The organism is Psychrobacter sp. Ps7 (genome assembly GCF_022129225.1).
GTDB lineage: Bacteria > Pseudomonadota > Gammaproteobacteria > Pseudomonadales > Moraxellaceae > Psychrobacter > Psychrobacter immobilis_A.
In genome coordinates this window covers 1-57,671 of the sequence record NZ_JADQAH010000011.1, presented here as the reverse complement: position 1 = coordinate 57,671, position 57,671 = coordinate 1, and the positions used below count along the sequence as shown (strand labels likewise).

The 57,671-nt window shown below is 43.3% G+C and carries 50 protein-coding genes and 2 tRNA genes; 31 read left to right on the top strand and 21 right to left on the bottom strand.

Going from position 1 to position 57,671, the window contains the following annotated elements; genetic code table 11:
- Positions 1-296 precede the first annotated feature (296 nt).
- From truB to tpiA, 9 genes are all read right to left on the bottom strand, one after another.
- Positions 297-1,376, bottom strand: a complete 1,080-nt coding sequence (gene truB, locus I3257_RS05935; protein WP_238049107.1) for a tRNA pseudouridine(55) synthase TruB — start codon at positions 1,374-1,376, stop codon at positions 297-299.
- A 16-nt stretch (positions 1,377-1,392) separates the two neighbouring features.
- On the bottom strand, positions 1,393-1,797 hold the full coding sequence (locus tag I3257_RS05930; protein ID WP_045443024.1) for a ribosome-binding factor A: 405 nt from the start codon (positions 1,795-1,797) through the stop codon (positions 1,393-1,395).
- Between the two features lie 203 nt (positions 1,798-2,000).
- Complete coding sequence (gene infB, locus I3257_RS05925; RefSeq protein WP_238049106.1) at positions 2,001-4,727, bottom strand: translation initiation factor IF-2; 2,727 nt, start codon at positions 4,725-4,727, stop codon at positions 2,001-2,003.
- A gap of 151 nt (positions 4,728-4,878) precedes the next feature.
- The gene (gene nusA, locus I3257_RS05920; protein ID WP_055123697.1) at positions 4,879-6,363 is read right to left on the bottom strand and encodes a transcription termination factor NusA; all 1,485 of its coding nucleotides are present in this window, start codon (positions 6,361-6,363) and stop codon (positions 4,879-4,881) included.
- Positions 6,364-6,521: 158 nt separating this feature from the next.
- Positions 6,522-7,022, bottom strand: a complete 501-nt coding sequence (gene rimP, locus I3257_RS05915; RefSeq protein WP_045454872.1) for a ribosome maturation factor RimP — start codon at positions 7,020-7,022, stop codon at positions 6,522-6,524.
- Between the two features lie 446 nt (positions 7,023-7,468).
- Positions 7,469-7,545 (bottom strand) — tRNA-Met (locus tag I3257_RS05910).
- A gap of 125 nt (positions 7,546-7,670) precedes the next feature.
- A tRNA-Leu gene (locus I3257_RS05905) sits at positions 7,671-7,754 on the bottom strand.
- Positions 7,755-7,940: 186 nt separating this feature from the next.
- Positions 7,941-8,249: a preprotein translocase subunit SecG gene (gene secG / locus I3257_RS05900; RefSeq protein ID WP_025652589.1), complete on the bottom strand. Its 309-nt coding sequence runs from the start codon at positions 8,247-8,249 to the stop codon at positions 7,941-7,943.
- Between the two features lie 214 nt (positions 8,250-8,463).
- Entirely contained in the window at positions 8,464-9,276 is an 813-nt protein-coding gene (gene tpiA / locus I3257_RS05895) for a triose-phosphate isomerase (protein ID WP_238049105.1), read from the bottom strand.
- Positions 9,277-9,893: 617 nt separating this feature from the next.
- On the opposite strand from tpiA, the gene pilB reads away from it, so the two are divergent.
- The 4 genes from pilB (at position 9,894) to coaE (ending at position 14,941) form a co-directional block, all read left to right on the top strand.
- Positions 9,894-11,603 carry a type IV-A pilus assembly ATPase PilB gene (pilB, locus tag I3257_RS05890; RefSeq protein ID WP_238049104.1) on the top strand — a complete coding sequence of 570 codons (1,710 nt, stop codon included), beginning with the start codon at positions 9,894-9,896 and terminating at the stop codon, positions 11,601-11,603.
- A 393-nt stretch (positions 11,604-11,996) separates the two neighbouring features.
- Positions 11,997-13,217, top strand: a complete 1,221-nt coding sequence (locus tag I3257_RS05885; protein ID WP_238049103.1) for a type II secretion system F family protein — start codon at positions 11,997-11,999, stop codon at positions 13,215-13,217.
- Positions 13,218-13,227: 10 nt separating this feature from the next.
- A complete protein-coding gene (locus tag I3257_RS05880; RefSeq protein WP_238049102.1) occupies positions 13,228-14,130 on the top strand; it encodes an A24 family peptidase in 903 nt (300 codons plus the stop codon).
- A gap of 124 nt (positions 14,131-14,254) precedes the next feature.
- Entirely contained in the window at positions 14,255-14,941 is a 687-nt protein-coding gene (gene coaE, locus I3257_RS05875) for a dephospho-CoA kinase (protein ID WP_238049101.1), read from the top strand.
- On the opposite strand, the gene rlmB is transcribed toward coaE, so the two are convergent.
- Both rlmB and I3257_RS05865 read right to left on the bottom strand, forming a co-directional pair.
- Positions 14,904-15,674 carry a 23S rRNA (guanosine(2251)-2'-O)-methyltransferase RlmB gene (rlmB, locus tag I3257_RS05870; protein ID WP_238049100.1) on the bottom strand — a complete coding sequence of 257 codons (771 nt, stop codon included), beginning with the start codon at positions 15,672-15,674 and terminating at the stop codon, positions 14,904-14,906. The two genes, coaE and rlmB, sit on opposite strands and share 38 nt — an antisense overlap.
- 210 nt (positions 15,675-15,884) lie before the next feature.
- Positions 15,885-16,220: a pyrimidine/purine nucleoside phosphorylase gene (locus tag I3257_RS05865; protein ID WP_198330479.1), complete on the bottom strand. Its 336-nt coding sequence runs from the start codon at positions 16,218-16,220 to the stop codon at positions 15,885-15,887.
- A gap of 733 nt (positions 16,221-16,953) precedes the next feature.
- Between I3257_RS05865 and recN the strand changes: the two genes are divergently transcribed.
- The 9 genes from recN (at position 16,954) to I3257_RS05820 (ending at position 25,113) form a co-directional block, all read left to right on the top strand.
- A complete protein-coding gene (gene recN, locus I3257_RS05860; protein ID WP_238049099.1) occupies positions 16,954-18,633 on the top strand; it encodes a DNA repair protein RecN in 1,680 nt (559 codons plus the stop codon).
- A 147-nt stretch (positions 18,634-18,780) separates the two neighbouring features.
- On the top strand, positions 18,781-19,344 hold the full coding sequence (locus I3257_RS05855) for a YqgE/AlgH family protein (RefSeq protein ID WP_045443003.1): 564 nt from the start codon (positions 18,781-18,783) through the stop codon (positions 19,342-19,344).
- Between the two features lie 108 nt (positions 19,345-19,452).
- Positions 19,453-19,980, top strand: a complete 528-nt coding sequence (gene ruvX / locus I3257_RS05850; RefSeq protein WP_238049123.1) for a Holliday junction resolvase RuvX — start codon at positions 19,453-19,455, stop codon at positions 19,978-19,980.
- Positions 19,981-20,072: 92 nt separating this feature from the next.
- On the top strand, positions 20,073-20,552 hold the full coding sequence (locus I3257_RS05845; RefSeq protein WP_238049098.1) for a hypothetical protein: 480 nt from the start codon (positions 20,073-20,075) through the stop codon (positions 20,550-20,552).
- 60 nt (positions 20,553-20,612) lie between these two features.
- Positions 20,613-20,939: a sulfurtransferase TusA gene (tusA, locus tag I3257_RS05840; protein WP_201615150.1), complete on the top strand. Its 327-nt coding sequence runs from the start codon at positions 20,613-20,615 to the stop codon at positions 20,937-20,939.
- Positions 20,940-21,059: 120 nt separating this feature from the next.
- Complete coding sequence (locus I3257_RS05835) at positions 21,060-22,262, top strand: class I SAM-dependent methyltransferase (protein WP_238049097.1); 1,203 nt, start codon at positions 21,060-21,062, stop codon at positions 22,260-22,262.
- A gap of 24 nt (positions 22,263-22,286) precedes the next feature.
- Positions 22,287-23,225 carry a site-specific tyrosine recombinase XerD gene (gene xerD, locus I3257_RS05830; protein ID WP_238049096.1) on the top strand — a complete coding sequence of 313 codons (939 nt, stop codon included), beginning with the start codon at positions 22,287-22,289 and terminating at the stop codon, positions 23,223-23,225.
- A 2-nt stretch (positions 23,226-23,227) separates the two neighbouring features.
- The gene (locus I3257_RS05825; RefSeq protein ID WP_226950278.1) at positions 23,228-24,364 is read left to right on the top strand and encodes an SEC-C metal-binding domain-containing protein; all 1,137 of its coding nucleotides are present in this window, start codon (positions 23,228-23,230) and stop codon (positions 24,362-24,364) included.
- A gap of 140 nt (positions 24,365-24,504) precedes the next feature.
- A complete protein-coding gene (locus I3257_RS05820) occupies positions 24,505-25,113 on the top strand; it encodes a methyltransferase (RefSeq protein ID WP_193216891.1) in 609 nt (202 codons plus the stop codon).
- A gap of 78 nt (positions 25,114-25,191) precedes the next feature.
- Here the strand turns inward: I3257_RS05820 and lptG are convergent, their stop codons facing one another.
- Positions 25,192-26,418, bottom strand: coding sequence for an LPS export ABC transporter permease LptG (lptG, locus tag I3257_RS05815; RefSeq protein ID WP_238049095.1), 1,227 nt, complete (start codon positions 26,416-26,418; stop codon positions 25,192-25,194).
- Positions 26,418-27,713: an LPS export ABC transporter permease LptF gene (gene lptF / locus I3257_RS05810; protein ID WP_193008394.1), complete on the bottom strand. Its 1,296-nt coding sequence runs from the start codon at positions 27,711-27,713 to the stop codon at positions 26,418-26,420. Before lptF ends, lptG begins: the two co-directional genes overlap by 1 nt.
- A 576-nt stretch (positions 27,714-28,289) precedes the next feature.
- Here lptF and I3257_RS05805 point away from each other — a divergent pair.
- The 5 genes from I3257_RS05805 (at position 28,290) to sstT (I3257_RS05785) (ending at position 34,136) form a co-directional block, all read left to right on the top strand.
- Entirely contained in the window at positions 28,290-28,910 is a 621-nt protein-coding gene (locus I3257_RS05805; protein WP_193008393.1) for a cysteine hydrolase family protein, read from the top strand.
- Positions 28,911-29,097: 187 nt separating this feature from the next.
- Positions 29,098-30,777 carry a leucyl aminopeptidase gene (locus I3257_RS05800; RefSeq protein ID WP_193008392.1) on the top strand — a complete coding sequence of 560 codons (1,680 nt, stop codon included), beginning with the start codon at positions 29,098-29,100 and terminating at the stop codon, positions 30,775-30,777.
- A 36-nt stretch (positions 30,778-30,813) separates the two neighbouring features.
- Positions 30,814-31,302 carry a DNA polymerase III subunit chi gene (locus tag I3257_RS05795; protein ID WP_238049094.1) on the top strand — a complete coding sequence of 163 codons (489 nt, stop codon included), beginning with the start codon at positions 30,814-30,816 and terminating at the stop codon, positions 31,300-31,302.
- A gap of 213 nt (positions 31,303-31,515) precedes the next feature.
- Positions 31,516-32,718 (top strand): serine/threonine transporter SstT, encoded by a 1,203-nt coding sequence (gene sstT, locus I3257_RS05790; protein ID WP_238049093.1) that lies wholly within the window; start codon positions 31,516-31,518, stop codon positions 32,716-32,718.
- 215 nt (positions 32,719-32,933) lie between these two features.
- Positions 32,934-34,136: a serine/threonine transporter SstT gene (sstT, locus tag I3257_RS05785; RefSeq protein ID WP_238049092.1), complete on the top strand. Its 1,203-nt coding sequence runs from the start codon at positions 32,934-32,936 to the stop codon at positions 34,134-34,136.
- A 94-nt stretch (positions 34,137-34,230) separates the two neighbouring features.
- Here the strand turns inward: sstT (I3257_RS05785) and I3257_RS05780 are convergent, their stop codons facing one another.
- Positions 34,231-34,554: a chaperone modulator CbpM gene (locus I3257_RS05780; RefSeq protein ID WP_060490155.1), complete on the bottom strand. Its 324-nt coding sequence runs from the start codon at positions 34,552-34,554 to the stop codon at positions 34,231-34,233.
- Between the two features lie 92 nt (positions 34,555-34,646).
- A complete protein-coding gene (locus I3257_RS05775; protein ID WP_238049091.1) occupies positions 34,647-35,630 on the bottom strand; it encodes a DnaJ C-terminal domain-containing protein in 984 nt (327 codons plus the stop codon).
- Positions 35,631-36,202: 572 nt separating this feature from the next.
- On the opposite strand from I3257_RS05775, the gene I3257_RS05770 reads away from it, so the two are divergent.
- Positions 36,203-36,565, top strand: coding sequence for a septal ring lytic transglycosylase RlpA family protein (locus I3257_RS05770; RefSeq protein WP_238049090.1), 363 nt, complete (start codon positions 36,203-36,205; stop codon positions 36,563-36,565).
- A 110-nt stretch (positions 36,566-36,675) separates the two neighbouring features.
- Here the strand turns inward: I3257_RS05770 and I3257_RS05765 are convergent, their stop codons facing one another.
- Positions 36,676-38,697 carry an ATP-binding cassette domain-containing protein gene (locus I3257_RS05765; RefSeq protein ID WP_238049089.1) on the bottom strand — a complete coding sequence of 674 codons (2,022 nt, stop codon included), beginning with the start codon at positions 38,695-38,697 and terminating at the stop codon, positions 36,676-36,678.
- Positions 38,698-39,164: 467 nt separating this feature from the next.
- Between I3257_RS05765 and erpA the strand changes: the two genes are divergently transcribed.
- The 8 genes from erpA to I3257_RS05725 all read left to right on the top strand — a co-directional run bounded on the left by erpA (position 39,165) and on the right by I3257_RS05725 (position 48,000).
- The gene (gene erpA, locus I3257_RS05760) at positions 39,165-39,545 is read left to right on the top strand and encodes an iron-sulfur cluster insertion protein ErpA (protein ID WP_045443732.1); all 381 of its coding nucleotides are present in this window, start codon (positions 39,165-39,167) and stop codon (positions 39,543-39,545) included.
- A 349-nt stretch (positions 39,546-39,894) separates the two neighbouring features.
- Positions 39,895-41,469 (top strand): glutamate--cysteine ligase, encoded by a 1,575-nt coding sequence (gene gshA, locus I3257_RS05755; protein WP_238049088.1) that lies wholly within the window; start codon positions 39,895-39,897, stop codon positions 41,467-41,469.
- A gap of 69 nt (positions 41,470-41,538) precedes the next feature.
- Positions 41,539-42,066: a disulfide bond formation protein B gene (locus tag I3257_RS05750; RefSeq protein WP_109590535.1), complete on the top strand. Its 528-nt coding sequence runs from the start codon at positions 41,539-41,541 to the stop codon at positions 42,064-42,066.
- Between the two features lie 489 nt (positions 42,067-42,555).
- Positions 42,556-43,194, top strand: a complete 639-nt coding sequence (locus I3257_RS05745; RefSeq protein WP_238049087.1) for a copper resistance protein NlpE N-terminal domain-containing protein — start codon at positions 42,556-42,558, stop codon at positions 43,192-43,194.
- 426 nt (positions 43,195-43,620) lie between these two features.
- A complete protein-coding gene (gene mpl / locus I3257_RS05740) occupies positions 43,621-45,126 on the top strand; it encodes a UDP-N-acetylmuramate:L-alanyl-gamma-D-glutamyl-meso-diaminopimelate ligase (RefSeq protein ID WP_238049086.1) in 1,506 nt (501 codons plus the stop codon).
- Between the two features lie 410 nt (positions 45,127-45,536).
- Entirely contained in the window at positions 45,537-45,791 is a 255-nt protein-coding gene (locus I3257_RS05735) for a GlsB/YeaQ/YmgE family stress response membrane protein (RefSeq protein ID WP_055125583.1), read from the top strand.
- A gap of 314 nt (positions 45,792-46,105) precedes the next feature.
- Entirely contained in the window at positions 46,106-46,660 is a 555-nt protein-coding gene (gene def, locus I3257_RS05730) for a peptide deformylase (RefSeq protein WP_238049085.1), read from the top strand.
- A 164-nt stretch (positions 46,661-46,824) separates the two neighbouring features.
- The gene (locus I3257_RS05725) at positions 46,825-48,000 is read left to right on the top strand and encodes a type III PLP-dependent enzyme (protein ID WP_238049122.1); all 1,176 of its coding nucleotides are present in this window, start codon (positions 46,825-46,827) and stop codon (positions 47,998-48,000) included.
- Positions 48,001-48,092: 92 nt separating this feature from the next.
- On the opposite strand, the gene I3257_RS05720 is transcribed toward I3257_RS05725, so the two are convergent.
- The 3 genes from I3257_RS05720 to dnaJ form a co-directional block, all read right to left on the bottom strand.
- Positions 48,093-49,046 (bottom strand): hypothetical protein, encoded by a 954-nt coding sequence (locus I3257_RS05720; protein WP_238049084.1) that lies wholly within the window; start codon positions 49,044-49,046, stop codon positions 48,093-48,095.
- A 111-nt stretch (positions 49,047-49,157) separates the two neighbouring features.
- Positions 49,158-50,006 carry a 4-hydroxy-tetrahydrodipicolinate reductase gene (dapB, locus tag I3257_RS05715; protein ID WP_238049083.1) on the bottom strand — a complete coding sequence of 283 codons (849 nt, stop codon included), beginning with the start codon at positions 50,004-50,006 and terminating at the stop codon, positions 49,158-49,160.
- Positions 50,007-50,188: 182 nt separating this feature from the next.
- Positions 50,189-51,325 (bottom strand): molecular chaperone DnaJ, encoded by a 1,137-nt coding sequence (gene dnaJ / locus I3257_RS05710; protein ID WP_238049082.1) that lies wholly within the window; start codon positions 51,323-51,325, stop codon positions 50,189-50,191.
- 301 nt (positions 51,326-51,626) lie between these two features.
- Here dnaJ and I3257_RS05705 point away from each other — a divergent pair, with 301 nt between their 5' ends.
- Complete coding sequence (locus I3257_RS05705; protein ID WP_238049081.1) at positions 51,627-52,421, top strand: DUF2939 domain-containing protein; 795 nt, start codon at positions 51,627-51,629, stop codon at positions 52,419-52,421.
- A 137-nt stretch (positions 52,422-52,558) separates the two neighbouring features.
- On the opposite strand, the gene I3257_RS05700 is transcribed toward I3257_RS05705, so the two are convergent.
- On the bottom strand, positions 52,559-53,623 hold the full coding sequence (locus I3257_RS05700; RefSeq protein ID WP_238049080.1) for a disulfide isomerase DsbC N-terminal domain-containing protein: 1,065 nt from the start codon (positions 53,621-53,623) through the stop codon (positions 52,559-52,561).
- A gap of 453 nt (positions 53,624-54,076) precedes the next feature.
- On the bottom strand, positions 54,077-54,781 hold the full coding sequence (locus I3257_RS05695; protein ID WP_045442943.1) for a pseudouridine synthase: 705 nt from the start codon (positions 54,779-54,781) through the stop codon (positions 54,077-54,079).
- 196 nt (positions 54,782-54,977) lie between these two features.
- Between I3257_RS05695 and I3257_RS05690 the strand changes: the two genes are divergently transcribed.
- From I3257_RS05690 to I3257_RS05680, 3 genes are all read left to right on the top strand, one after another.
- A complete protein-coding gene (locus I3257_RS05690; protein WP_238049079.1) occupies positions 54,978-55,589 on the top strand; it encodes a YigZ family protein in 612 nt (203 codons plus the stop codon).
- Positions 55,590-55,702: 113 nt separating this feature from the next.
- The gene (locus tag I3257_RS05685; RefSeq protein WP_238049078.1) at positions 55,703-56,767 is read left to right on the top strand and encodes an alpha/beta fold hydrolase; all 1,065 of its coding nucleotides are present in this window, start codon (positions 55,703-55,705) and stop codon (positions 56,765-56,767) included.
- Between the two features lie 44 nt (positions 56,768-56,811).
- Entirely contained in the window at positions 56,812-57,354 is a 543-nt protein-coding gene (locus I3257_RS05680) for an acyl-CoA thioesterase (RefSeq protein WP_055125591.1), read from the top strand.
- Positions 57,355-57,671 lie beyond the last annotated feature (317 nt).

Sequence of the window (57,671 nt, the reverse complement as noted above, 5' to 3'; positions counted from 1 at the left end):
ATTGGCTGTATAGTCTTCCTCTGACCCATCTTGTTCCTATTAAATATTCTCTTTCGAACCTAGTTTTTATTTTTGATATATGACTTCTTATCTTATTATTTTTTTATGTTCTTATTCTTAGAGTCTTAGTTCGATTTATTTTTCTATCCAGACTTCCTATCCGGTAGATCTAAAGTACAAAAAAAACAGGTTCCACCATAGGTGAAACCTGCAATAAAATGTGAGGATATGTGATTAGTGTAAACTATTAGTAAGCTAAATCGTGTTTAAACGAGGGTTATATAAGAACCGTAACATTAACGCTGGATCAATTTTTTAGGCTGCAATCTACCGTTGAGACTTACGGCACCCAATCCAAGAAACTGACCTTGCTGATTTATCAAACGAATATCAGCTGGAATCTCATGGATCAGGGGTTGTTGGTCATCTTCACTACTAACCATATCACTATCTAGTTGAATATCGTTGTTTTCTGACACAGACGATTGATGACTGATACTAGTTGAAATATAGTCGCGCAGACTGTCTGTCAGTTGCTCAAATACATTCAAACGTTGACCCATGTGTATACGCTCACACTGCTCAACCGTCAATACCATCTCAGCTTCAATATTAATGCAAGCATCTACCGGCATCAATTGCTCTTGCCTGTTATCAAACGCTAATGCTTCCAAGTCTGACAAAGTAATCGCATCATTGATTTTGAAATCACCAACCTGCGTACGGCGTAATGCAGTCAAATGCCCTAATGTACCCATCGCTTTGGCGATGTCTTCACCGAGTACACGCACATAAGTACCTTTAGTACAGGTCACTGTCAATTGAATTTGCTCATGATCAAGCGCTTTTAAATCAATGGCCTTGATTACAATATCTCTAGGCGCTCGTTCTACCTCGATTCCCGCACGAGCATACTCATAGAGTTTTTTGCCATCTTTTTTTAGTGCAGAATACATCGGTGGTATCTGCTGCTGAGCACCTAAAAACTGCTGGGCAACTTTGCCTAACAGTGCATTATCAAACGCTAGAATGGGTGCTTGTGCAACGATTTGACCATCGGCATCACCCGTATCAGTCTGACTACCAAGTAAAATAGTTGCTTGATAGGATTTGTCCGCATCTAGCTGATAATGACTAAATTTCGTCGCTTCACCCATACAAATCGGCAATAGACCGGTTGCCATTGGGTCAAGTGTCCCTGTGTGCCCCGCTTTTTTACTGTCATGATTTGGCGACTTAAAAAGATACTTCACCTTTGAAACCACTTGCTGTGAAGTCATGCCTTTGGGTTTATCAACTAAAATAACACCCGAGACTTTAATCTTGTTAGGGTGATTACTAAACTTTTTATCCGCTTGCGTAGATGCGATAGACATAACGACTTTTACCCTTCTACTCTTCGTTTTCTTGCTCATCAGACTCATTTTCTTCAGTCTTAATAACTGCTTTACTGATTAAATCCATCATGTAATTACCACGAGCAGTCACTTCGTCATAATGAAAACGCAAGCGTGGTGTGGTACGTGTTTTGAGACTATGGCTTAATTCGGTGCGCAAAAAACCCGCCGCTTTATTAAGTACTTTGATACTCTCTTCATGATTGGTCTTGTTCATGGAATCGTTAAGCTCAGGCTCCATGATGGTGACATAGACATCAGCATATCCTAAGTCAGGACTAACCTTGACACTAGAAATAGTGACAAAACCAGTCAAACGAGGGTCATTGACTGCATCACGGATGAGAACAGCAAGCTCACGTTGAATTTGGTCGGCTAAGCGTTGTAGACGTTGGTTCATATTGTTACCTTACTTTAATATGGCTTATTTTCACTGATTGATATATTGGCTTATTAACAAATTTTAGGACTAATAGTTGGTAAAAAAGGCCTAGCAGGATGTACCTGTTAGGCCTAAGTACAGCTAGATATTAAGAAGATACTAATCTGCTCAGCTGATTAAGCATATTGCATAATTAGATATCCTGCTATCGAACTGTAACGTTAGATAGTACGTGCAAACTCTTGGATTTCAAAGACTTCGATCTTATCGCCAGCTTCGACATCATAGCCACGAACAGCCATACCACATTCCATACCAGTACGTACTTCATTAACGTCTTCTTTATAGCGACGCAATGATTGCAATTGACCGGTAAAGATAACTTGGTCATCACGCAATACGCGGATAGGTTTGTTGCGATAAATTGTACCTTCAACCACCATACAACCAGCAGCAGCACCGAACTTACTAGAACGGAATACTTCACGAACGTCTGCAACACCAAGGATTTTCTCACGATGTTCTGGCGCAAGCATACCACTCATAGCTGCTTTCACATCATCAATCAAACCATAGATAACGCTGTAATAACGGATATCCATATTGGCGGCGTCCGCTTTGCGACGTGCGGTCGCATCAGCACGAACGTTGAAACCCAACAATACCGCTTCGCTAGATTCTGCAAGTGTCACATCAGATTCAGAGATAGGACCGACGCCTGAGCTGATTACTCTGACTTTAACTTCATCAGTTGATAGCTCATTCAATGCTGAAAGCAGTGCTTCAAGCGAACCACGAACATCGGTTTTCAATACGATATTCAAGAATGACACATCACCTTGTTCCATCTGATCAAACATGCTTTCTAAACGCATGGCATTCTGACGTTCAAGTTGACGCTCACGCTCACGGTTGCTTCTAAACTCTGCCACTTCACGAGCTTTTTTCTCGTCGGTTAAGACTAAGAACTCGCTGCCAGCTGCTGGCGTTTCAGGTAGGCCTAAAATTTCTACAGGGATAGAAGGACCTGCTGATTGAATACGCTTACCATGTTCATCAGTCATCGCACGAACTTTACCGTAATGCTCGCCGGCCAAGACCAAGTCGCCTTGCTTTAATGTGCCTTTTTTAACTAAGACACTAACAACCGGACCGCGCCCTTTTTCAAGTCTTGATTCAATGACCACACCTTGAGCAGCGCCATCTAACGGTGCTTCTAGCTCCATTAGTTCAGCTTGTAGGCTAATAAGTTCTAACAGCTCATCAATACCATCGCCAGTTTTGGCTGAGATGCGAGCCATTGGGGTATCGCCGCCCCACTCTTCTGAAACGACTTCTTTAGCAGTCAATTCATTAAGAACGCGATCTGGATCAGCGCTTGGCTTATCCATTTTATTGATTGCAACGATAATTGGCGTACCAGCAGCACGAGCATGATCAATAGCTTCTGCTGTTTGCGGCATCATACCATCATCAGCGGCAACAACTAACACAACAATATCAGTCGCCTGTGCACCGCGTGAACGCATAGCACTAAAGGCCGCGTGACCTGGAGTATCAAGGAAGGTAATCACACCGCGATCGGTTTTAACGTGATAAGCACCGATATGCTGAGTAATACCACCTGCTTCACCAGTTGCCACTTTTGTCTCACGAATTTTATCGAGTAGCGATGTCTTACCGTGATCGACGTGACCCATAATTGTGACTACTGGCGGACGAGTTTGAACGTTACTGCTACGCTCATCAACGGCGTCTTGTAGATCGTCTTCAACCTTAGTATCACTAACCAGTACTGGATTGTGACCCATCTCTTCAACGAGCAAACTTGCTGTCGCTTGATCAATCGTATCTGACTCACGAGCCATCTCACCCATTTTCATAAGCAATTTGGTGACTTCGCGCGCTTTAACTGCCATACGTTGAGCAAGATCTGCGACTGTAATTTGTTCACTAATCTCAACATCGTAAACAATTTTTTCAACAGGTTTTTCGAACTTATGCTGTGATGCTTGCGTTGAACGCAAACCGTTTTTACGGTTTTTGATTTCACGCTCATCTTGATTCTTACGACGACCACGGCCACGAGCACTAGTACTACTGGTGCCACGCTTGATTTCACGACGTTCTTTTTCAAATGATTCTTCTAAGGCATCACCAACCAAACCTTCAGCGAGTGGCTCATCTTTACGAACTTCAGAAGCAGGCTGATCTGTATATTTTCCAGCCATTTTACGCATTTGTTCAAGCGTACGTTTCTGTGCTTCTTCAGCTTGAGCGCGGCGTGTTTCTGTTTCGATTTCACGTAAACGAGCTTCTTCTTTCTCACGCATTTCGCGCGCTTTACGCTCAATTGCCGTTTCAACTTTCGGTTTCGTCGCTGCAACTTTTTTCTTCGGTTGGTCTTTAGGTTTGACTTCGACAGTGGTTTTGCCACCTTTTTTCACGACCACTGAGGTTGAGATATCGTCGTTTTTATCATCTGACTTTTTGCTAGAGCCTAAGCTTGCACGCATTGCCGCCAAGGTTGCAGCTTGACGTTCTTCAGATTTTTTCTTAGTAGCAGCACGCTCTTCAGCATCTTTAGCAGCACGCGCTTGCGACTCAATCATCGCTTGCTCACGCGCAGCCAACTCTTCAGCCATTTTTTCTGGATCAGGCTTTTCAAATACTTTCTTTTTACGCACTTCCACATTGACGCTCTTAGATTTACCTGAAGAGCCGGTCACGCGCGCAGTGCTAGTTGTCTTAGATTTAAGACTAATACGACGCTTTTCTTGCTGACCATGACTTTGCTTTAAATACGTCACCAACTTCTCTTGCTCAAGCTCAGTGACTAGGTCACCCTCTGCACGAGCAGGCAGTCCAGCATCTACCAATTGCTGTTGTACAGCACTTGCGGTTTTGCCTACCATATCTGCCAGTTCTTTGACGGTCTTATCTGCCATTTATTATCACCTACTGTCTATTATTTGCTATATGTTCAATTCAGTTGTTGGCTACAAATGATTGGGGTAAGGCTGGTATTGGTACTGCGTTCATACCAGCACTTTATTATCGATAGCATATCACTAAAAGACAGCGATATGCAGTTACCGCTTATTCATTGAACCAAGATTCCCGAGCTTTCATGATGAGTTTTCCTGCGGTTTCAGAGTCTAAACCTTCGATATCTTCGAGATCGAAGACTGCTTGTTCTGCCAAATCATCAACGGTAATAATGTCTTTTTGTGCCATTTTATAGGCCCAATTGACTGTCATACCTTCAAGCTCTTGTAGCTCTTGACTTGGCTCTTTCATGTTCTGTTGTTTGACCAGCTCATCAGCGATGACGACTTCTTTTGCACGCTCTTGAATCATCTCAATCGCTTCATCGTCTAAACCTTCGATATCATAAAAGGTTTCAACTGGTACGTAAGCCACTTCTTCAATACTGGTAAAACCAATATCGACCAGTGCTTGTGCTAAGTCTTTATCCACTTCTAAACGTTCATAGAATAATTCGATAAAGGCTTTCGATTCGTTTTGTTGACGCTGCTGATATTCTTCTTCTAGCATCATATTAAGCTTATAGCCCGTTAACTCAGACGCCAAACGTACGTTTTGACCTTGTGAACCGATCGCACGTGCCAACTGATCATTGGTACTAAAAATAATATCAGCTGTCTGCGTATCTTCATCCAAGATGATGCTACTGACGTCAGCTGGCTCTAAAGCACTGATAATGAACTGTGCTGGATCATCTGACCATACCACCACATCAATGCGTTCGCCATCAAGCTCCTGCTGTACGGCTTGGATACGTGTACCACGCATACCAATACAAGCACCAACTGGATCGATACGATGATCGTTGGTTTTCACAGCTATTTTAGCACGAGTACCCGGCAAGCGCGCGACGTTGCGGATTTCAATAATTTGTTCGGCAATTTCAGGCACTTCTTTTTGCATCAATGCTGAAAGCATTTCAGGATGAGTACGAGACAGTAGCAACTGAGCGCCGCGGTTTTCACGGTTTACATGATACAAAATGGCATTGATACGTGATTTTGCACGTAATTGCTCACGCGGCAGCATCTGATCACGTGACAAATAGCCTTCGGCATTGTCACCTAGATCAATGATATAGCCATCACGAGTCTGCTTCTTGACTTCGCCATACATCATCTCGCCAACACGCGGCTCAAAAGCATCTGCTACTAAATTACGCTCAGCTTCACGAATCTTTTGGATGATGACTTGTTTGGCTTGCGTCGCAGCAATACGACCAAACTCAATCGATTCAATCTGTTCTTCTTTGACATCGCCGATTGACCATTCTTCTGGATCAAGATCGCTGATGGCTAGCTGACAAGCAGGCATTTCATGGTCTTCATCTGCAACCACTGTCCAGTAACGATAAGTATCATAATCGCCCGTTGTACGGTCGATAGCAACCCGTACTGCCACTTCTGGCTGTTCGGTGTATACTTTTTTCTTAGTCGATACCACCAAAGCGTCTTCTATCGCTTCAAAGATATCTTCAGGATTTAAGCCCTTTTCATTACTGACAGTTTCTACTACCGTTAAGATTTCACGACTCATGCTATACCTGTCCTATCATTTTTAATTGACTTAAATTTTATAATTTATGTATTGCTATTATATTTTCACCGTAAGCTATATAAGCTGTTTGGATATTAAAATGCTGATGAATGATTTGTTACTTCAAGTTTTCAAATCAAACCAAGCTGTACAAAAGCTTAGGCATCTTCATAAATCAAATTGGCTTTATCAATATTACTCAGCGCAATCTCAAACTGCTGACCATCGCTTGATGTCAGATTTAAGACATTTGCATCGATACTATCTAAAGTACCTGTCGCTTTGCGACGTTTTTGATCACCTTCACCAATCGCTTGTATTAAACGCAAGCTGACGGTTTGACCAACATAGGCATGCATCTGCTCATCTGAAAAGAATGCACGGTCGAAACCTGGTGAAGAAACTTCTAAGATAAACTCACCAGCAATCGGATCATGAACCTCAAGAATACCGCTCACTTGATGGTTCACTGCTGCACAGTTTTCAATGGTTACTTGTTTATTTTGGGCCTGCTCTTCTGGCAATGCCTCAATATAAATGCGTAATAAAGAGCGATTACCTTGCGGTGCAAACTCGATACCCCATAATGCCACATCGCAAGCCGCGACGGCAGGAGCAATAATATTAGTCAGTTCTGTAACTTTGGTTGAAAGCTTCATAATCTATTTATCTTTTCCTATTCACGTATCTATCGTACTTAGTAAACCGCGTAATTGTCGCTCACTCATGAAATTTATTTATTAGTAAGAGACACAGTCATTATGTTATCTTAAATCACAAACATATTATTTTATATGATATGCGCTTATATAGGGATGAGCACAAAAAACATCAAGCTCAGCCAGACAATGCTTTTATTATTCACAAAGCAGTACTATCGATAAAGGAGTGAGTAATAAAGGATAGTGTGCTTAAGAAGCAGCGCGCCGATAGCGGCAGGTGACAACCAATAACGAATAATATCGCACTCTATAGAACTAGAGCTTAGCATAAGTAGGATAGATACCGCGATACCACTGACCATCAGATACAAAAAAACCCACAAACATAATGGTGGGCTAATCGTTACTGACAAATTTAGTGTACAAAACATCAGTATAAAAAGTGGTAGCGGGGGCTGGATTTGAACCAACGACCTTCGGGTTATGAGCCCGACGAGCTACCAGACTGCTCCACCCCGCATCAATCTATGGTGCGTATTATAGGGGGGTTTTATATAAGTGTCAATCTTTATTTTAAATAAATTAAACTAAATTTCTTACCTATATTACTAACGCCACACTTAATACGTTACAACTTTAAAAACTTGGTGCGATTGGGGGGACTTGAACCCCCACAGCTTGCGCCACCACCCCCTCAAGATGGCGTGTCTACCATTCCACCACAATCGCATTTTTCACTGCTCTACTATTACTATCTAATCTATCATAATAGATGCTTAAGGTAGGCATCGATAGAATCAGACTGCTAAAACAGAAAAGCATTGTAAATCTAACGCCTCAAAATAGCAAGAGCTGCCTCAATTAAAAGGCAATGACTAAAGACAGCTATTAAAGGCAAGTGTCTTTAAAATACAGTTATTGAGGATTCTGTGTCAATGGACGCGGCGTTTGTGGCGCTGACACAGGGGCATCTAAACGGAACTGATCTTCAGCCTGTTTGCGCGCGTGAACGGCTAGCGTCATACTGGTGATAAAAAATATCACTGTTAATACTGCTGTCGCACGCGTTAAAAAGTTCGCTGTTCCTGCCGCACCAAAAACCGTACCTGACGAGCCAGCGCCAAAAGAAGCTCCAGCGTCTGCCCCTTTACCATGCTGTATCAAAATCAAGCCGATCATGGCAATCGCCACGATAATATGCAGGGCTAATATAAACGTAAACATGGTGGCCTCTTTTGCCGCGTAATGACGACTGATAACGGAAAATAAATCTTACGGTTAATAGGAATAGCAATTGACGGGTTATGCTGCCAAATCGATTATATAAATAAGGCGCATTGTACACGATTGCAAGGGCACTGTTAAACCTACTTTTGCCAACTGATAAAGACATTTTATAATCGAGACCGCCATGAAATGCACGTTTTATCTCTATTAACTAGTCTTTAGCTCGACTAAAGGCATTGGCAATTGCCAAAAAACTCTCTACCTTTAATGATGCGCCGCCAACCAATGCCCCATCAATCATAGGATCTGCGGCAAAGCTATCGGCATTATCCGCATTGACACTACCACCATATAGCACACTCATTACCTTTAATGATTCTGCAAAGCCTGTGATGGTTTGCTTAATATGCTGATGCGTTTGACTGACTTCGCTCACGGTTGGGACTTTGCCAGTACCAATCGCCCACACTGGCTCATAAGCAATGATCAGTCGATCAGATAGTGATGATATGAGATCTGGTTGGATAGTAATCACTTCTTTTATTACTGATAACTGAGTGTCAATTACGTCAAGGGTTTGCTTATCATCATATTGAGCCTGAGTTTCACCAATACAAAATACCACACCCAAACCTTGGGTGAGTGCGTGAGTCACTTTTTGCAATAACGTATCGTGAGACTCGCTATGATACTGGCGACGCTCAGAATGACCCAGTATCGTCCAAGTTGCCCCAGCGTCTGCTATTTGCTGTGCTGAGCAATCACCCGTATAAGCGCCAACACTGGCACTATGCGCACTGACGTCTTGCGCTGCACTCAATATCGAACTACCGGCTAAACGCGCACTGACAGCTGCCAGATGAATACAGCTTGGTGCCACCATCAACTGACAGCGACTATTTGACCGTTCTGTGGCGGCTTGCTCTTTAGCATCAATCGTAGTCAACAAATTATTCAACAATAAATCGACGTCGTGACTCGTTGCTGGATTTTGTTTCCAATTACCAATTACCCAAGCTTGCATACTCATCTACCTTGTTTCATCTATTCTTGCCAATTTGGCTAATATGCGCGCCAGTATAACAAATAATTCTCAAGTGCTATAGTATGCTGCCACCAGCAGAAAAACAGACAGTCAGTGCGAATATTTACTAGGGCGTGTCCTCACTCTTAAAAATGAGATAAATTACTGTCAAACAAGGAAAGTAGCGCAGATATTATCGAGATATTGATAGACTATTTAACGATGTTTGGCAAAATTTAGCCCATTTAGAAGATAGTCTATTAAATTGAGGATACGCTCTAGACATTGTCTCAAGCTATGATTTTTTTGGGTCAAACACTCAATCGTCCATATAAAACCTTTAAACTAAAGTAATGTTTTATAGTATTGTGTCTATATATAACAGAACATTATCAATAATCTAACGACCAAGCTACTGATAACCCACACTATTAAAACGCTTTCTCTGCTAAATCTCTTATAAGAGCATCTCTGCATTGACTGTTATTAATGATGGCCTAAAGGCAAACAATGACTTATAGCAGGTATTTGTTAAAAATTATAATAGTAAGTGGCTCTCAGAAGTATATGGATTTCAGACAAATATATAGCATATTGGGTATTAAGGAGAAGTCGTAATGTCTATCACCACGAGCAAATATGGTGGTTTAGCGCACCAGCTAATCAGCGAAGGTATCGTCAGCGAAGCGAATATGAAAATCGCGCAGACCGAATCGCAACAGCAACAAGTAGGACTAGTGCCCTACCTAGTCGACAATAAATTAGCAGATGCTTATCATCTTGCGCAGATTTTGTCACAAGCTTTTGGTGATCCTCTTTTCGACCTTGATGCCTTACATATTGATGTCATTCCAAAAGACTTAGTAGATGAAAAAATCGTTCGTAAATTTAATGCGTTGCCACTATTCAAACGAGGACAGCGTTTATTCGTCGCATTAAGTGATCCAACTCGTGTGGATGCAATTGACGCTATTGCTTTTAATTCACGGCTGTCTATTGAAGCTATTGTCGTCGAAGAAGATAAGTTAAAAAAGCGTATTGAAAGTCTTTACGCTGATACCATGCAAAATTTTAATAGCTTCTCTGATAGCGATTTAAATATTGGCTTTGATGAAGGTGAAGAAGAGGAAAGCGAGACCAAGCTTAGTGATAGCGTCGAGGAAGCACCTGTTGTAAAATTTGTTAATAAAATGCTGGTTGATGCCATTCGTATGGGCGCCTCTGACTTGCACTTTGAACCCTATGAAAAAACCTATCGCGTTCGCTTTCGTATCGATGGGGTGATGCAAAAAATGGCCAATCCACCTGTACAACTGGCTGGGAAAATTGCAGCCCGCTTAAAAGTAATGTCGCAGATGGATATTTCAGAGCGCCGTGTGCCACAAGATGGACGTATCAAGCTTAAGATATCTAAAGATAAAGCCATCGACTTTCGAGTAAGCTGTCTGCCTACCCTATTTGGCGAAAAACTTGTACTTCGTATTTTGGATCCTTCTTCAGCGATGTTGGGTATTGAAGCGCTCGGCTATGAACCTGATCAGAAAGATATGTTTTTAGAGGCACTGCATAAACCACAAGGAATGTTGCTTATCACGGGACCAACTGGTTCTGGTAAGACCGTGTCGCTTTATACTGGTATTAATATTTTAAATACTGGCGCGACCAACATATCCACTGCCGAGGATCCAGTGGAGATTAACTTAGAGGGGATCAATCAAGTCAACGTCAATCCAAAAGTGGGTCTAACTTTCGCAAATGCCCTCAAATCTTTTTTACGCCAAGATCCTGATATTGTCATGGTCGGTGAGATTCGTGACCTTGAAACTGCGGAAATTGCAATTAAAGCAGCGCAAACAGGGCACATGGTGCTCTCAACTCTACATACCAACTCAGCACCTGAAACACTGACGCGGCTGCGGAACATGGGTGTGGCTTCCTTTAATATCGCGACTTCAGTGAACTTGGTCATTGCCCAGCGCCTAGCACGACGTTTGTGTAAAAACTGTAAAAAACCTATTAATATCCCTAAGCAAAGTCTGCTTGAGCTCGGCTTTACAGACGCCGATTTGGATAATCCAGACAATATCATTCACGAGCCAGTAGGCTGTAATGAATGCCGTGAAGGTTATAAAGGACGAGTCGGTATCTACGAAGTCATGAAAGTCAGCCCTGATATCTCACGTATTATTATGGAAGATGGTAACGCGATAGATATCAAAGACGCTGCACTCAAAAATGGCTTCCGAGACCTGCGTCGCTCTGGGATTTTAAAAGTCTTACAAGGCGTAACCAGTATTCAAGAAATGATGCGCGTCACTTCTGAGTAAGCATACTGGCTATGCGCATGTTGCATACGCACAAAAATACAGACACTGCTGATCACTAGAGAGGAACGTTTGGAGTGACTAAACCAACTACTTTTTAATCTTGAATTGTCGAAAAAACAGCTTTTAGTAATGCACTGATAAAAGGGCGTTTGGAAATTTAAAACTGTCCTTATATGAGTAATGCCATTATTTATATGAGGACTGAGATGATGGGCGTTAATTGTACGGAATTTTATAAATCAGCAATAATCTCTACCAGATATACTTAAATATAAAACAGAGTTATACTGGTTTTTTACGTTAAAATAAAGTATGCCTTTTTTATGTAATGAGTCAGGCATCGTTGTACATCTTTGCAATATCTATATTAGACAATATTTTGAGGGTAGTAACATGGCAAAAGCGAAGACCGACATGCTGTTAGACTTTGTCTATGATGGGGTGAATCGACGCGGACAAAAAGTAAAAGGGGAGACTACCAGCCGTAGTTTAGAGTTAGCAAAAGCGACTTTACGCAAACAAGGTATCAGCGTCAAAGGTATCAAGAAAAAACCGAAGCCGCTTTACACTTTTAAAAAACCTATCAAACCTATCGATATTGCTATTTTTGCCCGTCAATTGGCTACTATGATGAAAGCAGGCGTGCCATTGACTCAATCCTTTGAGATTGTTGCTGACTCACTTGATAACCCCAGTATGAAAGACTTGGTATTACAAATAAAATCTGACATTGAAGCGGGTGGAACCTTTGCTTCAGCATTACGCAAGCACCCGCGTTATTTTGATGATCTGTTTTGTTCACTCGTCGATTCTGGTGAGCAGTCAGGTGCACTGGAAACCATGCTTGAACGCGTCGCGACCTATAAAGAAAAAAGTGAACTACTCAAATCTAAAATTAAAAAAGCAGTAAAATATCCTATTGCAGTCATCGTAGTCGCTATCATTGTCACCATGATTCTATTGATAAAAGTAGTTCCAGTTTTCTCAGATTTATTCGAATCTTTTGGTGCAGAGCTGCCTGCTTTTACCCAAATGGTTGTCAATATGTCTGAGTGGATGCAGGCGTGGTGGTTTATTTTAATCATCATTATCGGCGGTACTATAGTTGGCTTTTCAGAGACGAAAAAACGCTCTAAGAAATTCCGTGACTTTTTAGACCGTGCGGTTTTAAAGGTTCCAGTATTTGGCAATATTGCTTATCAAGCTATTATTGCGCGTTTTGCTCGTACACTATCGACGACCTTTGCTGCAGGCGTGCCGCTTATTGATGCCCTCGATTCTACAGCGGGTGCAACCAATAATGTTGTATTTTATAATGCCACTCAGCAAATCAAAAATGATGTTTCTACTGGTCAACAGTTACAGTTTTCAATACGTTCTACTAATTTATTTCCAAGTATGGCTATTCAAATGGTTGGCATCGGTGAAGAGTCTGGTAGCTTAGAAGAGATGCTTGATAAAGTAGCAGTATATTATGAAAACGAAGTCGATAATGCTGTTGATGGTCTAACTAGCTTGATGGAGCCTATGATTATGGCGGTGCTCGGTGTATTAGTAGGTGGCTTGGTAATTGCCATGTATTTACCAATCTTCCAGATGGGTTCAGTGATATGATGGTGGTTTCATGCAATTTATAGAGTTATTACAAGACAATATGCCTATCGCTTTAGGCATATTTAGCCTATTAGGTCTTTGCGTTGGCAGTTTTTTAAATGTAGTGATTCACCGTATTCCGCTGATGATGGTTTATAGTTGGCGACAAGAGTGCAGCCAGTTTATGTCAGAACAAGCAGACATGCCTCGCGAACACACTCTGCCCCTAACAAATATCGTAGCAGCTGACCAGCCAATTACTTTGAGTCGACCAGCCTCACGCTGCCCTCATTGCGCCCACAAAATAAAGTGGTACGAAAACATACCGTTAATTAGCTGGTTAATACTACGTGGCCGTTGCTCAGAATGTGAAGCTGCGATTGGACTGCGTTATCCACTGGTTGAGCTAGCAACAGCCCTACTATCAATATTAGTAATTTATCAGTTTGGCGTAACTGCAGCTGGCTTGTCAGCCCTGATCTTGGTATGGACGCTGGTCGCCTTAACCGGTATTGATTTTGATACCCAATTACTGCCTGATCGCTTGACCTTTCCATTAGCGGGTTTAGGATTAGCAGTGAATTCACAAGGCTGGTTTGTCTCACCTACCCAGTCAATTTGGGGCTTATTGCTAGGGTTTTTGTCATTGTGGATAGTGGTTAAAATATTTTATCTACTCACTAAAAAGCATGGTATGGGGCAGGGAGATTTCAAATTATTAGCAGTATTAGGTGCTTGGCTTGGGCCCATGATGTTGCCATTGATTATTTTATTGTCTTCTCTATTAGGCTCAATTGTTGGGATTATTTTGATGAAGAAGCAGGGTGAAAGCAAGCCGTTTGCCTTTGGTCCTTATATCGCTATCGCTGGTATTGTTGCTTTATTATATGGCTCAGATATCGTCAACTGGTATCTCGGCATGTATACTTACTAAATTGTCCTAGAAAGTATTTCGGTCGCTCCTTTTCAAGCAGACACCAAATCTTAAAATAGACACCAAAATACTTCCTTAGCTTATAACCATCACTGTCATTATATCGAGCAGATAAGTCATTATTATGTCAAAACAAGCATCTTCACCTTATTCTCATAAGCCTCAGACCCCGCAAAAGAAAAGCAAAACCTTAGTAGTTGGCCTAACTGGTGGTATCGGTAGTGGTAAATCTGCTGCGAGTGCTTGGTTCGCTGAGCAAGGCATTGATATTATTGATGCGGATGTGATTGCCCATGAAATCGTCGCTAAAGGTAGCACCACTCTGCACAAAATCCAGAAAAAATTTGGTGATTGGGTGTTGAATAGTGATGGATCAATGGATCGAGTGGCAGTAAGAACGCACGTCTTTTCACATCCTGAGGCATTGATTGAGTTAGAAGCAATCACTCACCCAGCGATACGCGAAGCAGCAAAAGCACAGTTGGCAACCAGTACTTCGCCTTACGTGATATTGTCAGCGCCTCTACTTATTGAAGCAGCAGAAGCAGGGCTTGCCAATTTATGCCAACGTATCTTAGTAATGGATGCCACCGAAGATACGCAGATTGCGCGGGCCAGTCAGCGCGACGAACAAAGTATACAAAAAATCAAAGCCATCATGGTGAATCAGCTGAGCCGCGAAGAGCGTAATCGTCATGCAGATGATGTGGTGCTCAACGAAAGTGATCTTGCGGCTCTGTATGTGCAATTAGCGCCATTACACCAAGAATATCTTAAGCTTGCCCAGCAGCTAAAGTACGCTGTCGATTGACTTCATACAGCGCCATACCAGTGGCAACACTCACATTTAGACTTTGAAGGTTGCCATGCTCATTTCCTGACATCGGAATATACACCAGCTCATCACAGCTCTCCATAGTCAAGCGACGCATCCCCTCACCTTCTGAACCCATGATAATGGCTGTTTTGCCAGTCAGATCAGCAGCATGAATCGGTTTGGCATCCGCATTAAGCGCTGTACCAAACACAAACACCCCAGCATTTTTGATTTGCATGAGCGTACGTGCCAAATTGGTAACACTGATAATCGGCATCATCTCTGCTGCACCGACCGATACTTTAGCCACTGTTGGTGTCAGACTTGCCGCATGATGTTTCGGACAAACCACGGCATCCACACCCATCGCCACTGCGGTACGTAAGCAAGCACCAAAGTTATGTGCATCAGTAATTTGATCCAAGACCAATAATAAGCATTGGTCACGCCCAGCAAGGGTAGCAAGCAAGCCTTCATCAGCAAATCCTAAAGGACGCGCATTTAGCACCACACCTTGGTGCTGCGGGCTGCCACACAATTGCGTGAGTTTGTCTTTTTGCGTGGGTTGGATACTGATACCATTGTCACGTGCTTGCGCCATAATCGCTTGTACATGGCTATCAGTCTCACGACCTTGCTGCACAAACAAGCTTAGCCCATCTAAAGGACGATATTCGAGTAAGGCATCAATCGCATGAATGCCATAAAAATAGGTAGGTTTTGCCATAATAGGCCTATTGATTATAAAGTGGGTATCGCGCTATATGATAAAAACTAGGCGATAAAAAGAGATGACAGTAATTGTATCAATAAATGGATATCTGCATATAAATAATATCAGCAGAAAAAGAAAAACCTTACCAATCCGATAAGGTTTTTCTTTTTGAGTAAAAGGCTCTTTGCTGTCATCAATCACTTAATAACAGCTTTAGCAAGCTTACCCTTCTAAGTGGCAAATATATTGAACAATTTCTTCTGTTCGCAGATTAAAACCACTATTGCCTTCAACCACGAATGATTGACCAGCGCGGTAATAGCTGAATTCTTCGTCACCATTAATTTTGACCTCACACTCACCGCCCGTGATCTCGATACGCTCGGAGGTATTGGTGCTAAAATGATAATGCTCAACCAAATTATCACAAGGCAAGATAACGCCCAATGTTTTATGTCGACCATCTTCGAACATAATAGTGTGGCTTGAACAACGACCATCATAAGATATCGTCGCTTGAGCATTGACTGTTACATTAGTAAATTGCGCCGCTGTCATAGTGGCTTCCTTATCAAATAATCATTACGAAACTAAAAAATAAGTAATTGGTTAGAGTACCGCCAGAGTTGCGTCGTTAACCGACACCTCTGTACTACGTACTGTATCCTTCTATACTAGATATCTGTGCGCTAAAGCTAGCCACAGGTTCTATGAAAATACTTTAGAATAATGACTGAGTGGCATACTCTTCCAACTATACGCCTATCATTTTACAAAATTATGACTCGTTATCATGTATTACACTGCACTAATCTAATCAGAAGAGTTTATCATTATGTGAGATTATGCTACCACATTATATCTATAAAGTTTGTTAAAGCGACTAGGAAAATGCTGTTTGATGCGAATCTTAAACTTACTTACTCACCTTTTTTTGAGTCAGCACCTGATCGCTACAATTGGGCTATTTTTATAAGTTTAATCCGCAACCATGCTTAGTATACAGCCATCATTTTGATAAGCTTAATCATCTTAACGATTGATATTGTGAATATTATGATGATGACTCATAGCCAGTGTTTGACAGTTTTATGGTAATCTTCCAACAATAAAATCTATTATACATCGCTTGAAAGTTTGTATTTAAGCGCGTTTAACACCATACTATTTGCCTATAATATTTATCTCATTAACACGGTTAAATGAATAATTTCACTCCCTTATCTACCCTATTTTATATATGGCTTCTTGAGATGTATATGAAGTCTATTGTCTGTCATGAGAGGCATTGATGCTAGTATCATTAACTTTACATCAGTTTGCGTTGATCGCTCAGCATGAGCTGAGTGTGGCTGAAGGCTTCAATGTCATCACGGGTGAGACCGGTGCTGGCAAGTCATTATTATTGGATGCGCTGTCTTTATGTGTTGGTGAGCGCGCAGACAGTGCGATGGTCAGACACGGGGCGGCGCAAGCCGATATTTATGCGCAGTTTGACGTGGAGCATAACAGTGTCATCGCTGAGTGGTTCGCTAAAAATGATCGACCATTAGAAGAACCCGAAGTCCTCATTCGTCGTCAGCTCAGCAATACCGGACGCTCAAAAGCGTGGTTAAATGGCACGCCTGTCAGCTTGGCGGAGCTCAAGAGCTTAGGTGCATTGTTAGTTAATATCCATAGTCAGCACGCTCAGCAAGCGCTCCTCAAGCCGCAGTTTGTGGTGCAATGGTTGGACGAGATGGCGCAAATTACGTCTCTAGCTTTACAAACTGCCAGTAGCTATCAAACCTATCAGCAGCTCAAACGCCGTGCTGACGATATTGCGAGCCGTGAGGCTCAGCGCCAAGACCGTATTCAACTATTGCAAAGCCAACTTGCTGATATTGCGCCGTTATTGGCGGTTGATTATGCAGAAGTTGAAGCAGAGCACGAAGAGCTGTCTAATATCGAAGCCCTCATGATAGAGGCCAGTCATGGCTTGCATCTGCTCGACAATGACACGGATGAGCCAGATGTTATGACCTTGCTTGGGCAGGCGATTAAGCTTTGTGATAACCAAATGAGTGTCAGTCAAACCTTTGAACAGGCGTCTGAACAGCTACATTTAGCACAGCAACAAATCACTGAAGTGACAGGATTACTATCAGATTATGCTGAGCAACAGCTGCCTGATCCTGAGCGCTTGCAGACACTAGACAGTCTTATCAGCTTAGGACATCGCTTATCACGTAAACATAGCTTGCCAACGAGCGACTTAATCGATGAAGCAAAGAGCTGGGAAGCGCAATTAGAGCAGCTAGAAAACGAGCCAAGCAGTGATGCGATGGCAGCGCAAATTGAACAGGCATGGCAAGACTATCTTGCATTCGCCACTCAGTTAAATAAAGAGCGCTCGAAAGCCGCGCCGATCGTCAGCAAACAATTAATGCAGCAACTAAAACCGCTCGCGCTACCCAATGCCCGCTGCGAGTTTGTCTTTACCAAGAAGACCGAGCCGAGCCACTATAATGCACAAGGTTGCTATGATATTGATTTATTATTTAGCGCCAACGTCGGTATGCCGATGCAGCCGCTACATAAGATTGCCTCAGGCGGTGAGCTGTCACGAATGGCACTGGTGATGCAAGTACTGCAAGCGACCAATGCCGATAATAATGCCGCCAAGCCGATGCTAGTATTTGATGAAGTCGATGTCGGTATTAGTGGCGGTACGGCGCAAGTGGTCGGTGAGCTACTGCGCGCACTTGGGCAGACGCAGCAGCTACTGGCCATTACCCACCAAGCACAAGTCGCAGCGCAAGCGCATCAGCATATTTTGGTACAAAAGCATCATGACGAGCAGACCGAAAGCGAGCTATTAATACTGACTGATAGCGCGCAAGTCGACGAGCTGGCACGCATGTCTGGCGGTGTGATCATCACTGACGTCACTCGCGACCATGCACGTAGTTTATTGACCGATGTGAAATAAAAGCTTGGTCATTCATCAACCAGTTGTGCAGCGCTGTGTCTCATCACTGCTAAATATTTGCTTTGGTTGATTTTCACCTCAGTATCGCCATATAGTGGTGTGTCATTTCTGTTATTTTACCTTCAATATTAGGGTGCGTTTGTCTCTATGTCTAAAGCCAATTTGACCCATCATTTCTTAATCGCGGCACCAGAACTGTCAGACCCAAGGTTTGAGCAGGCGCTGATCTATATTTGCCGTCATGATAAACATGGCGCACTCGGTCTGATGGTCAATCGTCCATTAGAGCAGGCACGTGTGGGCAAACTGCTAGAAGATTTAGACATTGAGGTGACGGATGCGCAAGTGATGGAAGATGTGGCATTAGAGGGTGGCCCGATGTATCCAGAGGTTGGCTTTGTGCTACATACGGGGCAGCCTGAGTGGGCATCGTCTTTTGCCATTTCAGAAAACGTCTGCATCACGACCAGTCAAGATATCCTTAAGCGTATCGCCGCAGGTCAAGGCGTTGGCCACTATCAGCTGTGCTTGGGTCATGCCAGCTGGGGTAAAAAACAGCTCGATCAGGAACTTAATAATGGCGATTGGCTTGTCTGTCCTGCTGATCTGAATTTATTGTTTGATACGCCATTCGAAGAACGCTGGCAAATTGCCGCGGATAAGATTGGCGTTAACTTTGATTACCTTAGTAGCGATATCGGTCATGCTTAATGATTGGTTATGATTGTTAAATTATCCATTTAAACTAAAGATGCATTTAAATTAAAGCCGTTAAGCTAAATGAATCACGCCCAATAGAAATAGGAAGTATGCATAATGATGGTAGAGTCTGATACGAGCATTGAAATCGAAACTGCTGACACTACTGTGGCGGAACCCGCTATTAAGCCTCATCTTATTTTGGCGCTCGATTACGGGGTAAAAAAGATGGGTATGGCGCTAGGTAACACCATTACCGAGACTGCGCGTGCCTTTGATATTTTAGCGATGAATAATGGTCAACCAGATTGGGACAATCTACTAGGTATTATCAAAGTCTGGGGCGTGGCAAAAGTGGTGGTTGGGTTGCCGCTTAATATGGATGGCAGCAGCTCAATGCTGTCTAAGCGTGCGCATAAATTCGCTCGTCGTCTAGCACATAGAGTCATGGAACAGCATCTACCAGTGGTCGTGAGTCTTTGTGATGAGCGTCTGACTTCAGTCGAGGCACGTGAGATCGCTTGGGATAATGGTTGGATTAAGCATGAACGCGACCCAATTGATGACATCTCTGCCTGCATTCTGATGTCGACTTATTTCGCTGATCCCAGTAGCAGTATCGCCATCGACGCTATCAAAGCCGATTAAGTCAGCGACAAACCTGCTGTTAAAACACTCTTCATTAAAACACTGCCAATTCTGAAATATCGCCACTCTACACGGATAAATACCTGATTATTATGACCACTGTCTCAGACCACTCCCTGCAAAACAAATCGCAACATGGTTTTTCGCCGCTTGCCATCGCCCGTATCAAAGGCGCACAGCGAGCGAATCAAATAGCGATTTATCTCATTTATGCCGCTATTCTCGCCTTTATGGTCTTTGGCACCATTGCCAGTATCAAAGCCTTTCATGACAATCAACTGCTGTATCAACTTTTCTATAACTTGCCTTATGCCTTGGTTGCGCTTACGATTCCTATTACTATTTATGATGCGCTGGTGATTTATCGTTATCGCTTAAACCAAGCGTCGATGATTGCCATGAGCATTGGCGTATCGACCATCATATTGGTTGGTGGCTTATTATTCGCTGATACCGCATGGTTAGGCTTATCTTGTTGGCTAGGTGTGGCGTTTTTATTTAAAGTGAGTTTTAAGCGCTTTTTTAATTTTCTAGAAGCAGAAAAAGACACTGACATCGCTGAAGAAGCGTAAAGCATACTTATAAATGACACAAAAAACTTTCACCTTATATTATCGATTTAAATGACTACTATGAGCACTTTTACCACGCAGACGACGATCAATCATTATTTAGATACTCAAGGGCTGATTTGCCCTGAGCCAGTCATGATGCTGCATCGAACCATCCGTAACGCTGATGCTGGCGAGGTGATTGAAATACTCGCCACCGACCCAGCCACCACTCGTGACATTCCTAATTTTTGTCGTCATTTGGGACATGAGCTTGTGCAGCAAGAAACGCTTGCTGAAAATGTAAATCTAAACGTCGATCCCGATGAAATAATGGTCGCTGGCGATGAGGATGCACCAATCAGCGCCACTCTTTATCGTTATCTGGTTAAGAAAAAAAGCGCTTAAATGCACTCAAGTGACCGCAGCAAAGCATTGATCACAGCAGAACATTGACAGCGCAATAAACAATACAAAGGTATCTTTGTATTTTAAGCGAAGTATCTTTCACAAAAGGTAGGCTATTACGTGTTACAAACAGAAAAGCAGTATGTACAATGGCAAGAAAACGAGACTCTACGTAATGCTCTTTGGTTGTCTGAAAGCAATCATATGCCGCCTGCGCGCATTGTGTTGGTCGATGATACAACGACCGCAGATGATGCTTACCGCTCAGCTTGCGAAGGCAGCTCACTGCTGTGGCGCGGTGATTTTCATAATGCACGCCAGTTGCTACAAGCGCTCGGTCGTCGCATAGATCGTACCAATGAGCGCTCTGAGCTGCGTAAAGCAAAAAAAGCGGCTAAATCTACAACAAAATCTGATTTAGTCAGCTCTAAAGAAATACCTAATCTATTTCATCAACAGCGCCAACTGCAAGCGCAGCGTTCGCGCATATTAAGCCGTTTGCTACTAGAGCTTGATGCCAATTATGTCAGCCAGCTACGCCGCGCGCCCGATGTGAGTGCAGCTTGTACAGCCGCTTTTGGCCCACTAGATAAGGCAATGGATGAGTCTTGTGTACTGTCGTTTCGTGACTTGCAAGGTGCATTAGGTGCAGCAGGATGGCGCGAAAAAGGCGTCCCCATAGACAGCTTAGGGCTATCAATTTTCCCGCATTATGGCGTCTTTGCACCAACCCGTCATGAGTATGTGCAGCTATTGCTCGATGCACCGCTACCAGCGATCCATGATGTCGCCTATGACATCGGTACCGGCACGGGATTGCTGGCTATTATCTTGGCGCAGCGCGGTGTTCCGCAAGTGATAGCCACGGATTTGAATCCACGTGCTTTGGCCTGTGCCAATGAGAACTTTACACGCTTAGAGTTACCTGCCGTACAATTGCAACAAGCGGATTTGTACCCGACTGATGCACCACTCGCCAATCTGATTGTCTGTAATCCGCCTTGGTTACCTGCTAAGCCAAGCTCGTCTCTTGAGTACGCCGTCTATGATGCCAAGAGCGCGATGCTACGCGGGGTGTTGCAAGGAGCCAAACAGCACTTAGCTAAGCACGGAGAGCTTTGGTTAATAATGTCAGACTTGGCAGAGCACCTGAAACTGCGCACCCGTGATGAGTTATTAAGCTTATTTGCCGATGCTGGATTGGCCGTAAAATATCGTCTGGATACCCAACCTAAGCATGGTCGCAGCCAAGATGATACTGACCCTCTACATGTCGCGCGCAGTGCTGAAGTCACTTCATTATGGTGTCTAACGCTTATCTAACATTCAACCACCGAGTACTGAGTTATGAGCCGTGATCGTGCCGTGCAACAGCGCCAACCTAAGGCGCTAGCAGTAGATGACGAACCCAGTTATATCACTGAGTTTCGTCAAGCCATGCTGGCACGTGGTCTAGCAACGCGTACTCGTAATGCTTATGTCCGCGACCTGCGCTCTTGCGAGCGGACCAATCTTATTGCCCTAACTAAATGGCAGCCTGATGACGTGCTGCACTGCTTATCAACGCTTACTCAAGATGGCAAAACCCCACGTACCCAAGCACGTATGCTCTCAAGCTTGCGTCAGTTTTATCTGTGGATGATTGCCAGTAATCTGCGTGAAGACAATCCTTGCGAGCGTATCAAAAGCCCAAAGCTTGGTCGTCCACTACCCAAAGACTTAGCAGAAGCAGATGTCGATAATCTCCTTGCCGCACCTGATACCAGCACCGCGCTCGGACTGCGTGATAAAGCCATGTTAGAGGTGCTATATGCCTGCGGGCTGCGTGTGAGCGAATTGATTAATCTCTCATTAGAGCAAGTGAATCTAAACGCTGGCTGGCTGCAAATCACGGGCAAAGGGAATAAAACGCGCTTAGTACCACTCGGCGAATATGCTAGCGATGCGCTAGAAGATTATCTAACGCATGCTCGTGGTGATTTGATTGCGCATTTGAAGTCAGGAAACTGCCAAGCGGTATTTTTGACGGCGCAAGGTGGTTACATGACACGGCAGAATTTTTGGTATTTGCTTAAAAAATACGCCAAAGTCGCCAGTATCGATAAAGAGCTATCACCGCATACGCTGCGCCACGCTTTTGCCACGCATCTACTGAATCATGGCGCGGACTTGCGTAGCGTGCAGTTATTACTTGGGCACAGTGATTTATCAACCACACAGATTTATACCCATGTAGCGACGGCGAGATTGCAGAAATTGCATGCGGAGCATCATCCGAGAGGTTAGCTATGATGACATTTGATATCAATGAAATACTCAAATTGGGTCGTAATGATCAATGTTGGTGTGGTTCAGGCTTGAAATTTAAACGTTGCCATCTAGATCGCGAAAATCAAAAACCTATTTCTACAGGCGAAGTAATTGAATATGAGCAAAATATATCAAAGAGAGAAGCTTGCTATGCACCTCAAGAGTTACAATCAGAATGTACAAAGATAATAAAAGCTCATACTGTCTCCAAATCTAGTGGATTAACTGATATTGCCGATAGTACTAACCACGTTTTAGGTTTAAAACAGAATTTAGCGAATTATAGAAAAAATAAAGGAAAACTAAGGTTTGAAAAAATAGGTATAAGTAAAGCTTCTACTTTCAAGGGCTTCTGTTCAAAGCACGATAAACAGTTATTTTCATGCTTTGAGGATATGCCATTTTTAGGAACACAAGAACAGTGTATAGCACTAACTTATAGAGCAGTAACTAAAGAGATTTATGCTAAAGAGAATGCTTTAGAGGTCGCAGATTTTGTCAAAAACATGGATCGAGGAAGACATCTTGTATTTCAAATAAACATTCAAGAACAGAATTTCTTTTATCAGTTAGGCTTAGAAGCAGCAATTAATGACTTATATATAATTAAAAATGATATAGATTTTGAACTTTTAAGCAAAGGCAGTCGCTCTTATAATTTCTTAGTTATGGAGTCCTCATCACCGATACCAATTACAGTTTCATCAGCAGTTAATCCTACACAAGACTTCAATGGAAAACACATACAAGATTTATCAAATTTAGAGGTAAAGCCTGAATACCTAGTATTCAATGCTTTTTCAAGTAATAGGAAAGGTTTTGTAGTTTTTAGTTGGTTAAAAAAAGCAAAAGTGATAGATAATTTCATTAACTCTTTACTAGAGATAGATAAGAAAGATATGTTCAGCTACTTAGTTAACTTCTTCTTTAGCTCTGCTGAGAATTCTTTTATTTCTCCTGATTGGTGGAGAAACTTAAGTGATATACAGCGTGACAAAATTGAAGAGCTTTTCAGTATAGGCTCAGATTTATTTGAAGATGTACCTAGAAATATTCTTGCTGATAATAGTGTTAAGTTTTCAGGTTGGAATATCGAAGATATTTATAAAGCCTAGCCTACGACTAGACCCAACCACAATTTCCCACAATAGCATGCTGCAAACCTACCCTTTTCTCGTTACAATACGCGTATGATGTGCACGCTGCATAACTGAGCAATGCACCACCTTTTACTTATCCATTATCCGAGAAGCTCATGAGCCATAGACCACCTGCTGACCTACTAAAAAATGCCCAACATTGGCGTGAAGATATTAACTTTCGCCAAGACGTACTGGGTAAGCCATTTGATTTTTCGACCACATGGGGCATTTTTTCACCGCAAAAGCTCGATGACGGTAGCTTGATGCTGCTTGATTATATTGACTTTGAAGCGGATGACGATTCGATCGATTTGGGCTGTGGCTATGGCGTCCTTGGCATGACGGCGGCGCGTGAATGTCCGAACGGTCTGCATACCTTGATTGATAAAGATTTTATGGCGGTAGAATATGCACGCCTAAATTGTGAGAAGAATGGTCTAAAAAATGTCGATGTGCATTTATCGAACGGCTTTAACCATGTGGCAAAAGACAAAGACTTTAGCTTGGTAATGTCAAACTTGCCAGCCAAAGTAGGTAAAGAACAGCACTATTTATATTTCCTCGATGCCTATGCCCGTATGCGTAAAGGTGGGCGTTTTTATGTGGTGACAATCAATGGCCTACGTCAGTTTGTGAAGCGCTCGTTTACCGAAGTGTTTGGCAATAGCGACAAAATAAAGCAAGGCAAAACCTATACGATTACGATGGCGACCAAAGACTAGATTTTTGAAGATGACACAAATAAAAGCCCGCTAAAACATATAGTTTTAGCGGGCTTCTTTATGGCAAATGATATCTCGCTACATCTGCCGTTTAAGCAAATATCCACCCAATATCGCACTAGCGATAATAGGCAATAGCACCATTAATAACGGCGAAAATCCAGTCGCCAATGAGACAAAGCCAACCAAGTCTTGCACATAACTAAATAGCAAGCCAAACAATAATGCCACGACGATACGCAAGCCCAAGCTATGTGTACGCAGTGAGCCAAAGACGAATGAGCAAGCAACAATCACCAGCGATAAAATTGATAGCGGTGAGAGCAGTTTTTGCCAGAAAGCCAGCTCATGACTTAACGAGCGCGTGCCTTGTTGACGCATAAATTGACGATGCTCATACAACTGAGTCAATGACAAATCTTCGGCTTTACGGGTAAGCAGATATACCGATTCAGGGGCAAAGGGCAGGCTTAAAGTATCTGACGGTGAGATGGCTTGGCTACTCTCAAAGCCCTGATTAATCATCAGCTTGGTCATGTTGTTCAGCTGCCACTCATAGCGATATTGCTCGCTCGGTTTGCTGCTGGCAGGATTAACAGGTTCACGACCAATATATTTACCACCCTCAGCGTGAATGGCCGTTTGCAGATTGCCATTATTGTCTAAATGCCAGCGTTTAACTTCACCGATATTACCTTGTACATCAGCATAATCGATATACAAAATATCGCTACCATCTGGCTTGGCACTGCCGTCTTTTGTACTCTCAAAGCGTGGCTGCAACGTCCAATAACCGCGTACCGAGGTGACCAATGAACTGCTGTCTTCATCGTTGATTTCTTTTGCCAATTGATTAGAGTGCGGCAGCACGAACTGATTGATAATCAATGCGAGCAACACAAAAATCAAAGCAGGCTGCAATACCCAACCGACGATACGATAAACGCTGACGCCAGCGGCGCGCATCACGACCAGCTCACTTTTATTGGCAAGCAAGCCCAAGCCAACCACTGCACCTAGCAATGCGCCAGTGGGAATAAATTGCTCTAAAAAATAAGGCGAGCGATAAAAAATATACTTAATCGCCTCGCCCATCGTATAGCTATCATCTAACGAATCCAGCTCAGACAAATAAGAGAATACCAGCTGTAATGCCCACAAGCCTATGACAGCTCCGACGATTGCGAGCAAAGCGTTCAGCTTGACGTAACGGCTCAGCACTTTTAGTTTGGCAGGTTTGCGAGCGTACTTATCATGAGCGTTTTGCGAGTCAGGATTGGAAGATTTAGAAGATAAGACACTCATTAGGACTGCCCTCCTTGTGAGCCACTGCTCTGATGATCGGCAACCGTTAAAGGCGTGCTCTTCGGTTTGCGAAAGCGTAATCGATGCTGCACACGGCTACCCCAATTCATATAAAGTGCCAATGCCATAAACCCTAAAATGAGCCACGCATATGCCCAGACGCTCACGCTGCCTTTGCTCACAGCGTTTTTGAGTGAAATAATACCCAGCGCACAGCTGACAAACAATAAAATAGAAGGGAAAAGGCGTAACCAGCGACCTTGACGCGGACGTACTTGCGCCAGTGGTACAGCGAGCATTGGTGCAATGATCATCAACCACGGCAATGCTAGACGATAGCCAAGCTCACTTTGTGCCACACGCAGCGAGTTGCCACTACTTGCCGTACCACCCGTCGCGGCTTGCCATAATGGTCCAATCGCTTGCGTTTCGATATTATCTTCGTTGATGACTTCTTTTGAGGATTCTGTCAACGTAATGCGGTAACGATCAAAGCCCACTTGATTATATTTCAGACTGCCAGCACCGACTTCATAACGCCGTCCTTGGAACAAGTCCAATTGGGTCACACCGCTATTACCTGTGTCTACTTGCTCGGCACGCTTAGCCAACGTAATAGTATCTTTGCTGATGTTGGTATTATTAGTAATCGCCGTTGGCATATTTGGCATGTCTGAAATATTTAATTGCTCAGCTGTTTCGGGATCGATGGTGTTTTTAACATCGACGGCAGCCTCTTTGGCAGTGTTATTTTTAGCGGCACTGCCCTTTTTTTCAGGCTCAGATTGAATCAATATCACATCTTGCAATTGCTTTTTATCATCACTCAAGCTGCCCACATACAAATGATAATTGCCACTACTAATAAATTCATTGGGACGAATCAAATCAAACGCGCTGGTCAATGCTTGCTGTTGCCAGACACTTTCCGATGAGCGTACGCCCCACGGTTTACCAACGATAGATAAAGCCGCTTCCCCAACGAACAATGCCAATATTAAAGGCGTCATCAAACGGGCAAGTTTACCACGCGACACCCCACTGGCATTAATCACCGCCATTTCTTGATCGACATACAGCCGCCCGAATACCAGCATGAGAGCGATAAAAAATGCTAATGGCAGGATAAGCTCTAAAAAGTAGGGCAAATTATAACCAATGATGGTAAATAACAAGCTGATATCTAAATTGCCTTCTGCGGCAATACCAAAGTAACGGATCAAACGACCGCCCAGCATCATCACCACTAAAAACCCCAAGACCAATGCGGTCGTTGAGGCAACTTGTTGAGTCATATAGCGGCGTAATATCACAATGGGCACTCTTTTAAAAAGGTTGATAGTCGCACGATTTATCGCAGCTTTATTGGCAAACACTGACAATTATGGACCGCTCTAAATACAATAGCTGATACCGATAACTGGACAATAGAAATACAAGACCGTGCTGCTCAATCAGATACTTAAACAGCCTTAAAAGCAACGGCAAAAAATATGAAAATATCTGCGAGACGGGTTAGCGACATGCTGTAAAAATTAGCGATAAAGATAACCGCTAATCCTAGCATATTTTGCTCAAAAATGGCTGTGAAATGTGTTTGCAAACATTGCGTCCATCTTGCTATAACGCTGTATGGCTCACTAATAATAGATAAGATATGAAAAGGATTATGAAAAGGATAACGAGCATTTAACTCATTAGTTTGTCTTATCTAAGAAGCCTTTTTATTAAGTCTTTGCACGACCTTTTTACTTGATGTCATTTGGAAACCTTTGTGTGTCATTCGTATCACTGCCCTCGCACCATTAGAATTACTTGTTAAACTGAGAAAACTAAAAATTCCTAATTAGCTCGCCCAATGGAGAATATTAATGACAAATAAACTCGGTTCTACCCCTTCTACTTTACTTGAACTTGCTGGCGGTCAATTTGATACGCTCGATTGGTCAAATTGCGCCGTGGTTTTTATTGATTATCAAAACGAATATGTCGATGGGGCGATGCCATTGGGGCAAGCTGGTACGAACGCCATTGCAAATGCGCGTCTATTGCTAGATAAAGCTCGTAAACAGAACGTCCCTGTCTTCCATATCGCCCATCACGGCGCAGATAATGGCAATGTTTTTGATCCTTTATCATCTAACGTCGAGATTACCGCTGAATTACAACCAAAGGATGGCGAAACCGTCATCGTCAAAAAAAATCCCAATGCGTTTCATGATACCCAGCTGCAAGCGCTTATTTCAGCTGCACAAAAACAGCAAATTATTTTTGCAGGTTTTATGAGTCATATGTGTGTTAGCTCAAGCGTGAGAGCCGCCTTTGATTTAGGCTTTGACAGTTTTGTTTGCCATGATGCTTGTGCCACTCGCGACCTGCCTGACTATAAAAAAGAGAAAATCAGCGCTGATACCATGCATGCTACCGCCATGGCAGCACTGCAAGATAGATTTGCCGCTTTAGTAGCAACCGATGAGTTAGTTAATAGCTAATAAGCGGTTCGAACCCATGACAACCTTGCTCACTGCGCACTCACCTCGCAATATGCTACACTATTGCGATTGCTTGATTGGCCAAACAATCTGATAATTTAACAGGTATCAGCAATTAAAAAAATCTGCCATTTTCATAGCGTTAACGTCATAACTATAATGTCATAACCCCAATAAGGATAAATATATGAATATTAAATTAACCCAAACACTGCCAAAAACCCATACGCAAAAAATCCTCAAAAAAGAAGCGAAAAGTAAAGACGCGGCCTGCCTCGTCGTCTTAATCGATGATCAAAAAAATATCTTAGCTGAGTCAGTATTGAGCGATTATCAAACCCGTATTGAGCAATTGATTGAAGTATCGCACTTTAACGGCAAAGCTTGCGAAACCGTCGCTGACTATGCGCTAGCGGGTGATAAGAAAACCACCAAAGAAAATCCAGTACAGCTATTATTGGTCGGTGTGGGTAATGTTGATAAATTGCGTCATAGCGTTCTAGAAAAAATTGCTAAGACCATTTATAAGAGCACCCAAAAACGCGTCGACTCTATCACTGTAGTGCTGGGCGATAGCTTAGAAGAAAACCAGTTTAGCCAATTTGCGCTGAGCCTACTGGCAGCAAGCTATCGTTTTGACAAGTACAAATCTGAGCAGCAAACGCCTGTTTTAACGGATATCTACTTATTGGCAGAGCCATCTTTAGAAGATTCGTTAGACTTTGCACAAGCGGTCTTTACTGGTCAAAGCTTGACCCGTGATGTTGCCAATGAGCCGGGTAACATCTGTTTCCCAGCATATATGGCAGAACAAGCACAAGAATTGGCAGCCACTTATCCTGACCTCTTAAAAGTAACGGTACTTGGTGAAGACGAGATGTCAGCACTGGGTATGAACTGCTTCTTATCGGTCGCGCAAGGCTCTACCAAAGAAGGCAAACTGGTACTCATGGAGTATCGCGGCAAGTCTAACTTTAGCGCCAATACTGATAGCGATATTAGCAAAGCCACCACCAACAGCGCAAAAGTCGCTGGCGGTCTAAAAGCGTTGGCTGATAAATTACCAACCAAAGCTGCTAGCAAAAAAGCCGCTAAAAATGCTGAACAGAATAGCGAAGACAATGCCCAAAGTGCACACGATGATGCCCCTATCGTCTTAGTCGGTAAAGGTGTTACCTTCGATTCAGGTGGTATCTCAATCAAGCCGGGTGCGGCGATGGATGAGATGAAATTTGATATGGGCGGTTCTGCTGCGGTACTTGGTACTCTAAAAGCATTATGTGAAGCGCGTCTACCGATCAATGTCGTCGGTGCCCTAGCTTGTGCTGAAAATATGCCATCAGGAGAGGCAACGCGCCCTGGCGATATCATCATAGCAATGAACGGTAAGTCCGTTGAAATCCTGAATACCGATGCTGAAGGTCGTTTAGTATTGTGCGATACCTTATGCTACGTGCAGAAGTATTATCAGCCAAAAGCCATCATTGATGTCGCAACCTTGACTGGTGCTTGTGTGGTTGCGTTGGGTCATGTACGCTCGGCAGTCTTTAGTAATGACGAAGATGTGTTGTTTGACTTAGAAAACGCCAGTAACTTATCGGGCGACCTAATCTGGCACATGCCGATGGATGACGAATATCAAGCGCAGATTGACTCGCCTATCGCTGATATTCAAAATATCGGTGGTAAAGGTGCGGGCGCTGTGACTGCTGCCTGTTTCTTATCGCGCTTCATCGAAGAAGGTCAAGCATGGGCGCATTTAGACATCGCTGGTACGGCATGGGTTTCAGGTCAAGACAAAGCCGCGACTGGTCGTCCAGTGCCATTATTCATGCAATACCTAAAAAATAGCGCAAATATGGCATAATCTATTGATGAATCACCATTCAATGAAAACCACTTTATGAAAGTTAGCTTTTATGTATTAACTGAGAATAAAGCCCAAGATTTCTTGGGCTTTATTTGTCAGCTGACCCAGACGGCGCTCAATAAAAGCAGCCAGTCGTTATTGATTCTTATCGAAAAAAACGATGCATTGCTGTCGACGCTTGATGAAGCCCTTTGGGCACAAGACGATACGAGCTTTATACCGCATCAACGCCTTTTAGATTCTAATCCTGAAGGCGCCGATATTGACGGTGTTCATACTGATATTAATAATCAATTATTAGCACCAGTGTTGCTTGCCAGCTATATGCCAGCCGACTTTAAAGGGATCGTACTCAATACTACGATACGTCCCGTTAATGACTATATAAATGCTACCAGCAATACATTGCCAACTCGTATTTTAGAGCTTATCAAACCTGATAATGTCAGCACTGAGGCAGGACGCGCTAAATATAAGCATTACCAGCAACTCGGCTATGAGCTTACCCATTTCAAAGTTTAATCTTCTATTACAAAATCAAACGCCAGTCATGGCGTTTTTTTGTGCTTAAATGTCGACTTTTAAAATTCTTAGAGGCTTATAAGTACGTTATTGCCTACTGCCTTATAAAATCAGTCAGTAGGCGCTTATCACAAAAAATGCTAACATCCTTCGGTCGTTAAGCTAACGATTGTTAAGCTAATATTTATTTCCAAATAGACTAAAGGGGTAAAAATGCATTCATTAATAGCGATGTACCAACGAATCGGATTGGTAACGCTGATTGTTATCGGTTTAGTACTAGGTACTTTGATAGGATGGCTAGCGCCAAGTGTAGGTATTGCCTTAGGTATTTTGGGGACTCTGTTCGTAGGTGCCCTAAAAGCCGTTGCCCCTATACTGGTATTTTTCTTAGTGATGGCAGCTATCTGTCAACATCGTAGCGGTAATAAGGTCTATGTAAAACCGGTGCTGTTTTTATATCTGATAGGCACTTTTATAGCCGCTTTGGTCGCTGTTGGTGCCAGCTTTTTATTCCCAACCGAATTGACGTTAGTGAATGCGACCATCGAGCAAGTACCGCCAGCAAACTTAAAGGAAGTATTTAACAATTTATTACTCAGTCTAGTCGCCAATCCAGTTGCTGCCCTAGCCAATGCTAACTATATCGGTATATTAGCTTGGGCCGTTATTATGGGTATTGCGCTACGACAAGCTGGCGAGACGACTCGCAGCACTGTCAATGACATTGCAGATGCCATCTCAAAAGTAGTCAAATGGGTCATCGCGCTAGCACCTTTTGGTATCTTGGGATTAGTCGCCAATACCGTCGCTGATACTGGCTTTGCTGCGCTATTGGGCTATGCACGAATTTTGCTAGTACTGATAGGCTGTATGTTGTTTATTGCTTTAGTGACTAACCCTCTCCTCGTATATTTCAAAACGGGTAAAGACCCTTATCCACTGGTATTCACCTGCTTACGTGAATCTGGTATTACTGCGTTTTTTACCCGTAGCTCTGCTGCCAACATTCCTATCAATATGAACCTTGCCAGCAAATTAGGGTTACATGAAAATACTTATTCAGTCACCCTGCCATTAGGCGCCACTATTAATATGGCAGGTGCCGCTATTACTATTAATGTGTTAACCCTTGCAGCCGCGAATACACTCGGTATTGAAGTGACCTTTGGCTCAGCATTACTGCTAAGTATAGTCGCTACAATCAGTGCTGGCGGTACCTCTGGCGTCGCTGGTGGCTCATTACTACTCATTCCTTTGGCGGCCAGTTTATTCAATATTCCTGATGATATTGCGCTACAAGTGGTGGCTATTGGCTTTATTATTAGTGTGCTGCAAGACTCCGCAGAGACCGCATTGAACTCATCAACAGACGTCTTGTTTACTGCCGCTGCTGATCCAAAATATGCACGCTAATGTTGGGTCTGTTTAAGACGACCATAACAAGCCAATCACCTTAATTGATAGGTATAAAAATAAAAAAAGGGCTTAACTGCCCTTTTTTTGGTTATAATTTACCCATTTTTATTCTGTTTTACGAATCTTACCTGTATATGAGTATGAGACTAGTAAAGCAAAAAACATAAAATGGCTTGATCTCTTTTATTATTCATTAGATTGTCGGGGTAAGGATGTATTCATTTTTTGCGATGTATAAGCGCATTGGTCTAGTACCACTTATTATTATCGGTTTGATAGCGGGAGTATTGATAGGTTGGTTGGCACCAGATATCGGTATTGCCTTAGGATTGTTGGGTACCTTATTTGTAGGAGCACTAAAAGCCGTTGCACCCATACTGGTATTTGTGTTGGTCATGGCGGCCATTAGCCAGCATCGCAGCGGTAATGAAGTTTACGTCAAGCCTGTGCTTATCATGTATATGTTTGGCACTTTTTTAGCCGCACTGACTGCTGTTGGCGCGAGCTTTTTATTTCCGACAGAACTGGTATTGGTCAACGCCACAATTGAGCAAGTCCCACCAGCCAACCTCAAAGAAGTACTGACCAATCTACTGCTAAATCTGGTTGCCAATCCTGTTAATGCCATCGCTGAAGCCAACTATATTGGTATTTTAGCGTGGGCAATTATCATCGGTTTCGCACTGCGCCAAGCCAGTGATACCACACGCACTGTGGTCGGTGATTTTTCTGACGCCATCTCCCAAGTGGTGAAGTGGGTCATTGCCCTAGCACCTTTTGGTATATTGGGTTTGGTCGCCAACACCGTCGCTGAGACCGGCTTTGCGGCTTTGGCAGGTTATGCGCGTATCTTGATGGTACTGGTCGGTTGTATGTTATTTATCGCTTTGATTGCTAACCCTATTATTGTACTGATCAAAACCGGCAAAAATCCTTATCCGCTAGTATTCAAATGCTTGCGTGAGTCAGGGATTACCGCATTCTTTACGCGTAGCTCGGCTGCCAACATTCCGGTCAATATGAACCTTGCCCGCAAACTGGGTCTACACGAAGATACTTATTCGGTAACGATTCCACTAGGTGCGACCATTAATATGGCCGGCGCGGCGATTACAATTAACGTCTTAACGCTTGCAGCCGCGCATACACTCGGTATTGAAGTGACCTTTGCCTCAGCACTGCTACTCAGTTTGGTTGCAACCATTAGTGCCTGCGGTGCCTCTGGTGTCGCTGGTGGTTCATTACTCTTAATTCCATTGTCAGCAAGCTTATTTAGCATTCCAAATGATATCGCCATGCAAGTGGTAGCGATTGGCTTTATTATTGGTGTGATACAGGATTCGGCAGAAACGGCGTTGAACTCTTCAACGGATGTACTGTTTACCGCAGCAGCTGATCCAAAATATGCGCGTTAAACGCTAAATATATTATTTGCAAAAAAAAGGGTCTCATTTTAGAGACCCTTTTTTTTGTGCTGATTTTTTATGTACTGAATAAAAGGGAAATAAATTATTTTAAAGGATCGATTTCAATTTCAATCACTGGTGTCTGCATGTCTAATTGGCGTTTAAATTGGCGTAATTGTTCGAGCTCATCCAATAGCTCAAGTATCAAGCCAATCGCAGGAACACTGGCTTCAAAGTCGCGGCTAAGGCGCGAGGCACGGCGCACTGTCGTCAGCTGATAACCAGTGAACTGCTCACGTTCCGGCACATCATATTCGATGATGTCCTCTTCAATCAATTCGATGACCCATTGGCGCTCTTGGCCACAGGCAGATACCAGCTCATCCAAGCTCATGATAATGTCGGTAAATTCAGGCGAGTGTTTCATAGCTATTATCCTCGTTTGCTCTTTATTTCATCGTTATCGTATGGTCTTCATCTCTATTACAGTGTTTCAATGTGAGTAATTTTTGGTGGCCATTAACGACTAATATTGATATCGGCAAAGGCTTGTTTTAGTTGCTCATAAGCTTGGGTCGCGGTCTCAGTGCTGATATCAGGGTTCACGATGTTTAAGGTTAAATACAAATCACCCGCTTGCTTAGCAGGGATACCTTTACCTTTTAGGCGTAAATTGCTACCAGACTTGCTGTTCTTAGGCACAGTCACAGCAAGCGTACCAGCTGGCGTACTGACGTTGATTTTTTCACCCAACGCCGCTTCCCATGGCGCTATATTGACGGTTTGATAAACATCAGCGCCTTCGATACGGATATTGTCTGCGTGACGGATTTTTACTTTTAAAAATAAATCGCCATTTTTTCCGCCACCAATACCAGCGGCACCTTGCCCTGCTAGGCGAATTTGCTTGCCATCAGTGATGCCTTTAGGGATTTTAATTTTCAGCGTTTTGTTGTCATACTCGACACTGCCATTCGGTTGACGAATAGGGACATTCAACTTAATGCTGTAGTCGTCGCCATTATAAACGGACGCCAAATCAACCGTAATCTCTGCATGTTGATCTTGACCTTTACTATCTTGCGAGCCAAAACCACCACGCTGCGATTGTCCACCAGCTGAACCACGTGCACCGCGACCAAATGCCGAAAAGATGTCATCGAAGCGGAAGCCACCATCGCCATAAGCTTCGCCTTCACCAAACTGATCTTTGATATCTTCCCAGCGATAGCCGCCTTGCCCGCCACTTGCAGATTGACCACCAAAACCACCACTTTGACCAGCAAAGGGATTGTCTAGCATGGCGTCATATTCAGCACGCTTTTCTTTATCTCTAATAGTTTCGTAAGCATTATTAATCTCAGCAATCTTATTGTCTGCATCTGGATCATCGCTCACATCAGGGTGATATTGACGGACAAGCTTACGGTATCTTTTTTTAATATCTGCAGCTGACGCGTCTTTTTTGACCCCTAAAATGTCATAGTAATTTTTCTCTGCCATGTTTTTGTCCTCAACATAAAAGCATGTTAATGATACTGGTATGCCCATTTTAAACGATATGGTACGGAAATTTATTCAACTGCGACATAACAGGTGGTAACGATAGTCTATCTAATAATGATAGTAATATAAAAATTCAATACCGTTATACGAATATTACCAGTAATAGTGCCGAACAACAGCAGTGTTTAAGTTGTTTGAAGCACTTAATACATTATGATTCGCCTTTGTCACTGCATTGGCATACTTCTCTATGATTCTGGCATTATTATTCTTTGATAACCACAGACGTCATATCAATTTAACACTCGCCCTAATGAAAAAATAGAGAGTCAAGCCAAAAATACCATTAACAATGTAAATCATTATTTAAAACAATTACATACAGATCACTGGTATTCACTAGCTAGCGCGCATAAATGAGCGTTTTGACCTTGGTAGTTCTTTTACAGAACCGTAAGAATATGACAAAGTATGTGTTGTAAAATGAATATATTGTTTGTACTCATAGGGAGTATGAATAACATAGGCAAGTGTATCTGTCTATTTTATAAATTGCTTAAAGGTATTAAATGTCTTATTTAATCAAGTCTTTGGTTATCACATTATCACTATTGCTGAGTACCACCGTTTTCGCTGGAAACACCAGTTATTACGGCAGTAAGTTCCACGGTAAACGCACTGCTAGTGGTAGTATCTTCAACATGAACTCTTTGACCGCTGCGCATCGCACGTTGCCGTTTGGTACGAAGGTACAAGTGACCAACAAGAAGACAAAGCAGAGTGTAATCGTAAAAATCACCGATAGAGGCCCTTTCATTCGGGGTCGTATTTTGGATTTATCGAAAGCCGCTGCTGGTCAAATAAACTGTCAGTTATGTACGACCACAATGGAAATACTGTCTTATGGTGATGGTAAATACCGTAAGGAATAACGTAATAAAAAAGGGAGAGCCAGCGCTCTCCCTTTTTTTGACTGTCTCAATCAAGTAAAAATAGCTTAAAAAACAATCAAAACCTGCTATTTACTACAACGAACAGCTCTCTACTCAAAACCCGCTTCCATTTCTTCTAATGTCGTCATCAAAAGCAATAGTTTTTCTTCATTGTCACTGTGCTGCTGTTGCAATGCCGTTTGCTCATTAAGTAATAACAGCAAATCAGACTTGCGACCTTCTTCGTATAAATCCGTATCAGCCAGTTTTTCTTCAAGCGTCACGAGCTGTCCATCAATGTTAGCCAATGCCTTTTCTATCTCTTCTATCTCACGGCGAATAGGCGCGGTGAGTTTGCGTTGTTCAGCCGCCAATTTGCGCTGCGCATCTTTACTAAGCGCAGGCGTCGTCGCTTTACTTTTTGATGAATTATCAGGTGCTTTATTACTCACTTGACCATTATCTGTTTCACGTGAAACGAATTTCTTACTCTCTTTTTTACTTTTCTTCTTACTGGTACTTTTATCTGATGAGTTCTCTTGCTTACGCTTTTCTGCCAGCCACTTACCGTAGTCGCTGATGTCACCATCGAACTCCTCGATTTGACCATCATGTACCAAAAACAGCTCATCACAGACGTTGGCAATCAACTCACGATCATGCGAAACCAGTACCACTGCTCCCTCAAATCCTTGCAAGGCAATGGTCAGCGCTTGGCGCATTTGTAAGTCCAAATGGTTGGTCGGCTCATCGAGTACCAGAACGTTCGGACGTTGCCAAACAATCAATGCCAGCGTCAAACGCGCACGCTCGCCACCAGAGAATAGCTCACTCGGCGTATCGATACGCTCACCGCGGAAGTCAAAGCTGCCTAAAAACGAGCGTAGCATCGCATCAGAGGTTTTACCGGCTAGACGACGCAACATCTCTATAGGCGTGGCCTTGGCATCCAAGATATCCATTTGATGCTGGTTGAAGTAGCCTAATTTCAGGGTATCCGAAACACGATACGTCCCTGTTAATACGCCAAGCTCACCGACTAAGGCTTTAATTAAGGTCGACTTACCAGCGCCATTCATACCTAGCAAGCCAAGACGCGTATCCGGCGTCACTTGCACATTGGCATTATATAAAAGTGGCGTATCGCTATAGCCAATATCCGCTTTGGTCAGCTCAATCAGTGGTGAGCTCATATTTGCTGGCTCATAGAAGCGGAAAGAGAACGGGTTGTCCGCCATCATCGGTGACAGCTCAGCCATGCGCTCAAGCTGCTTGATACGGCTTTGTGCTTGCTTAGCTTTACTGGCTTTAGCACGGAAACGACGAATAAAGTCATCCAAGTGTGCTTTAGTCGCTTCTTGTTTTTCAAACGCTTGCTGCTGCTGCGCCATACGCTCGTGACGGGTGCGGATAAATTGCTGATAGTTACCGGTATAAAGGGTGATTTTTTGTTGTTCGACATGCAAGATATGACCAACGGTGGCATCCAAAAAGGCTTGGTCATGCGAGATGACGATGACCAGACCAGTATAGGCATTGATCCACGTCTCAAGCCACAGAATCGCATCCAAATCCAAATGGTTGGTCGGCTCATCGAGTAACATTAAGTCTGCACGGCTCATCAAAGTTTTGGCGAGATTCAAACGCATGCGCCAACCACCCGAAAACCCTTCTACTGGCAATTCATGCTGGCTGGTATTAAAACCAAGACCTGCCATAATTTGTGCCGCTTTAGTCGGCGTACGATAGCCATCAATTTCATCAAACTGCTGATGCAATACCCCGATCTGCTCATCACTAACGCTACTCAAATCATTCAAAGAAGCATTAATCTCATACCACTGCTCATCACCGCTCAATACATAATCGATTGCAGACTGCGTCGTAGCGCCGACTTCCTGCGCCATATGCGCCACATGCCAGCTATCAGGAATACTGACTTCACCTCTATCAAGCGTGACCTCGGTATCTCCTCTGCCCATTCGCGTCAACAATAAGGCAAATAAGGTAGATTTGCCGGTGCCGTTGTTGCCCGTCAAGCCAACTTTGTGGCCCGGATGTAGCTGGAAGCTTGCCCCTGCAAACAACTCACGACCATCACGGCGAACACCAACGTCTTTAAATTCGATCATATAATCTCTTCAACTCAACAGTAATATAAAATATAAGGCAATAAAAAACACACATCTGGCATGTTAACTGGCGGCTATTATTTCAAACGCTTGCCCCATAGGCAAACGATTAAATAACTATTTCAAAACCAAGTGTTTATTCGCACAAAAAGTCTTTCTCTTAGCATGAGTTTATGGGGATAATAACCGCTAGTATCAATCAGCCACCTTCAGCCAGTAGCGTCACTCTTGACAAACGAATCAACACCCCCATTATGATATACTGCGATGAGATAAGTGCCCGTTATCAACCAAATCGTTGTAATGACACAGATATCATATTTATAATGCGCCATTAGTCATACCAATAGCAGCGCCATAATAACAGCACCCAATTGAATCAAACGCCGTGCGTATCTTTATTTGCAACTATTTCATTGCAAACCCTAACTGGACGACCGCATTTGATCCTAGCAACTGAGGTAGATATGAACGAATCAGCCAACCAATTTAATCCAAGCGCCAGCCAGCCAGTAGACCCAACGGTTTTAAGCTTAACCGATAGCGCTGCACAAAAGGTGCGACGTCTACGTGAAGAAGAAGGCGACAGCGATCTGATGTTACGTGTCTATGTGACGGGCGGCGGCTGCTCAGGTTTTTCTTACGGCTTTAACTTTGCCAATGAGCTCAATGAAGACGATGCCAATTTTGATAATGACGATGTAACCTTGGTCGTCGATTCACTAAGCTATCAGTATTTACAAGGCTCTACCGTTGACTATACTGAAGGGTTAGAGGGCGCACGCTTTATCGTCACCAATCCAAATGCCACCACCACGTGTGGCTGTGGCTCATCCTTCTCTATTTAAGTTGGCGAGATGCATGACTTTTGATCAAGATACCTTCCTCGTCAGTCAACGCTATCATAAACCGCTTAACGTCGTACTTTTGAAGCATCTATCTCGTAGGTAGACGCTTCTTGTTTTATGCGTTTTTTAGAAAACAGTAACGCGCTGTGCATAAAATTTTTTATGGAAATACCTATTAAAATCAAGAGGAATGAGCGCCTGTAAAGCTTATCGTATTTGTAATTGTCCGTGGTTTTCAGGGCAGCTTTGAGCTAAACTGACGGCATTCTTAATCCAATATTTACCTTCATTATGGTCAAACGCCAGTCGTGTTTTGAGCCGCCATAATAAATAACAATAGATGACTATTATGAGTAATTTTGCGAGTAGCTTTGTGAATTTTGACATTCCTAATTGGTTTGATAGCAAGCATTTAACGGGCATGCTCCGCGGTATCGAAAAAGAAGGGCTGCGCGTAAGACCCGATGGCTACTTGGCTCAGACACCGCATCCAGCCAAACTTGGCTCAAAGCTCACCCATCCGTTTATCACAACTGATTATTCAGAAAGCCTACTTGAGCTAATTACTGACCCCAAAACCTCACCAAAAGAGACGCTAAACATGCTGCGTCAGTTGCATGTATTGGTCTATCAAGCCATGCCTGAAGGTGAGTTGATGTGGCCGCTGTCTATGCCTTGTATGCTGTCATCGAATGATGAAGACATCCCACTGGCTAATTATGGCAGCTCTAATACGGGTAAGCTCAAGACGCTATACCGTAGCGGGCTTGGTATTCGCTATGGTCGCCGCATGCAAACGATTGCAGGTCTACATTATAACTTGTCTTTTGGTGACGGATTATTTGAAGTCTGGCAAGCTGAAATACCTGCTGCACAAGCGCAAACGCTGACAGAATTTAAAAACGAAAAGTACTTAGGGCTTATCCGTAACTTTAAGCGTCTGACCAGTTTGGTACTGTATTTACTGGGTGCTAGCCCTAGCGTTTGCCCTTGTTTCTTAGCTGGTCGTGAGCATGATTTAGAGCTGCTGAACGACTCAACTTATTATAAGCCTGCTGCCACCAGCCTACGTATGGGCAAGCTTGGTTATACCAATAGTGTGCAAGAACAGCTCGATATTCGTTATAACTATCTGCCAGAGTATGTCGATGGACTGCGCCGTGCGATTCAGACTCCGCACGAAAGCTTTGCCAAGCTTGGCTTAGATGATGCCGATGGCAACCCTATCCAAATCAACAATCATATTTTACAAATAGAAAATGAATACTATAGCCCTATTCGTCCCAAACAAATCGCGATGAGCGGCGAGACACCGACCGAAGCATTAGAGCGCCGCGGTATCGCTTATGTTGAGTTCCGTGCAATCGATCTAGACCCTTATAGCGATGTCGGTATTCGTCTATCTAGCGCCTGTTTCTTAGAGGTCATGGCGCTGTACTGTCTGCTGAGCGACTCACCTGATCTATTACCTGAGGAAGAAGAGACCCTAGCCATCAATCTTGAGCGCGTGGTAAACGAAGGTCGTCGCGAAGGCTTACACATTATAAACAACGGCGAAGAGCAACTGCTTGAGAGCTGGATGCTGGTGCATTTAGAACGTATGCAACCACTTGCCGCGCTACTTGATGCGCATTATGGCGGCAACGATTACCGGGCAGCAGTCGCGTTAATGCAAGGCAAAGCAGGACATTCTGAATCGACTATTTCAGCACAAGTAAACTCTGATAGTCAGCGTTTAGGCAGCTTATGGCAGCTTGGCTTTACCTTGGCGCAGCAGCATCGTGAGTCTTTGTTACAGCAAACGCTTAGCCCAAACACCCAAGCCAAATATGAAGTGTTGGCAGAAAAATCAATATTACAGCAAGCTGAGATTGAAAAAGCCGAAACTGAAGATTTTATGGAATTTTTACAGCAATATCGCTAAGCTTTGATTGCTAAATTCTGACCGCCACTTAATGTGTATAGATGACTACTTTATAAGAGTAACTGCCCGATGCTAAAGCTGACCACTTACCGCAATTTGCAAATATTTTTGGTGATAATAGCCGTAATAGGTATGAGTTTTGCGCTGTTTTTTTTACAGCGCTATATGGGGTTTTCGCCTTGCCCACTGTGTATTTTTCAGCGTATTGGCCTCATAATCATGGGCAGTTTTGCTTTGATAGCGGCATTATTCAACCCTAAATCTAAGGCAGTTAGACTGGTATTGTGGCTTGGTAGCTTAGCAGGTATCGGTTGGGCGACCGCCGTGGCTGGACGTCATGTTTGGCTACAGCATCTACCTGCCGACCAAGTACCTTCTTGTGGTCCAGGGCTGGATTATTGGTTAGATACGCTACCGATTTTGCAAGTATTTAAAGAAGTTTTTGCGGGCTCTGGCGAATGTGCCTCTGTTGAGTGGACATTTATGGGTCTAAGTATTCCTGAACAATCTTTGATTCTATTTATTCTGCTATTGGTGGTACACGTGTTGATATTATGGCGCATTTTACGACCTGTTGCCCCTAGCCGCCTTGCTTGATAGCGAATTAGCCCATACGTTGCTTTTTGCTATATCCTTCGTTTTTGCTAGATCCATTTTTCCAAACGAACAGGCGTGTTTATTACTAAACGTCTGTTCTTTAATGAGCCACTATTAAATATCTCCGATAATTTTCGTTCGTCATATCTATCAATGTTAAACCATTATTCTTAGCTCATGGCTAAACCTATCATAACAAAAAGGCCACAGAGATATCTTTAACCTTTGATATCTTGACACAGTTTATTTGCTTTTTGATGGGTAAAATAGCGTTTTAAATATCCATCACTGTTGACTGATTGGCGATAGGCTACCGATAGCTTCTTCTCGCCGCCTAGCCTCAGATGGCACTTGTAGTCTCGTAGTCTTCTACTCTAATTTAAACATTTATAATTCCTATTATCTTTCCTTTTTGACAACGTATTGAGTTGTCGATAGTGTCGATAATCCTTTGGAATGACTATTAAAAAACTGTTTTTTGGTGTGACCATGATATATTTTTTGCCTACTTGTTCTAACACGCTAACTATCCTCAAACGCGGTGGTCGTTGTTTGCTAGCGCTGCCCCTCTGTGTGCTGCTCATCGGCTGTGATAGTACCTCGTCTAGCGGCGATAAAGGTATGACGACTAAGGTCGCCCCTATCGATCATGTAGAAGAGAACAGCGCACAAGCTAGCGCAGAGAACTTGCCAGAGACCAATCTATTAAATGCGGGTAGTGAGCTAGATAAAGTGTCAGAAGGACAATCGCTGATTGCGGCTGCCCAATCGAGTAACGGTGCACATCCCCATCAATCGCTGACACGCTCAGAGCCGGGTAATGGCACGTTACAAGCCACGTTAATGGGCGATTATGGTGGCATGGTACCCTGTAAATCTTGTGATAGCACTGATATTACATTGAATTTGTTCGCTGATGGTTCAGTGCTAAAAACCAGTATAGATAATAACCCCGAAATGCCGAATGCACCCCTGTTTGAGCCTGGTGTTTATCGTCAAGACAATGATATGATTACGATTGTCTATGAAGACAAAAACATTGAAGCGTATCATATTCAAGACAATCATCTTGTTTTAATCGATGAACATAAAAAACCTAACAATGACTATACCCTGTCGCGTAAATAATAAAATAGCGGCATAAACATTTAGAGGCTCTAAATTTTAGGTGCTCTGAATATAGTGATGCTCAATGAGCCAAACCATTCTTTTAATAACGCCTACTTACTGGGCGTTTTTTATTGGTCATCATGCGGTGTTTACTTTACAATAAGTGCTTATTTTCGACGCTGCTATTTGGCGAACCTATGCTGTTTTTGTGACAGAATATAGGGTTGAAGCAATATAAAGTAGAGGTAAGCCAAGCGGACGTCAATAGTACGTTTGGTGCATGAAGCACGGTTAACGCCGTCGCCATTTATAATATTTTAACTATAGCCAAGACTGATGATCATTAGGTTGAGCGTATCCTAGAATACACCACGGTTAATATCGGTAACTTTTGGGATAATGCTCCATTTTTATTCTTTTAATTTAAGCTCGTACGGAACGTCTATGCATATTCATATTCTTGGTATTTGTGGTACTTTTATGGGCTCACTGGCATTGCTAGCGCGCGAGCTTGGGCATACGGTCACGGGCTCAGATACCAACGTTTATCCGCCGATGTCCACCCAACTGGAAAACGCGGGCGTGACCATTGAGCAAGGCTATCTGGTAGAGCATTTACAACCAGCACCAGATTTAGTCGTCGTTGGTAATGCCATGAAGCGCGGTATGGATGTCATCGAATATATGCTGGACACAGGTCTACGCTATACTTCAGGACCACAGTTTTTATCTGAGCAGGTATTACAATCGCGTCATGTGATAGCCGTTGCCGGTACTCACGGTAAAACCACGACGACGACTATGCTCGCTTGGATATTGCACTATGCGGGTATCGACACTGGGTTTTTAATCGGCGGTGTGCCACTGGTTGATACCACTGATGAGCATTTACAGCACGTCTTCGCTCACAGCAGTTATTTGGGTGCGGATAAAATTGATAATGACGATTCGGTAAATACTGGCTATTTCGTTATCGAAGCAGATGAATATGATTCTGCATTTTTTGATAAGCGTTCAAAGTTCGTTCATTACCGTCCGCGTACGGCTATTTTAAATAACCTAGAATTTGATCATGCGGATATTTTTACGGATCTCAATGCTATTCAGACCCAATTCCATCATATGGTGCGCATGATTCCAAGCACGGGCAAAATCATTATGCCCACAGCGACCACCAGCTTAGAGGAGGCGTTAGCGAAAGGGGTTTGGACACCCGTTTGGCGGACCGCAGTATTGAATTCAGCGGCAGATAATACCCACGCAAAAGATAAGCATGTGAAAGATAGTAGCGAATGGCAAGCTGAACTTATCAGCGAAGATGGTGGTCAATTTGCGGTTAGTTTTGCGGCTGATGTTGCTGATGAAGAAGCCACAGGCGTCGTCGACTGGTCGATGAGCGGCATGCATAATGTGAATAACGCCTTGGTTGCTGTCGCAGCAGCTTATAACATCGGCGTCAGTGTTAAAACTGCGTGCGCGGCGTTATCAGCATTCGCGGGCATTAAACGTCGGATGGAGCTGATTGGCGATGTCAATGATATCTTAGTCTTTGATGATTTTGCCCATCATCCTACAGCCATTACTACGACTTTAGATGGTGCCAAGAAAAAACTGGCGAACAGACGCATTTGGGCTATTATTGAACCACGTAGTAACACCATGAAAATGGGCATTCATCAAGACAGCTTGGCTGAGTCTGCTGCTCTCGCCGATCATACCTTATGGTATGAGCCGACAGGACTGGAGTGGGGTTTAAAAGAAGTCATTGAAAATGCCAATAGCGCAAATCCTAACATGGGCAACCAACAGGTGCTCTCTAGTATCGATGCTATCATCGAGCATATCGACATACACGCAAAAGCGGGTGACGCCATTGTGATTATGTCGAATGGCGGTTTTGAAGGTATTCATCAACGTTTACTAACTGCGCTACGTAATAAAGCCACTTAATAAAGCCACTTAATAAAGCTACTTAATAAAGCTACGCAACAAACAATCTAGCTGGTTTAGTTCTGGTGTCAAATAAGAGCGTTGCTTATTATAAATGAGCAACGTTTTTTTATGATCAACTTTTTCTGATTAATTGCGATTACTATTGGAACGTCGGTATTAGAGAGTATCAGTATTAGGGAGCGTCGATATCCAAAAATGCTTTGATATATAAACGGCGTTTTCGACTTCACTACCTTTGTAACCTTTCATTTACCTATTCTACCTGCATATTAGCAAATCTACGATTTTCCTCACATAGCTCATACACTGGTAACATTTCGCGCTTACCTTTACGTCTATACAGTGCTTACAATGAGCTTATCAAAATTGATTAACTATTATAAATGATAATAAATTAGGAGAATAATATGAGCTTTATTTGGATGATTATTGTAGGTCTGGTTGCAGGTTTATTGGCACGAGCCATCAAGCCAGGTAGCGACCCGATGGGCTGGATAATGACAATTGTATTGGGTATCGTCGGTGCTTTATTAGGTGGCTTCTTAGCTGGTCTCATCGGTATAAATGCTGATGGCGGATTTACTGGTTTGATATTCTCAGTAATCGGTGCGATCATCCTGTTATTTATCTATGAGATGATTATGAGCAAACGTGGCGTATAACTTGGCACTTTTTCTCAGATGTTTTGGTTGCACAAAGTGACTTTAATGACTCAGAAGTGGCTTGATCCACTAAACTCAATTTGCTAAAAAGCAACCCTACTTATGCAAGTCAGATTACATCTAATCTAGCTTATATAAATCAAAAAGCCTTGCGAATTGCAGGGCTTTTTTATGCCTATAATAAAAGCGACCTCCTTGATTTTTTACGATGATAAAAAGCAATAATTGTGCGAAAGTATTGATAAGCATTACTTTTGTCCCCATTTATCCTATAATATCAACCCTATTTTATCCCTATCATTGAGGTGAGCGTTATGGCTTTACTCCCTATTTTAAATTACCCAGACCCGCGCCTGCGTACTATTGCTACGCCTGTTAAGGAAGTGACTGCTGAAATCAAAACCTTAATCGCTGATATGATTGAGACGATGTATGAGGCACAAGGTATCGGTTTGGCGGCAAGCCAAGTGGATCGCCATATTCAGCTCATCGTCATGGATCTGTCTGAAGATAAAAATAGCCCTAGAGTTTTTATCAACCCAAAGGTGACACCATTGGTGGAAGAGAAACAGCCCTATGAAGAAGGTTGTTTGTCCGTACCTGAAGTCTATGACAGTGTTGAGCGCCCGAATAAAGTGCGTATTGAAGCCTTAGATGAGAATGGTCAAAAAATCGATGAAGAAGTAGAAGGCTTACTCGCGGTATGTATCCAACATGAAATGGATCATTTAAATGGGGTCATATTCGTCGATTACCTATCACGTCTCAAGCAAACTCGTGCTCGCGATAAAGTGCGTAAAATCGTTAAAATACGCGAAAAACAAAGTGAACAAACGGCGGATAAACAGCCACAGCCCAGCCATTCTTAGCCCATTCATTATCTAAGCTATTTTTACGTCATTTAATCAGCATGGACGCAAGGTTTTATCACCTGTGAGATGCGTGATGACACTAATGTGAGATGACAATGACGTGATGCGAGCATTTACTCTTTAACACCTACTGTCTTTATTAAAGGTTTCCTACCATGACCATGATCAAAATTGACCAATATTTTGACCCTGCCGGCTGGCAGAAATTCACTCAAGCTGCTGAAGGTCGCGAGACGCCATTTTTGGTCGTGGACCTTAGCCGTATCAAAACCAAATATCACGAAATGGTTGGGTTTTTTCCCAATGCTAAAATCCATTATGCAATGAAAGCCAGTCCTGCTGTTGAAGTGATTAACTTGCTTGCTGATCTTGGTTCGAACTTTGATTGTGCCTCCATCTATGAGCTTGATCGCGTACTAGACTGCGGCGTTGAGCCATCGCGTATCTCTTATGGCAATACCATCAAAAAAGCGGAGCATGTCAAATATGCCTTTGAAAAAGGTATTGACTTGTATGCGACCGACTCAGAAGCGGATCTAAAAAATATTGCCAAGCACGCCTCTGGTTCAAAAATCTTTGTGCGTATCTTAGTACAAGGCTCTGAGACCGCTGAATGGCCATTGTCTCGTAAGTTTGGTTGTCATCCCAATATGGCGATTGAGCTGTTGATTCAAGCTCGTGATTTGGGTCTAGTGCCTTATGGCATCTCATTCCACGTCGGTAGTCAGCAAAAGGACGTTGCCGCTTGGGATGATGCGCTAGCCAAGGTCAAATACATGTTTGACTGGATGAAAAACGAAGAAGATATTAAGCTACAAATGATCAATTTGGGTGGCGGTTTTCCAGCCAACTATATCAGTGAAGTGAACCCTATAAAAGTCTACGCTGAAGAGATCACTCGTTATTTGACAGACGACTATAGTGAAGAGGACATGCCTGAGATTATCCTTGAGCCAGGTCGTTCATTGGTTGGTGGATCGGGCGTATTGGTCAGTGATGTGGTGCTTATCTCGCGTAAGTCGCACACGGATTTAACGCGTTGGGTCTATACCGATGTGGGCTTATTCCAAGGCTTAATCGAGACATTGGGAGAGGCCATCAAGTATCCGGTTTATACGCCTAAGATGGAAACATCCACCAGCAAAGGCACTGTGGTACTGGCAGGTCCTACTTGTGATTCGACCGATATCATGTATGAAGAAGCGGGCTATCAATTGCCAGAAGAGCTAGAGATTGGTGATAAAATCTTTTGGTTGACCACGGGTGCTTATACTAACTCGTACTCATCTATTGAGTTCAATGGTTTTCCACCGTTAGAAGTGATCTACGTTGACTAATCTGTAATAGATTATTATCGATAAAAAGCGCGATACTGCTCATTACAGTATCGCGCTTTTTTATACCAAAGATAATAGTAATTGATGCAAGGCTACTGCACCATTATCCAAATTGGTGTGTTTTTAGTGCTATCAATGACACGATTGCTACCATAACTTGCGCGTTGATTTTGGCTACTTTGAGAGATTTGTCCGATAGTTATCCATTGATTACGTGGGATAATAATGGTCGTGTCTAATCGTTGACCTTGAATGGCATGATTACTATTTTTCTGAGAAGTTGAATAGGAGCGTGCGAGTTTTTCTTCAACTTGTGACAAGGTTACTTCGACTTGACCAGTCGGTAATAATTTTGGCGTAACCGTGATGCCTTGCGTCGTTGGTAGCAATACCTGCTGCTGAATGACAATCTGTACTGAGGGACTTTTATAATTTGTATAACTATTTACATCAGAGGTTTGATTCAGCGCATAAAGCGTCCCTGTACTGATGCTGGCGGCACTACCTGACAAGGTTTGTACTTGGTATAAATTATTTGTTTGCTGTTGGCTATTGCTCTGATGAATAATCCCTGACCCTTGAATACCAAGGTTGCTAACAATGACCTGCCCTTGCTGAATATTACCTTGGACGCTGCTATTGTTGCCAACACGCACAGCGACCGTCAATGCCTGTGGCTGACCGTCAATCTGAGTCAATAACTGCTGTACCGCCTGATAGTTAGCGGCTGTCGTATGCAACACTAACTTGTCTTGATAGGTAGTAACCGTACCACCGTCACGACTATTATTCAGTTGCTGACGAACAGCAGGTAATAATGCATCACCGCCATAGGTATCAATGACGTAGGTTTGAAAAGTAGCTGCTTGTGCGACTATTGGCACTACCGTCAAATTGAGGGCAAATGCTATTTGGCTACCGTAAAGCGTACTTTTTCTAGGTTTGAGTGTCTTGACGCTGTTGGCAGATTTGATACTTCTGGCACCCATAACAACAGCTACACCGCGACTAAAACTCGCTATTAGATTCTTGCTAAACTTATCCATGCTTGACTCCTAACCGTCATTCCACTTTATCAATAAGCTATCCTCAGCAACCATAAAGCAGCAAACGGCAAGCAATAAACTCTAATCACTCAAACCTTACTTGCTCAAAAACTAGTCATTTAAACCCAACACGTCCTGCATATTATATTGCCCAACTTCTTGTTTGATAACCCAAATAGCGGCACGTACAGCACCCGCAGCAAAAGTCATACGCGCGCGGGCACGATGGGTAATTTCAACCACCTCACCATCGGCAATAAACATCACGGTATGATCGCCAATGATTTCACCGCCGCGAATGGCATGAATACCAATAGTACCTGCTTTGCGTTCGCCCGTCTGTCCTTCGCGGCCATAAACAGCGACGTCTTTTAGATTCTGTCCACGAGCTTCTGCGACGGCTTCTGCCATCATATATGCTGTGCCTGATGGCGCATCGATTTTATGCTTATGGTGTGCTTCGATGACTTCTACATCGGCATCCTCGCCAAATGCCTTCGCGGCCATGCCGAGTAACTTTAATGACAGATTAACGCCTGTTGAGTAGTTACCAGCATAGACAATCGCAATTTTCTCGCTGGCTTTTGCCAATACTTGCTCTTGCTGCTCATTGAATCCTGTCGTCCCAATAACCATCGCGACATTGTTTTCAGCGCAAATCTGCATATTTTGCTCAGTAGCATCAGGCAAGCTAAAGTCAATCAGTACATCGATGTCATTAATGACAACTTTTAAATCATCGACAATTTGCACCTCTAAGCGACCGATAGCGGCGACTTCGCCAGCATCCGCGCCGACAAGGCTTGAACCTTGACGTTCTATCGCGGCATTTAATGTCGTTTGCGAGTTGTCTTGTACCGCTTCTATTAGCATACGCCCCATACGACCACCAGCACCAATCACCCCGACTTTGATGGCTTGTTTATTTGTATTTTCTTGCGCTGTTATCTGTTGGCTCATATGTTTACCCTAAAAGCTCTATATTAATAAGAAAGGTTTTAAATGTTATGATGCTAAGTTTAGCAAATATCACCACCTGAATGGTTTTTTATAACGTCAATAAAAACCCCCAGTGTTTCATGTGAAACACTGGGGGTTTTGTATCTAGTCATTTAACCAAACGGATGATTAAAACAACTCAGTTAATCAAATAAGTCGCCAATCTTTTTAAAGAATGACTTCTTATGTGGCGACTGCTGATGCTTGCTATCACCGTCAAGCGTATCTTGGAACTGGCGCAACAGGTCTTTTTGCTCGCGAGTTAAGTTCACTGGGGTTTCGATAACCACACGGCAAATCAAGTCACCTTTCATGGTGGTGCGTACTGGCGTCACGCCTTTGCCGCGCACACGCAGCAACTTACCACTTTGCGTGCCTTCTGCAACCTTGATTTTTACTTTGCCATCTAGGGTTGGAATTTCGACCTCTTTACCTAGTGCCGCATCGGTGATGCTCACAGGTACATCCATATAGAGATCAGCCCCTTGACGGGTAAAGACATTATGCGGTTTTACCCGTACTTCAACGTATAAGTCGCCGTTTTGTACACCCGCGCCGCCCGCTTCGCCTTCGCCTGCTAGACGAACGCGATCACCATCATCAACACCCGCTGGGATAGACACTTCTAGCGTACGTGATTTGTCTTTAACGCCATTACCGTGACAGTCAGAGCACGGATTTTTGATTTGTTTACCGGTGCCGCCGCAATGTGGGCAAGCCTGCTGAACGGCAAAAAATCCTTGCTGCATACGTACTTGACCTTGTCCATGACAGGTCTGACAAGTCACGATATCAGAGGCATTTTTTGCCCCTTTACCATCGCAAGTATCGCACGGCGCAGGTGCCGTAAAACTGATTTCTTTTTTGCTGCCACGTACCGCTTCTTCTAAAGTCAGCTCGATCACATAACGCAAATCAGAACCACGGCGCGAACGTCCACCGCCACCACCACGCTGCTGACCGAAGATATCGCCGAAGTTGCCGAAGATATCACCGAAAATGTCTTGGAAGTTGCCACCACCTGCACCGCCAAAGCCGCCGCCGCCCATACCATTTTCGAAGGCTGAATGACCCATGCGATCGTAAGCAGAGCGCTTCTCTTCGCTGCTTAGTACTTCGTAAGCCATGGATGCTTCTTTGAATTTATCCTCAGCATCTGGATCATCAGAGTTACGGTCAGGGTGATATTTCATAGCCAGCTTACGGTAAGCTCGCTTAATTTCTTTGCTTTCAGCGGTCTTGCTCACACCTAATACTTCATAAAAATCGCGCTTACTCATGGGCTCTCCTATCGTCTTTACAGTCCACCGGACAGTCGATTCAGTAGTTCTAGTCAACCACCACCTTAATACGACTCACTATGGCACTCAAAGGTTTCACATGAAACATCATAAATAGTGAGAGAAAATAGGTGATACTGCTATGAATCTTACAAGCGAATACGGCGGGATGCTGCTTAGCCAAATCAATTATTAAAAGTTTGCGCTATTTATGGAGATGCTATGGCGATTTATCAAGCGCTTAGGCAGGGAAAGTATCCACTATAGTGCGCTTGGCCATACAAAAAGGTTTTATTAAGGAATGAACAAAGGTTTTCATACCTTAAAAAGGCTCAGCCATGCTAATATTTATCGCTATATTTTTGGGGTTTTAGATTTATACTCACCAGTATTAAATCTGCCCATCATTACGTTTTTGTTTTGCGATAAGGGTTTGATTTTTATGAAGAAGCTGATTATTTTATTAATCGTCATTGCCGTCGCTGTCTATGCAGGCTCGCCCTATTACAGCGCTTATCAGCTTAAAAATGCCTACGATGCCAAAGACGGCGCGACCATCGCCGCAGCGATCGACTATGAGCAGGTGCGACCTAGTATCCAAAACCAACTCACCAGTCAGTTTACGGCGACTATGGCCAATTATCCATTGGTCGCTGAGTTGGGCGGCGAGCCATTGACCCAAGCCGCCAATAGCTTTATCACGCAGGCGGTGGATGGTGCTATCACGCCACAAAATATCGAAAAAGTTATCGATACCCAAGGTCAGGCTAACACCGCGACCAAAGAACTGGCCGCTGCATGGGCAATCGCCAGTAATCAAGTCGATCTCAAAAATTTGATTCAAAATATTATCATCCAGCGCGGTGATGTAGATGCAGTGGTCAAAAGCCAAATGCAGCAAATCATGGAAAAACAAGCCGCTGAACTGGAGCAACAGGTAGCGCAAGGGTCGGACAGTGACAAGCCAACATTGGGCTATTGTGGTATTAATTGCTTCACTATTAGCGGTCAGGTAAAAGGTTATCCGCTCACCATCGAGATGCAGCGTAACGGCTTAATTGATTGGAAAATCGTTGATATCGTGTTGCCACAATAGACTTGCTACCCCTAACGGTTAGAGGCAATAAAAAACCGCCACATAGATTACTTATGTGGCGGTTTTTTTATCAATATTAAGGAATATCATCTCTTAACACATTTTTTATTCATAACTTTATTAAACATCTATGTGAGCTACTGTACGCCCAAAAATTCTAAAAACTCAGGACTCTCAAAGCTCGCTTGAAACAACACGCCATCTTCACGGTAAATAGCAGGCGTTGCCATCACCGCAAGCCCTGCCGCTTTTTCGCGATTGGGCGTCACATGATCGGCTGTACAACTTGCTGGTGCCGGTGTCATCTCACCCTGCAACATTGCTTTATCAAAAGCTTTACGACGGCTGTCCTCGTCACCTTGGCACCAAATGCCACGCATTTGCTCAGGGGACTGCTCGTATATCGGATAACCAATGGTTTTAACCGTCACACCTTTGGCATTAAGCATCGGTAGCTGTTGATGCAAGCGACGGCAATAAGGACAGTTGACATCATTGGCTACATAAATAACCGCTCTCTCAGGGTCGGTCGCTGGATAATTAATCAGCTGGCTTTCATCTAAAGTTGCAAACACAGACTGATTTTTACGCTTTTCAAACTCCTCATCGAGCCCGATAAACTGACCATTTTCAATCACTGATATCTCACCATCGGTAATATACTGCGCATCATCCGATAGTAAAAAAGGCACGCCTTCTAATGTCGCACCCCAAATCACGCCTGGCACTGCGGTATAAAAAAATGGCGTCTTAGTGCTCATATTTTTTAGCGCATCCATATTTGCCAATATATCAGCTTTGACACTCGCACTGACAGGTTTGCCTGCCTGCGCACTGGTGCTACGCGCTGGTGTCTTGGTAACTACACGATTGCTTGGATTCTTTTGTAGCTCGCCTTGAATGACATATTTGCCATCTTCAGTGATATGCAAAGGCAACTGCCCCGCCAAATTGACTTGATACATATTGGGCAAGTTGGACGGCACAATAGAGCTAATTTGTGTTTTGATCCCTGCCTGAGTAAGCAATTGGCGCAAGCGACTGTCAACAGACTTGCTAACAGTGCCAGCAGCTTTTGTATTTTGAGTACTCTGGCTAGCTTTTTGGTCAGTAGCGGCAGTATCACTAGACTGGGCACAGGCGGTGGTTGCCAATAACATGGCGCCAATTAAACTGGCAGATTTTAATAGAGATGATTTCACAGAGACGGTCCTATCTGGTTTTAACAAAAACAGCTTTTAATAACAGCTCGTTTCAGTAACAACGATTTTTAATAACTTTTAATTTTAACAACACTCAATCTTAAGAATAGCCGTTTCTAATAATACTCGCTTCTAACAATATCGGTTTCTAACAATAGCTACTTTTAATAAAGATAACGATATTATGTAAAAAAATAGATTAAAAAAAGATAGGCAGACTTTAGCACAAGGAACACTTTTGCAAAGGTTTAACGGCTCAATTTTGCAAAACTGCTACTGAGCTTTAAGAGATAGGCAACACAGTGTGCACGCGAGACATAACAGGGTAAAAGTGATAGATAAAAACTACAGTTAAAAACCATGGTCAAACACTACGGTCAAAAAAAGCAGCACACTGTTGAGTGGCTGCTGATTGTAAAGAAGTGCTTGCGAGTTCATTTCAAGATGAAAAACTTAGAACTTAGCGACTTCTTCAGGTGTTAAAAAGCGACTGTCGCCTTTCTCTAATCCTTCCAAAGTAATATGACCGACACTGGCGCGATGCAGCTCAACCACTCGATTGCCAAAGTAACCCATCATCCGTTTTACTTGATGATATTTACCTTGCTCAAGCGTCAAACGCGCATGCGTCTCGTCAATGAATTCGAGAACCGCAGGTTTTGTTTCTTCGTGGTCGCCTTCTAAAAGGATGCCTTCAGCGACTTCTTTGACGGCATTGGCTTGCGCCGCTTCATCCATCGCATCTGCTAAAGTCAGCTCATAAATTTTGGCATGTTCATGCTTAGGGCTGGTGACACGGTGCAACCATTTACCATCATCACTCATCAATAATGCGCCGGTCGTATCAACATCGAGACGCCCTGCAATGCGCAAACTACCAAGCTCTGGCACCGCAATCAGCTCAGTGACAATTGGATGCTCTTTCACTTTTAGCGTACATTCAAAGCCTTCAGGCTTATGTAATAGAATATAACGACTGCCCGCAGCGACCGATAATGGCTCGCCTGCCCAAATCACGTCGTCATTGACCACATCGACGTGGACGCCTGGGTCTTTGATGACCTGATCATTTACCGTCACTTCACCAGCGTGCAGAATTTTTTTGGATTCTTTACGCGATAGCTCAGTGGCTTTACTCAAAAATTTATCTAGACGCATATATTGCCTACCATTCGTTTGATGATACCTACTTTACCGTAGCAGCTAACGACACCAGCATTCACACTGAGCTTGTCCGCTATCTTCATGGGTCAGAAGTGGTACTATAATAAAAAATTAAATGAACACTGCACCCAATATGGACGACAGTGAAAGTTAGACAAGTTTACCATATCCAACCTAGACCTGATGAAATATGAGCTATCAAACGCTAAAACGCGCTGTCACTGCGCGCTTAGAAATTAAAAAATCCGAGTTTATTGCTTACGCTTATTCTGTAACCTCGCGTGAGCAGGCAATGTTTCACGTGGAACAACTACGTGAGCAATATGCCGATGCGCGCCACCACTGCTGGGCATATATCATTGGTGATCCCAATAACACCACCAGTGCTGGCTTTGATGATGATGGTGAACCGAATGGTACGGCAGGGCGACCTATATTAAATGTGTTGCAGCATAAAGCGATCGGTAACGTCATTATTATCGTCGTGCGTTATTTTGGTGGTATTAAACTGGGCGCAGGCGGTCTAACCCGTGCTTATGCAGGCGCAGCGCAAGCAGTCGTCGACCAGATGATATTGCTGCCTTATGTGCCGATGGCGCAAGTGCAGATAATGGCAGAGTTTGCGACCGAAGCACAATGTCGTTATATCGTCGATAGCTTAGGTGGCAGTATCGATGATGTCGCTTATAGTAAACAAGTGACATTGACCGTGACGGTTGCTGAGGCAGATATCGACCATTTAAAAGAACGTCTAGCGATGGATGGACGAGTATTAGATGAATCGCAAAAAACAAATGAGTAACCATGCGTTCACTGAGCATTCACTAAATCTTATTGGTTTTGATAACTGTCATGGGTATGATAAGGCACTGATTGTTAAAGATGATTTTAACGCCCATTAAATAAGATACCTTTATGCCAACCTCAAATTCGCCAACTTCAAAACCGAGCCAACCCTTCTCTCCAGCGCCTTTTAAACCGCCCTTTTGGCTGACCAATCCGCATCTGCAAAGCATCTTGCCTAAGTTTTTTGCCCCTAAAGCGCCCACTTATCGCCGTGTGGTCGAAAAAGACTCGTTGGATGAAAGTGATATTGCTTATGACTTTTATGATGCGCATTCTATCGCCACCGTAGAAAATGGCGGACGTGAGCAAACGCCATTAATCGTGCTATTCCACGGTATGGAAGGCAGTAGCGACAGCCATTATGCACGTGCTTTGGCGCATCAAATACATGCGCAAGGCTGGCACTTTGTGGTGGCGCACTTCCGCAGTTGTGGCGGCATTCCTGCTAATGGTCGGGTTTTTTATAACGCGGGTGACACGGATGAAGTGCATCACGCGCTGCAAAACCTAAGTCAGCAGTACGCCAATATTTATGCGGTTGGGGTATCACTGGGCGGCAATGCTTTGGCGAAATACATGGGCGAATATGGTGATAAAGCAATCTGCCAAGGCGCTGTGGTCATCTCCGCTCCCGTTGATATGTCATCGGCGGCGCTTAGTATGCACAGCTTTTTGAGCCATCGAATTTACACCCCTTATTTGCTCAACCCGATTATCAAAAAAGCCTTAGCCAATGACATCAGTAAAGAGGAGATTGACTCGATCAAAGCGGTCAATCGCATCAGTGACTTTGACGATATCTTTACCGCGCCGCGTCACGGCTACCGCTCTAATAACCACTACTATCAAGCCTCATCAGCCCTGCCTTATTTGATAAAAGTAACGAAACCATTGTTACTTATTAGTGCCAAAGACGACCCTTTCCTTGGTTTTACCGCCACGCCAAACGATGTGTCTGACAGTGTCACTATTTTAGACACTGAGCATGGCGGGCATGTGGGTTTTATTCGTTATCACTCTGATAAAGACAAGTCACCGCATCTTTATAAAAAATCAAGATTTGATATCAACTGGATACCTGAAACTGTGAGCGCTTATTTTAATCATATCGGTGTAGCATCTAATAAGCCCTAAAATAAAAATACTCACTTTACCTTTTACTCTTTTGAGATTGCACTATGTATCCCTTTATCCGTTATGCTAGCACCATCGCCCACGCCGCGCTACAAGTCAAAAAAGGCAATACCTTAACGTTTAAAGATACCAGCGAGATTAGCTTTCGCTGTCGTCTGACAGATATTGATAATTTCTTAGAGATGAATAATGGTCGCGTACTTACCCTTTTTGATATGGGTCGTACTGACTTCGCGGTGCGTAGCGGGCTTGGACGTCAACTGCTCAAGCAGCGTTGGGGTTTGGTCGTCGCTGGCAGTACCATCCAATATCGCAAACGCATTCGCGCTTTTGATAAGGTCACCATGAAAACGCATATCGTCGGCTTTGATGAGCGTTGGATATATATCGAGCAGTCGATGTGGGTAAAGGGCAAACCTTGCTCCTCTGCGCTACTGCGGACGGGCGTAACTGAAAAAGGTAAGGTGATAGAAACAGCACGTGTACTAGCCTCATTGGGGCAAGCAGATTGGCAGTTGCCACCGAGTGGCTATGTGGCAGAATGGATCATCAGTGATGCTGATCGTCCGTGGCCACCGCAAAGTTAGCATTTATTATTCAGCTTTATTCATAAGTCACAAACACCTATTCACAATCAGTTAACCTTATAACTACTATTTCCTAACAATACATTATATAAATATATATATTAAATGTTAGGATAGTAGTGAGCATCATACTCAGCTCAACTAAATACTATCTAATTAAAACAGTCTTATAAGGAGAATAATATGGCTAACACGACGGATTATGTCGGTACGTTATTTGATAATAGTGAATCAAATCCAAGCAAAATCACCTTAGCATTTACGATGGCAGGTGTGGCACTTAAAAAAGGTCATTCTGCCTCAGTGATATTGATGGT

Coding starts and splice junctions, on each gene's coding strand:
- rlmB (WP_238049100.1), bottom strand. CDS start 15,674: ATGGCAAAACCTACCTATTTTTATGGCATTCATGCGATTGATGCCTTA.
- I3257_RS05720 (WP_238049084.1), bottom strand. CDS start 49,046: ATGGATAAGTTTAGCAAGAATCTAATAGCGAGTTTTAGTCGCGGTGTA.
- I3257_RS05795 (WP_238049094.1), top strand. CDS start 30,814: ATGAAAGTTAGCTTTTATGTATTAACTGAGAATAAAGCCCAAGATTTC.
- I3257_RS05725 (WP_238049122.1), top strand. CDS start 46,825: ATGATCAAAATTGACCAATATTTTGACCCTGCCGGCTGGCAGAAATTC.
- erpA (WP_045443732.1), top strand. CDS start 39,165: ATGAACGAATCAGCCAACCAATTTAATCCAAGCGCCAGCCAGCCAGTA.
- secG (WP_025652589.1), bottom strand. CDS start 8,249: ATGTTTACGTTTATATTAGCCCTGCATATTATCGTGGCGATTGCCATG.
- I3257_RS05820 (WP_193216891.1), top strand. CDS start 24,505: ATGAGCCATAGACCACCTGCTGACCTACTAAAAAATGCCCAACATTGG.
- truB (WP_238049107.1), bottom strand. CDS start 1,376: ATGTCTATCGCATCTACGCAAGCGGATAAAAAGTTTAGTAATCACCCT.
- def (WP_238049085.1), top strand. CDS start 46,106: ATGGCTTTACTCCCTATTTTAAATTACCCAGACCCGCGCCTGCGTACT.
- lptF (WP_193008394.1), bottom strand. CDS start 27,713: ATGACTCAACAAGTTGCCTCAACGACCGCATTGGTCTTGGGGTTTTTA.
- I3257_RS05930 (WP_045443024.1), bottom strand. CDS start 1,797: ATGAACCAACGTCTACAACGCTTAGCCGACCAAATTCAACGTGAGCTT.
- I3257_RS05845 (WP_238049098.1), top strand. CDS start 20,073: ATGACCACTGTCTCAGACCACTCCCTGCAAAACAAATCGCAACATGGT.
- I3257_RS05685 (WP_238049078.1), top strand. CDS start 55,703: ATGCCAACCTCAAATTCGCCAACTTCAAAACCGAGCCAACCCTTCTCT.
- I3257_RS05855 (WP_045443003.1), top strand. CDS start 18,781: ATGTCTAAAGCCAATTTGACCCATCATTTCTTAATCGCGGCACCAGAA.
- infB (WP_238049106.1), bottom strand. CDS start 4,727: ATGGCAGATAAGACCGTCAAAGAACTGGCAGATATGGTAGGCAAAACC.
- I3257_RS05765 (WP_238049089.1), bottom strand. CDS start 38,697: ATGATCGAATTTAAAGACGTTGGTGTTCGCCGTGATGGTCGTGAGTTG.
- mpl (WP_238049086.1), top strand. CDS start 43,621: ATGCATATTCATATTCTTGGTATTTGTGGTACTTTTATGGGCTCACTG.
- I3257_RS05780 (WP_060490155.1), bottom strand. CDS start 34,554: ATGAAACACTCGCCTGAATTTACCGACATTATCATGAGCTTGGATGAG.
- I3257_RS05735 (WP_055125583.1), top strand. CDS start 45,537: ATGAGCTTTATTTGGATGATTATTGTAGGTCTGGTTGCAGGTTTATTG.
- rimP (WP_045454872.1), bottom strand. CDS start 7,022: ATGAAGCTTTCAACCAAAGTTACAGAACTGACTAATATTATTGCTCCT.
- tpiA (WP_238049105.1), bottom strand. CDS start 9,276: ATGCAAGCTTGGGTAATTGGTAATTGGAAACAAAATCCAGCAACGAGT.
- tusA (WP_201615150.1), top strand. CDS start 20,613: ATGAGCACTTTTACCACGCAGACGACGATCAATCATTATTTAGATACT.
- I3257_RS05750 (WP_109590535.1), top strand. CDS start 41,539: ATGCTAAAGCTGACCACTTACCGCAATTTGCAAATATTTTTGGTGATA.
- I3257_RS05880 (WP_238049102.1), top strand. CDS start 13,228: ATGCAATTTATAGAGTTATTACAAGACAATATGCCTATCGCTTTAGGC.
- I3257_RS05680 (WP_055125591.1), top strand. CDS start 56,812: ATGTATCCCTTTATCCGTTATGCTAGCACCATCGCCCACGCCGCGCTA.
- gshA (WP_238049088.1), top strand. CDS start 39,895: ATGAGTAATTTTGCGAGTAGCTTTGTGAATTTTGACATTCCTAATTGG.
- sstT (WP_238049092.1), top strand. CDS start 32,934: ATGTATTCATTTTTTGCGATGTATAAGCGCATTGGTCTAGTACCACTT.
- dapB (WP_238049083.1), bottom strand. CDS start 50,006: ATGAGCCAACAGATAACAGCGCAAGAAAATACAAATAAACAAGCCATC.
- nusA (WP_055123697.1), bottom strand. CDS start 6,363: ATGAGTCGTGAAATCTTAACGGTAGTAGAAACTGTCAGTAATGAAAAG.
- I3257_RS05705 (WP_238049081.1), top strand. CDS start 51,627: ATGAACAAAGGTTTTCATACCTTAAAAAGGCTCAGCCATGCTAATATT.
- I3257_RS05885 (WP_238049103.1), top strand. CDS start 11,997: ATGGCAAAAGCGAAGACCGACATGCTGTTAGACTTTGTCTATGATGGG.
- coaE (WP_238049101.1), top strand. CDS start 14,255: ATGTCAAAACAAGCATCTTCACCTTATTCTCATAAGCCTCAGACCCCG.
- I3257_RS05695 (WP_045442943.1), bottom strand. CDS start 54,781: ATGCGTCTAGATAAATTTTTGAGTAAAGCCACTGAGCTATCGCGTAAA.
- I3257_RS05770 (WP_238049090.1), top strand. CDS start 36,203: ATGTCTTATTTAATCAAGTCTTTGGTTATCACATTATCACTATTGCTG.
- I3257_RS05745 (WP_238049087.1), top strand. CDS start 42,556: ATGATATATTTTTTGCCTACTTGTTCTAACACGCTAACTATCCTCAAA.
- pilB (WP_238049104.1), top strand. CDS start 9,894: ATGTCTATCACCACGAGCAAATATGGTGGTTTAGCGCACCAGCTAATC.
- I3257_RS05690 (WP_238049079.1), top strand. CDS start 54,978: ATGAGCTATCAAACGCTAAAACGCGCTGTCACTGCGCGCTTAGAAATT.
- I3257_RS05805 (WP_193008393.1), top strand. CDS start 28,290: ATGACAAATAAACTCGGTTCTACCCCTTCTACTTTACTTGAACTTGCT.
- I3257_RS05800 (WP_193008392.1), top strand. CDS start 29,098: ATGAATATTAAATTAACCCAAACACTGCCAAAAACCCATACGCAAAAA.
- I3257_RS05825 (WP_226950278.1), top strand. CDS start 23,228: ATGATGACATTTGATATCAATGAAATACTCAAATTGGGTCGTAATGAT.
- dnaJ (WP_238049082.1), bottom strand. CDS start 51,325: ATGAGTAAGCGCGATTTTTATGAAGTATTAGGTGTGAGCAAGACCGCT.
- lptG (WP_238049095.1), bottom strand. CDS start 26,418: ATGAGTGTCTTATCTTCTAAATCTTCCAATCCTGACTCGCAAAACGCT.
- I3257_RS05775 (WP_238049091.1), bottom strand. CDS start 35,630: ATGGCAGAGAAAAATTACTATGACATTTTAGGGGTCAAAAAAGACGCG.
- ruvX (WP_238049123.1), top strand. CDS start 19,453: ATGGTAGAGTCTGATACGAGCATTGAAATCGAAACTGCTGACACTACT.
- xerD (WP_238049096.1), top strand. CDS start 22,287: ATGAGCCGTGATCGTGCCGTGCAACAGCGCCAACCTAAGGCGCTAGCA.
- I3257_RS05865 (WP_198330479.1), bottom strand. CDS start 16,220: ATGACAGCGGCGCAATTTACTAATGTAACAGTCAATGCTCAAGCGACG.
- recN (WP_238049099.1), top strand. CDS start 16,954: ATGCTAGTATCATTAACTTTACATCAGTTTGCGTTGATCGCTCAGCAT.
- sstT (WP_238049093.1), top strand. CDS start 31,516: ATGCATTCATTAATAGCGATGTACCAACGAATCGGATTGGTAACGCTG.